We start from the raw sequence: 56,957 nt of genomic DNA, 5'->3' as shown, positions 1-56,957 counted from the left end.
GCCGACGTGGTGGCCGGCAGCGCCGTCGGGGCCTACGACATCACCCTGCACTACGACGCGAGCCTCTGGTCGGCGCGCTCGGTGGACTTCAACTCGTTTCTCAGCGGTTCCGATCCCATGGGCTCGATAGCCACCGCGGATTTCAGCGTGCTGGGCAAGGTGCAGCTGCAGGAGGTGTCGTTCGTGACGCCGCTCGATCCGCAACCGCTCGACGTGCTGCAACCGCAGTCGTTTACCTTCGCGACCATCCGGTTCGCCGCGGTGGGCCAGGGCACCAGCGGGTTCGGCTTCAGCCAGGCCGCGCTATACGACGCCTGGGGCGATCCGATGGCCGTCACCGCCGTGCCGGAGCCCAGTTCGATGGTGCTGGCGGCGCTCGGCCTCGCCGGCCTGGGTCTGCGGCAGGCTCGGCAGCGCCGCGCCCGCACGAGCGGTTGAAGCCGACGGCAGGCTGCATGAACGCCGCTGCACGATGCGCCCGGGCCGCGCTCATCACTGCGTCGGCCAGCGCCTGCTGCACCGCGGCTCTGGCCATGAGCGACGCTCCCGGTGACTGCAGCATGCCGGCCGGTGAGTCCGTGGTGTCGCAGCCGCGGCTGCGCTCGGCGCTGCGCACGCCGGGGCTGCCCACGATCGGCACCGTCGCGCTGCTGCGCAGGGGTGATTCGGCCACCGTGTTGACCTGGACCGATCCGGCCGGCAACACGGTCAAGCTGCTGGCCGTCATCGGCAGCGCAGGCAGCTCACCTGCATCGCCGTCATACCAGGTGCAATGGTGCGCACAGCAAACGCCATTGGGCCGGCTGGCATCCATCGCAGCGTTGGAAGAGGCCTACGCGATGGTCTTCCAGCTGCCGGCGATGGCGGCCTACTCGCTTCATGTCGAAGGCGCGGGTGCGGACCCCGCGAAGGCACCCACGGTGGTGGGCAGCCAGGCCAAGGTGCTGCAGGGCATCGCGGCCTGGCGCGGCGCTCTGGTGTCGCGAGCGCAGGCCGAGGGCCATGCGCCGCCCTTCCGCCCGTGGTGCAGCGTGGTGCTCCAAGCGGCCGACGCAACGGTCGGCAATGAAGGATTTGCGGGCCCTCAGGGCGTGGCGGTGCGTCGGCTGATGCAGCAGGTGACACCCGATCCGCATGCCGTGGCCGTCACCGTGCTGTACGAGGCGGTGCCACCGCCCGAAGGCGTGTCGATGTCGTTCTCGCGCGAACCCCACCATGCGTGCAGCGCGCCGGTCGACCGGCAAGGGCGGGCGGCTTGCCAGCTCTACGACCAGCACGGCCACGACAACGCGGCCCATGCCAACCAGCCGCCGGCACGGACGGTGGCCACCTTCAGCGGCGCCGTGCGCCCCGAGGCGGTAATCCTGCCCACGACCTTGGTCTATTGACGCGGGGCCGCCCGTACCGGGAAGCGCGGCGCCTGCCCAGCCAGCACCGACTTGATGTCGTGCCAGGCGGTGCTGCCCACGTTTAACAGAGCCTGGTCCGTCTGCCCGGCGATGTGCGGCGTCAGCAGCAGGTTGGGCACGTCGGACAGCGGCCGGCCACCAAAGCGCACGTCCGCGCCGCCGGCCTGCTCGGCATCGGCCACGTCGAGCGCCGCGCCGGCGATCCTGCCTTGCGACAAGGCGTCGACCAAAGCCGCTTCATCGATCAGGCCGGAGCGCGCCGTGTTGATCAGCAGTGCATGCGAGGGCATGCGGGCCAGGCGCTCGGCGGAGATCATGTGGCGGGTGATGGGCGTCAATGGCGCATGAAGGCTCACAACGCCGGCATGCGACAGCAGGTCGTCCAGCGACGTCAGCCGCACCCGGTGCTCATCGGCCGCTGCTGCATCGGCGAAGGGATCGTGCACCCAGACCTCCATCGAGAAGCCCCGGGCGATGCGGGCCACCAGCTTGCCGATCTCGCCGAAGCCGACGATGCCCATGATGCGGCCGCCCAGTTCCTGCCCCACCAGATGCTGCTTGGCCTTGGGCCAGGGCTGGCTGCACAGGCCGAGATGGGCTCCGACCACCCGGCGGCCCAGTGCCAGCACGAGCGCGAACACATGCTCGGCGACCGCGTTGGCATTGCCGCCCGGGCAGTATGTAACGGCAATGCCCTTCTCCAAGGCGGTGGCCACGTCGACGGTGTCGAGCCCGGCGCCGTGGCGCGCGATGACCTTCAGCCGGGGTGAAGCCACGATGCGCGCAGCCGGGAAGCGCTCGCTGCGCAGCATCACCGCATCGACACGATACGCCACGGACTCGTACGCCACCGCCGTCGGGCCATAACCCAGCAACAGATCGGCACCGGCCGCGATCTCGCGCAGTACCTGCGGATGGATCGGTTCGGAGACGTAGACGGTCGACATGTCGGCCACCACGTTCACCGACCTGCCGCCAACGTGGGTAGGCCAGCACTGCGCAAGGCGCCGTCCAGCCAGGGCGACACCAACTCGCCACGCGCAATCTCGGCCAGCCGCTGTTGCTCGGCTGCGATCTTCGCGTCCGCCGCGGTCAGCACCTGTGCCACCTGGGCGCGCGGTACCACCACGACGCCATCGACGTCGCCAACGATCAGGTCGCCCGGCTGCACGGCAACGCCGCCGACCGAGATGCAACGCGCCAGCGTGCCCGGCAGCCCCTTGGTCGGCCCGCAGGGGTTGCGGCCGGCCGCGAAGATGGGGAACGGCCCGCTCGCCAGCGTGTCGGTGTCGCGCGAAGCTGCATCCACCACGAACCCGGCCAGGCCGGCGGCATGGGCCTGCGCGACCATCAATTCGCCGAACAGGGCACAGGTGTCGTCGCCCTTGCCGTCCACGACGATCACGTCGCCCGGGCGCGCCACGGCCAGTGCCACATGGAACATCAGGTTGTCGCCCGGCCGCACCTCGACGGTGAAGGCAGGTCCGGCGACCTTCATCGCCGGATGGAGCGGCTGGATGCGTGAGTTCAGCGTCCCGCGGCGGCCACCCACGTCGCACAGGATCGCGCTCTGGTAGCCCCGGGCACGCTCCACCAGCTCGGCGGGCACGCGTTCGAATTCAGCGGCTTGGGCGTAGAACAGTTGGGTCATGGGCGTTCTCACTTGGGCATCTTGTCCGCCAGCGCACGCAGCGCCTTGCGGTTCTGGTTCAACGACTCGTTCCATTGCGCACCCGGCAGGTAGGCCAACACGGGCGCATCGCCTGCGGCACCCGCCACGAACTCCGGATCGCGCACGGCCTCGGCGATGGCTGCCTCGAGCTTCTGCACGATCGCGTCCGGCACACCCTTCGGCGCCGCGAAGCCGCGCTCCGACGACATCACCACCGGAATGCCGCTCTCCTGAGCGGTGGGCACGTTGGGCAACGCTGCCGACCGCTTGGCCGAGAACTGGACCAGTACCTTCAGCGGCGCCGTCTTGCCGCCGTGCAGTTCGGGCACCTCGCCGGCGCTGATCGCCGCCACGTCGAGGTGTCCGCCCATCAGGTCGGTCTTCTGGGCGGAGGTGCCCTTGAACGGGATGAAGTTGGCTTCCGCCTTGGTCGCGTCGGTGAGCAGTTGCAGAGCCAGGTCGCCGTTGGTGCCGGTGCCGTTGTGCCCGACGGAGACCGACCCAGGCTTGGCCCGCAGTGCCGCCACGGTGGCTGGCAGGCTTGACAGCGGGCTGTCGGCACGCGTCACCAGCACCGTCGGGTCGTCGACGATGCGCGCCAGCAACCGCATGTCCTCGGGCGCGTACTGCGCCTTCTTGGTCATCGGCAGGAAGAGGAAGCCTGGCACATTGACGATGCCGATGGTGTAGCCATCGGGCTGTGCTCGGGCCAGGTAGGCGTTGGCGATCTCGCCTGCCGCGCCGGGTTTGTTGACCACGATGAACTGCGACTTGCCGCCCAGGCGTTTCTGCACGAACGGCGCCAGCTTGCGCGCCAACAGGTCGGTGCCACCGCCTGCAGCAAAGCCCACGACGATTTCGATGGGCTTGTCGTCCGGCCACGAGGCTAAGGCTGGCTGCGTCAGCAGCGCGATCAGGGCGGCACCGGCCAGGGTGCGCAAGCGCTTTTTCATACATGTCTCCAGCGTTGTAGGGGTGTGACCAGATGGTCGGCCACGGCGAACTGCCCTACAAGCGATTTATTCGACCGAGGAGTCAGTCGTTTTTCGACTCTCTGACGAAGCCGGCCGGCAGGTCGAAGTCGGCTTTCTCCGTCACGCATCCGAGCAGCGTGCTTACCATGGCGCGATGGTCGTCCTGCCGATGGACGAAGCAGTAGCGCAAGCCGGGGAGGGCCGGCTCGCTGCGGAACGTGGTCAGGGCTCCCTGGTGGATCCAGGGCGTGACGAAGGTCTTCGGCAGGAAGCTGAGCCCCACGTCAGCCACCGTGAGGCCGACGATGGCCATCAGGCTGTTGCTCGCGACGATGCGCTGCATGCGTAGGCCCCGGTCGGCGGCCCAGACGTCGAAGGCCCGAGTCAGCCCGGACCCCTCGGTCATCGTGATGACGGGGTGGCGCGACAGCTCGTCCACCGTCAGCGGCCTGCGCCCCCGGATGCGGCCGGGCGCCGCGGCCCAGGTGAACTGCACCTCGCCCACCACGTGCGCGACGATGTGGGGGTCGTCGGGCGGGCCCGGCACGATGGCGAAGTCGAGCTCACCACGCGCCACCTGCCGCTCCAGGCGCCGGCCTAGGTCGACTTGCGGCTGCAGGAGCAGCTGGGGATGCTGCTCACGCACACGCGCCACCAGGCGGGGCAGCCAGGTCAGGGCGCCCAGCTCGCTGATGCCGAAACGGCAACTGCCCGCCAGCTCCGACGGACCCTGCAGCAGCGCCTTCACGCCCTCCTTCAACTCGAGCATACGTGCAGCGGTGGGCAGCAGGCGGTGACCCGCCTCGGTCACCTGCGCGCGCTTGCTGGAGCGGTCGAAGAGCTCGATGTCCAGCAGCGCTTCCAGCTCCGCGATGCGCTTGGACAAGGACGACTGCGTGACATGGGCGCGCTGCGCGGCAAGCGCGAAGCTGCCTAGGGTCGCGGCCAAGTAGAACGCTTCCAGTTGTTTGAGCGTCATGGATGAGGCTTAGCGCGGAACGTCCGCGTGCGGGCTGCGCCTGGGAGTCATGCAACAGTTCACTGACGATCAGTATGGCCGACGGGCATGCACCAGTCTGGTAGAAGCATGTGCTTTCCACACTGTGCCTGTCCGGGAGAGCGCCTGGAGGTGGACATTGGACGTCAGCGGACGCTGCCCGTTGTATGTAGTTCGGCCGTGGACATCGCGCCGATGCGCATGGCATCGCTTGCCCGAGCGCAAGCTTTCCAGGAACCGCCGTACTGCGCTCTCCTCAGTGGGCCAGCCTGATGTCCGCAAGCAGACGGTCGCGCACCAGTTCGCTGCATGGCGGGCGTGCGCTGCTTGAATTCGGACGCCCGCTGCGGGTCGAGACGGTGCCTTGACCGTCCGCTTTGCGGACGCGGTCATGTTGCGGAGCGGGGGGCAGGACTGCAATCGGCGTGAATGGGTCCGTTCGCCGCAGGCAATCGCCATCCTCCAGTTAGCGACAGTTCGCTTACAGGGTTCCCACGGGCCGGCAGCGCCGCTTGTTCACGGGAGCTCGGGCCCGGGACCATGCTGTTGGCACTGCTTGCCTCGCCGTCGCTGCGTTGACGACTCGGTTCTCGAAGTCCAGGGCGCTGAAAATCTGAACTGGACGCGCGCTGTAGCCTACTTCGGCGGTTTTAGGCAATACGTGATGGCACGATCTGATATCTGACCAGGGCGACAGTCGCGCTAGAGGATCTAGACTCGAACAGCGTGCGGGGCAAGCTGCTCCCGAGTTTCTCGGCCATGGCCGTATTCGTCGCCGAGGCTTGGCGCGCTGGCGAGCAGGGGCGCGGCTTCGCAGTGGTGGCGTCGAGGTTCGCTCGCTTGCTCAACGCTGCGGCCAGGCGGCCGAAGAGATCAAGGCGTCAGTGGATGGGAGCGCGGAGTAGGTCAGCCGCGGCAGCGCACTCGCAACGACGCGGGCCGCCGCATGATCGTAATCGTCGACTCAATCGAGCGGGTAAGCGCCGTGGTCAACCAAATCAGCACGGCCAGCGCAGAGCAGGCCGCCGGAGTGGCGCAGGTCGGCTAGGGAGACGCTGATTTATCCGGGCTGACCGCGATGCGCGGTCGGGACTGAGACGGCAGCATCACGGCATGAGCCAACGCAGCTTTGCTAGCGCCGAGTGCGCCTTGAAGAAGAAGCGCACCCGCCGCGAGCAGTTTCTCGAAGACATGGAGCGCATCGTGCCCTGGGCGCGCCTGGAGGCGGCTATCGCGCCGTCCTACCCGCGCAGCGGCCGCGTCGGCCGCCCGCCCATCGGCGTGCCGAAGATGCTGCGCATGTACTGTCTGCAGCAGTGGTACGGGCTGGCCGACGAGGCGTTGGAAGACGCGCTGTACGACAGCCAGTCCATGCGACTTCGTGGGCATCGACCTGTCGCGTGAGTCGGTGCCCGACGCCACCACCTTGCTGAAGTTCCGGCGCCTGCTGCTGGCCAACGATCTGACCAAGACGCTGTTCGACGAGATTAACGCGCACTTAGCCGAGAAGGGACTGCTCATGCGCGCTGGCACCATCGTGGACGCCACGATCATCGCCGCGCCCAGTGCAACGAAGAATGACAAGGGCGAGCGTGACCCGAGATGCACCAGGCGAAGAAGGGCAACCGGTGGCATTTCGGGATGAAGGCGCACATCGGCGTGGACGCCGAGTCCGGACAGGTGCACACGGTCATCGGCACGGCAGCCAACGTCAACGACGTGACGCAGGCCGGCGCACTGCTGCACGGGCAGGAGACGTCGGCCTTCGGTGACGCAGGCTACCGCGGCGCGGACAAGCGACCCGAAGCCCGGGGGCCGACCTGGTTCATCGCCATGCAGCCGGGCAAGCGCCGGGCGCTGGACCTGACCAAGAAGTGGGCGCGGCTGCTGGACAAGGCCGAGCAGTTGAAGGCCAGCGTACGGGCCAATGTCGAGCACCCGTTCCATGTGGTCAAGAACCTGTTCCGCCACCGCGAGGTCCGCTACAAAAAGCTGGCCAAGAACCAGGGGCAGTTGTTCGCGCTGTTCGGGCTGGCCAATCTGGTGATCGCCAAGCGGTCACTGATGGGCATGCAGGCCCGAGGGGCGTCCTGAGCAGACGGAGTGGCCCGGAAAGGGCCGGAGACAAGGCCGCATGCCGGCCGATCGGCCCCGAATCGGCTCGGGTCAGCCAATGATCGGAGTTCGGCTCCGACTTGGTCGCTCAGGTTGGCCATTGATCAGCGCGTCCCTAGGCGATCGCCGAATCGGACCAGGCCACGCAACAGAACGCTGCTCTGGTAGAGCAAAGTACTGCTGCGACCTCCAACCTGAAGGATCAAGCTCAGCAGCTGGTCGGGGCGGTAGCGGTGTTCCGAGACTAGTGATGGCGCACCGCGATGGCGGCATGACGCCTACGGCCGGCCGCTCACGCGATCCGGCCGTCTGCCTTGGGAGACTGATGACGTCTCACGCTTCCCTCACTGTTGAGCCTGCGGCGCCACTAACGCCTTGGCTTTTACCGCGGCTGCTGCGGTGGCTTGCCGCGACAGCACCAAGGGCGAGGACCGCCAATAACGCGGACGCCGGCTCAGGAACTGCATTGAACTCGATTCGCATCCCCGGCGCGTTCCGCGCTGCACCGATGGGTACGAATGTGTTGTCCAGAGGGATGGCGCCGTCGCTGTAGCCGGTTCGCAGCGCGATGAGTTCCGTCATCACATTTTCGCTGGCTTTCCAGACGGCAGAGATATCGTCTCCAGGCTGCCGGACGTACATCCAGTATGTGCCGGCGCTTGGCAGGAAGATGTTGGTGTCCTTGGAGACAAATTCGCCTTCGGCCATCATCACCGTTCCGTCCAGCCCAGGAACTACGTTGCCGTAAGTGCATGCCGGCATCAGACCTGGGCGAGGGATCGTTGTCGAGCAGACGCCCGTTTCCCAGATGGAGCCTTGCGGCTTGCGCCCAGTTCGTGGCGGCGCAGCAAGACCCGGCAGCGAAGCATCGGCGATGCCCAGGACAAACCCCCGCACGGAGCCATAGGGGTTGAACATAGACCGCGTGTGCGTGATTGCCGCATCGATGTGCGTGATGTATCCCGCAGAGCTGACGGTGAAGCCAGCAGCGACCTCATGCCAATATCCAAAGGACCCAATCCCGTAGCCGAACGGCGTCGCCGAGTCCGTTGGCATCGTGTCCCAGATCGGCGCGGACGTCGCCAGGCTTGCGGCGCAGCTGAGCAAGCTACCCACAACCACGGTGCGGAGGGCGGGCTTCATGCGCGCCTCCCCGACGCCTTGCAATGTCGGGACAGCACCAAGCCACTTAACGCTGCCGCTGCGAGTGCCATGGTGCCTGGTTCGGGGACGGCGTTGAATTCAATCCGCATGCCTGGGGCCCGGAAGGTGCCTTCTGCTTGGAGATAAGTCCGGTCCTGCGGGCGATCAGGGCTGTCGGCAAAGGCGCCGTCACGAAAGGCCAGGAGGGTTGTCATGGCCGCTTCGCTCTCCTTCCAAGTCAACACGGTGTTGTCCATGGGCATCCAGAGGTAAACCCAGTAGGTCCCTGCGCCCGGCAGGTAGACATTCATGTCCGCGCTGAAAAGCTCGCCCAGGCCAAGCCGCGTTACCGGCAGGCCAGTCCCGGCCGAACCGCCGTTGTCACACGCAGAGCCAATGAATTCATTCGGGCGAACGTTTGAGCAGGCCGCCGCTTGCCAGAGGCTCCCGCTCGGCTCGTTGCGCGCCAAGAGGGGGGAGGGCGTTGTCACCAGCGAGTTGTCAGCCAAGCCGACCACAAAGCCGTCCCTGGGTCCCCATGGGTTCAACAGCGACGTTGTCGCCGTGATGCCGGTGTCGATTCGGGTCACGAATCCAGCTGACGGGACAGTGAAACCTGCCGCGACCTCGTGCCACATGAACGAAACCTCGGCGTGATAACCGCCGGCGGTCGTTGGGTTGATCGGCATGGAATCGTAGATAGGCGCTGCCAGCGTCGTACCCAACCAAGCGCCGAGCGCACCAGCAAGTGTGCGCCGCAAAAACTTACGCATCTCCATCCCCCTTATGTTGGAGGTACACGGTACGCGTGTGGGAGGCCGGTTCAACGCAAGGTGAATTTGCACATCCCCCGCATTCATGTGCTTAGCCTGCTGTGGAGAACACGCTGCAGGTCGCCACTCAGCTGCGTCGAGGGGATAGCGCGGAACCGCTTTGGCTGCGCTTGTGAGACGCCTTAGCCCGCTTGCCGCTGGTTGATCGAGGCGTCCCGGTGTAAGCCAGCATGTCGAGCTTAATCAAGTACCGCTCGAACGTGCGCGCGGGGATGGTCCCGCCGAGCACTTGCTCCTAGATCGAACGCAGTTCGGACATGGTGAATTCTTCTGCGGACACGAGATATCGGCGTTCGGGGACGCGGGCTACCACGGCGCGGACAAGCGACCCGAAGCCCGCAAGCCGACCTGGTTCACCGCCATGCAGCCGGGCAAGCGCCGGGCGCTAGATCCGACCAAGATGTGGGCGCGGCTGCTGGAGAAGGCCGAGCGGTGCGGCGCCAGCGTGCGCGCGAAGGTCGAGCACCCGTTCCATGTGGCCAGGAACCTGTTCCGCCACCGAAAGGTCCGCTACAAGGGGCTGGCAAAGGACCAGGGATAGCTGTACTCGCTGTTGAACTGGCCAATCTGGTGATGGCAAAGCCGAGTCCTAGGCGCGCGAAAGACAGTCCCGGGCCGAAAAGGTGCGTTGAGCGTTCGCTTCGCGCACACGGCCGCCGGTTGCCGAGGGGGAGGGTGAAGTTGCAGTCACCTTGCAAGGTGCGTTCGACGCAGGCAAGGTCCGGCCATTCGCGCGCCAGCAGTCCGCTGACAGGATCGCCCCGGACCGCCAGCGCGCCTTGCTCTCTGGGAGGTGTCCGCCAAGCGGACGTTGATGGCACACGTTCGGCCAAATGGGTGAGTCGCTGGGCCGACCTCGGAAGCCCGCTTCAGCCTGGGCGCGGTCGGTCGTGTCGGTCAGGTTCGGCGGCTAAGTGTTGGCAGCCAGCGAAACCTGCCGCTCGTCTATGCAATGCGACGACCGCTGGACTGCTGGGCCGCGGGACGAGCCTTTCCGGCCCTTGTGAGCTGCCGGTTGCAGCTTCCACCAGCCGCCCGCTGGGGCATCTTGCACGGGTGTTTGCGCCTCTGATTCGGCAGCAGCTCTGAACGCCGCCGGCCGACGACTTACGACACGCACAAGATCGCTCAAGCTATTACTTCCGGGAAGCCGGGGGCTTGGACGGTTGCACGACGATCGCAGGCGCTCCCTTGGCCGTGACGCCCAGTTTCTTGGTCAGCGTGTTGCTAGTCGGGTCGAACACCCATTGGCTGAGCCGTCGCTGCTCTTCCTCTTCGACCGGGATCTGGACGGGTTGATTGGCCAGGCGACTCAACATGATGCGGCCGTCGATCGTGGGCGCCTTATTGACCTTGTCTTGCGCTTCCTGCCGCAGTGCATCGGCGCCAGGTGCGCCGATTTCCGAAGCGAACTTTGCGTAGTGCGCAACGCACAGTGCTGCGAGTGATTCGCGGCCTGTCTTCGTGAAGATGTCTTCGGCTTCTCGGTATAACGTGCGAGCCAGATCAAATTGTGCTCGATGAAGCGCGATGAGACCTTCGGTCGCCTTGAAGAAGGGCTCAAGTTCGAGGTTGCCGATCGAACGGGCTCGTTTCATCGTCGCCTCCGCGGCCAGCTCGCTGCCGACAGCAGCTTGTGTGAAGCTCAGATTCGAGATCAAGCCCGGGTCGAACGGGTCAGCGACCAGGCCGCGCTCTACCCACTCAAGCGCTTTGGTGTAATCCCCTTGCAGCGAATACAGGGTCGTCAGGAACTGCAACGGCCGGCTGGAGAAAGGTTCTTCCGCATGCCATCTCAACGCATGCGCTTCGGATGATGCTTCGTCACCAGTCATCCACGACTGCAGCAGTTGGGCTTCGGAGGACTGGGTGACCGCATGCAGTATCGCCGGCTCGTCCAGTTTTAGGCCGATGAGGCGCCCATCGATCATCGCCTGTGCCACGACGTTATCTGTGGGCTGCTCAAGGGCGAGGCGAAGAAGGCTGCGTGCTTCCTTAAAACTGCCCTCCAACATCTCGCGGTTGGCCACGGCACCGGCCAGTTCGGCCAGTTGCCTTAACGGGCGTTTGGAGGTGCGCAGCATCCGGCGGGCTGGGTTAAGCAGCGCGGAATTCCGCTCTGCGACCTGAGCCAACGCAATTTCGCTAGCCATCAACCAGGGATCCTCTTTCGTCGCCGGATGGCGCGTGATCAGCGCATGTGCGCGGTCGGGCTCGCCCTGATGAACGAAAAAGCGAGCAGCAGTGCGTAGGACAATCCGACCGTTGGGCGCGAGGTTGAGCGCGGTGAATAGGTGGCGCTTTGCCGCCTTAAGCTTGCCGGTGGCGAGCTGCAACTGCGCCATGTCCAACAAGGCCAGAACATTGTCGGGTGCGACCAGCAATTCCTTGCGGAGCTTAGACACGCGGGACTGAACATCCAGTTGGCCACGGGGATGCGTGTCATCGGGGTCCAAGAGCTGTTCGCGAACCTCCGAGAATATTGACTTCTGCGTGTCCGAGACCGCGTGACCTTGGCGAACCGCCTCGTCAACTACGGCGGCGACGGCGGGGCGCAATTCCTCGTCCGGCGCGAAGGAGATGACGTCACCGAGGTGGCCTGCAGTTGGATTTGTTCTCCAAGCGTCAATCGTGTCTTCAAACAGATCGCGATCGAACGCCAACTTCCTTGTCGGCTCATCCAGGATCGATTCGATTTCGCTGGTTTCAAGCGTCTGGGCCACTGGTCGCCAGCGAGGAATCAGCCGTCGCTGAGGTAGGGACGATTTCATGGCGATTTGATCTTCTCGTCGATAGCAGCATGGAGACGCAACTGCTTGAACCTTGGCTGGAAACGATCAAGCCCAGGGGCGCCAGTCTGCGCGCGTGCTCGCTTGTCGCCTCGCTTGAGTGGGTCCGGTTCGACCAACTCCTTGATTATGGCGATGACCCCATCGCGCACCCTTTCGTTGATAGTTGGCGCGATAGTTTTAGCCAGAATGCCTGATTGCTTGGAGCGCAGAACTTGGATTAACGAATCGTTGTACCCGCCAGCCCATGTCCCCGGCAACATCGCGGCCGGGATCTCCCTTACAAGAAGCGGCTGCATGGGGACGCCGCAGAAGAGGAAACAGGCTAAGCTGCCCAGCATGTAAGCGTCCGAAGCTTCGCGCGCGTCCGGCCATTGCGGGGGCACGAAGCCGTACCAGCGCTCGGGCGGCTGGTAGTTGCCATCGCCTGGCCAGGGATAAGTATCGTAGGGGCCGGCCATGCCCTTGCGCACGATGCGTCCAAGATCGGCAACTTTGAAGAGGTTCTTAGCCGCATTCGACATGTCGGTCATGGAGATGACGTTTGACGGCTTCACATCCTGGTGCGCGATGCCGCTGCGGTGCAACTGCGCCATCCCGAGCGCGGTGTCCTCGAGCACGTGGAGTATGGCACTGGTTGGCAAAGCCCCTGTGCGCGTAAGCTGCTTGCGGATGTCGCCTTCGCCGATCTCCATGATTAGGCACAGCACCTGATTCAACGGATTGCCTGCTGGATCTTGGTTTATGTACTCCCAAGAGATGAGCTGAATAAGTCGAGAAAGGCGTCTGCAATGTTCCAACGCTCGGCGTTCGAACTCCGACTCAGCTGTCAACTTGAACATCTCTGCGAACGGATCGGACGCTCCGAACGCTCTAGCCAAGTCCATAGCCTTGACGAACGCATGTTCGGTCTTGCCGCCGACAGTCCGCTGCGCCTTATAGCCAGTACCGAAGTTTGACCCAGAGCTGCCAGGCGCTCGTTTCAGCCGCTCGACCAGCACCCAGCCGCTGGGGAGCGCAATTCCTTCAAGTAGCTGTGCGGGCGTGGGCGGTCGTGGCCCGATCGGCAAAGTCGCCATAGTTCTCCCTCATCCAATTTGTCTACAAGGGTTCTGCGATGCCCCAGCATGCACTTCAAGGCAATCTACCGCCATTATGCTCGGTCGTTGGGCTCCGCCTGCACGGTAACGAAGGGCGGCAATGCGATCGATAGCGTGAGATCAGAGCAAGAGCGCGGCGGATTGCAATCGCCGCAGGGCGGACGCGCAGAGCCTGAAGCCGAGTGCCTGTTTTGGGTCGCAACGGTGCGTTGACCGTCCGCTTCGCGGACACGGCCGTTGGTCGTCGGGGAGGAGGGCGGACTTGCAGTCACCTTGGAAGGGTGCCTTCGACGCAGGCGATGTCCGGCCATCGTGCGCCGACAGTCCGCTGCCAGGATTGCCGCGGTCCGGCAGCGCCGCCTTGCTCTCTTGGACGTGTCCGCGAAGCGGACGTTGATGGTGCGCTTTCGGCCAGGAGCAGCCGGTGACCAACGGCGGCTTTCAAGAAGCGAATCCAATGGCCTCTCTAATATCAGTATGTTCACCTACGACTGCAACCGCTGCCGTGAAGTCATGACGAGAAGTTTCAATCGCCCCCGCAATGTCCGACGATTGGGCCGCGACCAGCCAGGACTGGCCAGGACGGGATGTGCGCGACAGTTAGGTCGTGGCTGCGCGCTCATTCAGACCATCTCGCCGCTTCCACTGCGGCTCGTTCAGCCTTGATTCGCTGCTCCAATCCCCGGGTCAACGCTCGTTCGTTGCCACCACGCCCACTTGGCGCGCAGCGTCGCCCCGGCCGTGCTGCGGCGCTGCGGCCCGCGGAAGGTATTTCGATGACGGCAGGCGCGCGCCAGGCCAGGTTCAGATGGCTTCAGTCCTGCCACGTCTCAAGCGCCCGGCCCCGGTCTGTGGCTGCTGGTCCAGCTCAAGGTGGGTCAGGATCTCCTCGATCACAGGCCGCTCGAGGATGGCCGCGATGATCTTCAGCCCGCCGCTGCCGCAGTTCGGGCAGTGCTGCATGTTGATGTCAAAGATCCGCTTGAGCAGCGGCGCCCAGCGGATGCGGTGAGGCTGGGCCCGGGCGGTCTCGACCTCGCACCTGGCGGCCAAGGCAGCTTCAGCCGCGGGCTGCTCCGGCACGGGCGGCAGATTGGGCACCACGGACGATCGGAGCTTGGCGTTCGACGTCAGCACCCCATGAAACCGGATCAAGTGCAGCTTGAGCCTCGGCACCTGGTCTCCGGCTCGGTTCTTCCTTGCAGAACAGTTGCTGGGCGTCGTCGACCAGGTCGTCGAAACGGGTACCGGCGACCTGGTGCTCAATCAGGAGATGCGCGGGGTGTCGCCTCGCCTGCGCGGCATCTGGTCGGCACTGCGCATTCGCTCGCGCATGTCCGAGGTGTCGCTCAAAGGCCTGGACAACATGGTGGACTGGGCCCAGTCGGCGCTTCATCTGGCCGCCCGCGACCTGCGCCTCATGGAGCGGCTCGCCCGTGCGCAGCCGAAGAAGGTCGACGGCGGGGACGACGGCGCCATTGCCGAGATCAAGCGCATGGAGCTTGAGGAAGCGCTGCAGGCCGACGCGCTGCGTTGCGGGATGGTAGCAAACGGGTCGGCGCCGATGAAGCTCCAGGCGGCGGCCTAATTCTCCCTGTTAGATTCACAGGCCGGCGCCACTGCAAGGAGCGCCAACCTTCTCACTGCCGCTCGCGACGGGCTCAATCGGAGACGACGCTCACTCCGGGGCCACCGTGCTTCATAACGTACTCCGGGCGCCCCCAGGTGTCGGCAATCCCCTGATAATCGATGTGCGCTTTGATCGTCGCCACCACCGAGTCTGCGTTCGAGGACATTGTCTTCACAAGCTTGTGGACATACGCGTAGTCTGAAAGGCGCTGGTCGCTGAGCAGTTTCTCGAGCCGCCCGGATGCCTGCGCGATGTTGCCCAGGGCCTCGGTGTGACTGAGCGCCCGGATGGGCCCGAGCGCGAAGACCACAGCACCCAGCGCTTGAATCCATTGCCTGACGGGCGAGTGCTTTTCATCCGCAGGCTCTGCGCCCAAGTGCGCCAGCATCAGCGGCGTGATAGCGTTGAGCTTCGCGAGGAGATCAGACTCGATCCAGTCAGCGACTTCGCCGAACATTGGCCCGAGGTGCTTATCGGCCCTCAGACCGACGGCCTGACGGTCCTCTTTGCTCAGCCGCGGGTCGTTGATGCCCTTCATGTCCGCAATTCCCCTGGCGGCTGCAATCTGGCCGATGTGCGTATTGGCGGTCGCCAGCCACGCGTTCATGGCGCCGGAGACGCGGGGCACTGCGGTCATGAGATGCATCCGGGTTGCGCTTCGCTCTCGGATGAACTCCCGTGTCTGCATGTGCTCAGGATCCTGTAGCCGCAGTGATTCCTCCTGCAACTCGTTGGCGGCCTGCTGTGCGGCGTTGGCCGCTTGCGCAATACGAATCGCAACCCAGGAACCGGCGAAGGCGACGGCTGTGCCGAATACGAGCGCCACATAGTTTGCAAGCGTCTGGCCATCGAGGGCGACATCCTTCAGCGGCGCGCTCAAGTCCTTAATCGAGAGAACAACGAAGACACCGGCGATCGCCGCGCATGCCAGCAACAACATCGACACGAGCCTGATGAATTGGGTCTCGTAGCTGCGCTGTCTCATTTGAATCGCTCCCCATTTCGTGCTGACGAGAGTTTACGGCCCCGCCGGCTAACGCCGGATCGACGGACGCGAGCCTGAAGCGCAGTGCAGCGCTGGATGCAGGCTATCCATCGCGCCTCGCGGAGCGGTTTCCTGGAGCAGACCCGGTCCTGCCTGCTCTTGTCTTATGACGCTCGAGGTCACATTCGAAATGTAGCGATGGGGCGGTGCGCGGTCCGCGCCGAGCACCCGAATTTTGAGTCCAGAGCGCCCTGAGGATTGCCGACCGATTCGTGCCCTCCGCCGAGGGACCACCTTCAAGTGTGTTGCTATGGTCGGCCCGGCGGCTTCAGGGCGACAGAATCGAGGCAATGGATGTCGCTGCTGGGTCGAAAGGGTGCGTTGAACGGCCGCTTCGCGGACGTGGCTGTGGCTCAGGAGTGGAGGGGGCGGGGCAAGCCGTTGTCCGGCGCGCCAAGGCAACGGCTTCTTCTGTCTCTCGCTTGACCGGCTTACGTCGGCGCTCCGCCAACACGTTCGGCCGGCTGGTGCCCGATGTCCTGACGACTGCAGCGTTCTCCGGCGCCCCGAGATCGCGGAAGTCGCGATTCGGCCGCTGTAAAGCCTTCGCCCATTCCCACAACCGCCTAGGAAGGCAGTCGCCCCGTCTGCCCGCAAGCTGGAGGAGGGTCATACGGCTGGATGAGAGCGTTCTAGCCCGACCGACGAGCGATGCTTTCAGGCGATCTGCCCTGACCTGTCAGGTCCATATGGTTTAGCGCCATGCCGGCCTTGCGGACCGGGTGCAACTCGACCGCGTCCATCGTCCGACGGCCTGCTTACCCGCGTTACTTGGCCACGCCCAGCGGGCACCGCCGCGTGTCGATTGCACTCATTGCATGCATCGAATGTTCACCTGGTGAACGCAAGCTCGGGTTTGCCCCGTATTGTAGCGACGATGCCGCCGCCGATCATCTGCCCAACCACCGATTGCATGCAATGAACGCCCGCTCCTCATCTTCAACCTTGCAGGCGCATCACCTGGGCGCCGCTACGCGCTTGGCCGCCGTGACGACGCGACTGCGGGATGCCATCCTCAGCGGTGTGTACCGGCCCGGCCAGCGACTGACCGAGGTGGCGCTTTCCGAGGAGATGAACACCTCCCGCACCCCCGTCACTGCAGCGCTCAAGGCGCTGGTTGAACAGGGACTGGTGCTGTACGCCACCAACCGCGGGTACTGGGTGCGAGAGTTTTCGCTGGAGGAGGTGCTGGAGGCGTACGAGGTACGCGGTTGCCTCGAGGGGCTGGCGTGCCGCCGCGCCGCCGAGCGCGGGCTGCCGGCCCACCTGGCCGAGCTGCTGCGACACTGCCTTGAGATCGGCGAACGGGTGACGGCCGGCGCTCGCTTGGCCGCCACAGACCATGCGGTCTACCAACGGATGAACGTCGAATTCCACAACGCCATCTTGGAAGCCAGCGGCAACCGGCGCCTAAACGGCTTTGTGCAACGCGCTAACGAGATGCCGATCGCGTCGGATCGCATGGTGCTGTGGGGTGACCGCGAGATCGTGCGACGGTCACACGACGCGCATGTTCGTGTGCTCGACGCCATTCAGCGCGGCCAGGGCACCCGTGCCGAGATGCTGATGCGCGAACACATCCACGAAGCGGCGCAGGTGATCGAACAGCACTGGCACGCCATTCTCGCCCGTGCACACGCAGCACCTTCCTTGGCGGCCGTGCGGTCTGGACCCGATTGAGGCCGGCGAGGCCGCGCAGCCTGGCTGGCGGCGTCTTACTTGTTTACTTGCCCGTTCTCAGCGCGGCAGTCGCGCCGATGCGGCCTGCCCGTGTCCCAACCTCACTGACGTCATCGCTTCATGCAGCAGTCCTCCTCATTCAAGGGCCGCGTCGCCCTGGTCACCGGCGGTGCCAGCGGCATCGGCCTGGCTTGTGCGCAGCGCCTGCGCGCCGCGGGCGCCAAGGTGGTGATCGCCGACCTCGATGCGGCCGGGGCCGCGGAAGCGGCCACGCGCATCGACGCCATGGGCGTGGGTTTGGATGTGGTCGACCGCGGCGCGGTGGCGGACTTGCGCAGGCAACTGGAAGCGCACGGCGTGCTGGTGGACTGCCTTGTCAATTGCGCTGGCATTGTGCAGGACCCGTTGGCGCCCGACGCTCTGCCGCATGGCGTTTGGCGGCGGGTGTTGGCAGTGGACCTTGAAGGCACCTACGCCTGCTGCGCCGAGTTCGGCAGCGCGATGGCACGCCGCGGCGGCGGCGCCATCGTCAACATCGCCTCGGTGGCGGGCATGCGCTCGATGCCGCTGCATGCTTATTCGCCGGCCAAGGCAGGTGTCATCAGCCTGGGCGAAAGCCTGGCCGCCGAATGGGGCCGCAGCGGCGTGCGGGTCAACACCGTCTCGCCCGGCTACACCGTCACGGCCGCGCTGCAGGGCCAGATCGACAAGGGCCTGCGCGACCCCGAGAAGCTTAAGGCCAACAGCGCACTGGGCGTGCTGATACGGCCCGAGCACATCGCCGCGGCCATTGTGTTCCTGTTGTCCGACGACGCGCAGATGGTCACCGGCGTCAACCTGCCGGTGGACGCCGGCTGGCTGGTGGCCGGCTCGTGGAGCACTTTCGGCGGCGTGCGGCCTGCAATCACTGACCTCGACACCACACCACCGGAGACAACGGCATGAAGTACCCGTTCTTGCATATTCTGGCCGCGATGGCGCTGGCGGCGGCCCCCACCCTGTCGGCCGCTGCTGACGGCTATCCCGCATCGCCGGTGCGCTGGGTGGTGCCTTACGCCGCGGGCGGCGGCACCGACGTCATTGCCCGCACATTGGCCGCGCCGGTCTCGCAGGCGCTGGGCCAGACCGTCGTGGTGGACAACAAGCCGGGTGCCAACACCATGCTTGGCGCGCAGGAGGTGGCGCGTGCCAAGCCCGACGGCCTGACTGTGGGCTCTGCCGACAATGCCACCCTGGCGCTCAACCAGCACTTGTACACCAGGCTGCCTTACAACCCCGAACGCGACTTTGAGTACGTCGGCGGCTTCGCGCGTTTTCCTTATGCGTTGCTGGTGCATCCGTCGGTGCCAGCCCGGTCGTTGAAGGAGCTGCTGGAGCTGGCCCGCAAAGAGCCGGGCCGCCTCAGCTACGGCACGCCCGGCACCGGTGGCCCCAACCATGTGGCGATGGAGCAGCTGCAGCAGCGCACGGGCGTCAAGTTCACACATGTGCCGTACCGCGGCGCCGCCCCGGGCCTGCAGGATCTGATGGGCGGTCAGATCCAGTTCATGCTGGTGGACACCGCTTCGTCGCAGGCCTTCGTCAAGAGCGGCAAGCTGCGGGCGCTGGCCGTGTCATACCCGCGGCGGCTTGCCGCGTTTCCGGACGTACCCACCTTCGACGAGGCCGGCGTACCCGATTTCGTGGCCTTCTCGTGGCAGGGGCTGATCGCTCCGGCCGGCACGCCCAAGGCCATCGTCACGCGGCTCAACAAGGAGCTGGTGCAGGCGCTGTCGAGCGAGCCGGTGCAGCGCCGGCTGGCGGAGTTGGGCGTGGAGCCCGCGCCCTCCACGCCGGAGGAGTTCGCCGCCCTCGTCAAGCAGCAGGCCGGCGTGTGGGGCAAGGTGATTCAGGAAGCGCAAATCAAGCTGGAGCCCTGAGATGGGTGCGGCACCATCCTTCGCTTTCGAGTCGTCAACGGCCTGCAGTGGCGGGCAGGCCGTGCAGGGCACGCAATCTGTTCGGCGCGCCTTCGAGCTGCTGCAGCTGGTGGCCGCACAGGGCGACGCCGGCGTGCGGCTGTCGCAGCTGGCGGGGCTGTCGGGCCTCGATCGCGGCACCGCCTACCGCATGCTGAGCTGCCTGGTGGAGCAGCAGTTCATCGACCGCGACGAACATCGGCTGTACCGTCTCGGGCCCGCGGCACTGCTGCTGGCTTCCACGCTGACGCAGCCGCTGCCGCTGCTGCAGCGCTTCGGCCCGGCTATGAAGCGGCTGGCCCGCCGTACCGGCGACACCGTCTTCCTGATGATGCGCGAGGGCGACCATGTGCACTGCGCCCACCGGGAAGACGGCCCCAGCCCGATCCGAATCCTGTCGACCGTGATCGGCCAGCGCCGGCTGCTGGGCACCGGCACCGGCGGTATCGCCATACTCGGGCTGCTGGGGCGCGACGAGCTGCTGGCGCTGCACCGCCGCCATGCAACGCGTTATGCGGAGATGGGGCTGGAGGCCGAGCGCCTGTTGAAGGAGGCGGAGCAGGCGCGCCGCCAGGCCCATGCCTTCACGATGAACAACCTGGAGGTGGGCATCGGCGGCGTGGGCATGGCGTTTCGCATCGCGCGGCTGGGCATCGGGGCCATCAGCGTGGCGTCCATCGCGGCCAAACTGACGCCACAGCGCCACCGCGAACTGGTGATGCTGATCGGCGACGAGCTGCGGCAGATCGAGGTGGAGATGGCCACGGCCGAGCAGCCTGCATGAAGCCGCCCGCGCCGCAGGCAGCCGCGCGGGCGTGAGGGCTCGTCCACAGGTTCTCACGGCCGCAGCGGCCGGAAGAAGGCGCGGATCTCCTCGGCCAGCGCCTGCGGCTGCTCCATCGCCGCGAAGTGCCCGCCGCGCGGCATCGGCTGCCAGCGCTGCAGGTTGCTGAAGGTGCGTGCGGCCAGGCTGCGCGGTGGCCGCACGATCTCCGCCGGAAACTCTGCATAACCCGTGGGCACGTCCACCGTGGCGCCGTCGGGCACCGGCCAGCCATCGCGCCGGCGTGCGTAGTAAGGCCAGAACGACGAGCCGATGGCGCCGGTGAACCAGTACAGCGAGATGTCGGCCAGCAGTTCGTCATGGCTGAACACGCTATCGATGTCGCCCCCGCAATCCGACCAGGCGCGGAACTTCTCGCTGATCCACGCCGCCAGCCCCACCGGTGAGTCGGTGAGTGCATAGGCCAGCGTCTGCGGCCGGGTCGATTGCTGCGCGCTGTAGCCGGTTTCCTCGGCCAGCCAGCGCTGCAGCGCGGCGTGGTACTGCCGCTCTTCTTCCGTCGTGCCGGACACGTGCGACGGGTCGCGCGGTATCGGCATCAGGTTCAGGTGGATGCCGTGCAGCAGCGGTGCATGGGCATAACCCAGCCGCGCGGCCACCGAGGCACCCCAGTCGCCGCCCTGCGCGCCGAAGCGCGGGTAGCCCAGCACCTCGGTCATCAGCGTGGCCAGGCAGTCGGCCATGCCGTCGATGCCCAGCCGGCGCTGCCCGGGCCTGAACGAGAGGCCATAACCCGGCAGGCTGGGCGCCACCACGGTGAAGGCATCGGCCGCATCGCCGCCGAAGCGCGAGGGTTGCGTCAGCAGCGGCAGCAGCCGCATGAACTCGAACACCGAGCCCGGCCAGCCGTGCAGCAGCAGCATCGGCCGCGGCCCTTCGCCGGCGGCCTGCAGCCAATGCAACTCGATGTCGTCGATGCGGCCCGTGAATTGCGGCCACGCATTGAGCCGGGCCTCCTGGGCGCGCCAGTCGAAGCCGCCTTGCCAATGCGCCACCAGCGATTGCAGCCAGGCCTTGTCGGTGCCGCTGGACCACGGCGGCTCGCCGGGCGGCTCGTCGGGCCAGCGGGTTTCGGCCAGGCGCTGCTGCAGCGCCTGCAGTTTCGGCTGCGGCACCTGCAGCACGAAGGGGCGGGGATGACCATGCATGCCTGCATTGCAAGCGCTGCGGTGCGGCCGCCGACTCGGTGTTTTCCACTGATCACATCGTGAACCGATTGCGCGATCGCCGTTGGCCGATGGCAGCCGCGCCTGAACACTGAAGGCGTTCGATCAGACATCTTCCAACGACACAGGAGACAGCGATGCAACGAACTGCCTGGGGCCGCGCAGCGGCTGCCGTATTGACTCTGGGGCTGACGGCGGCTGCCGCGCAAGCGCAGACCGCGGTGAAGATCGGCTGCCTGCTGCCGCTGACCGGCGGCTCGGCGTCCGTGGGCAACCAGCTGCGCGTGGGCATTGCCGCCGCGGCCGAGCAGATCAACAAGGCCGGTGGCATCAAGTCGATGGGCGGCGCCACGCTCAACGTGCTGTTCGCCGACTCGCAATCGAAGGCTGACGTGGGCGTGTCGGAAACCGAACGCCTGATCAAGAGCGAAAACGTCTCGGTGATGTGCGGTGCCTTCAACAGCGCGGTGACCTTCCCGTCGACCGAAGTGGCCGAGCGCAACAAGACGCCGTGGATCGTCGCCAGCGCGGTGAAGGACGAGATCACCGAGCGCAACTTCAAGTACACCTTCCGCCCCAACAACAAGGCCTCGTTCGACTCGCGTGAAGTGATCGACGGCCTGGCGCTGCTGAAGAAGGAGACAGGCAAGGGCCCGTCGCGCATCGCGTTGTTCTATGAGGGCTCGGACTGGGGCCGCTCCTTCGCGGCCAGCATCAAGAAGCTGGGCACGCAGCAGAACTACGAGGTGGTGTTCGACGAGGCCGCGCCGCCGCACCAGACCGACTTCACCTCGCAGCTGCTGAAGATCCGCGGCTCGAAGCCGGATGCGCTCATCGTCGCCTTCTACACACCCGACCAGCTGCTGCTGACCAAGCAGCTGGCCGAGCAGCGGCTGGAGCTGCCCTACGGCCTGTGGTCGGGCGGCGGCGGCACCGAGGATCCGTCGTTCTACAAGGCGGTCGATCCGAAGCTGGTGGCCTACTACTTCGTGCAGGAGGACTACCAGATCGACATCCTGGAAGTGAACCCGCAGCCCGCTTACGTGGAGCTGGACAAGAAGACGCAGGCCGCGCTCGGCCACGGCCTGAACGCGTACGTCGCGCAGGGCTTCTCCAACGTCTACGTGATCGCCGATGCGCTGGAGCGTGCGAAGAGCGCCGACCGCGACAAAATCCGCGACGCGCTGGCCGCCACCGACATCACCAGCGGCCCGGCGCTGATCACCGGCTACCAGCGCATCAAGTTCGACGAGCAGGGCCAGAACACCCATGCCCACGGCGTGATCTCCGAGAACATCGCCGGCAAGCGCCGCACGGTGTGGCCGGCGGAAAGCCGCGCCAAGGACACCAAGCCGGTGTGGCCGGTGCCGGCCTGGTCCAAGCGCTGAGCAGCGGCTGACGAACGCGGCTGCGGAGAACTGCCTTGGACAGCTACATCCTCACCTACTCGGCGCTGAACGGCGTGCTGATCGGCGCCATGTACGGCGGCATCGCGCTGGGCCTGAGCCTGATCTTCGGCGTGCTGCGCATCGTCAACTTCGCGCACGGCTCGTTCCTGATGCTGTCGATGTACATCGCCTTCTGGCTGCACCACTGGCTGGGCTTCGATCCGTACGTGTCGGCGCTGGTGGCGGTGCCGGTGATGTTCGGCCTGGGCTATGCGGTGCAGGCCACCATCATCGCGCCGCTGATCCGCCGGGAGCGCGCGCTGGTGGTCGAGCCGATCAGCGCGCTGCTGCTGACCGCGGGTGTCTACATCGTGATCGACAACCTGGCGCTGATGGCCTTCGGAGCCAACGTGCGCTCGGTGCCGTCGAGCATCCAGCAGACCACGATCAGCCTGGGCGACTACCCGCTCAACACCTTCCGCGTGGTGGGCTGCGTCGCCTCAATCGCCATCGCCGGTGCGCTGGCGCTGTGGCTGGCCCGCACCGACATGGGCCGCGCCATCCGCGCCACCGCGCAGAACCGCGACGGCGCGGCGATGTCGGGCATCAACGTGAGCCAGGTTTACAACACCACCTTCGGCCTGGGCTGCGCCATCGTGGGCGCCATGGGCTGCCTGCTGGCGCCCTTCATCCCGCTGACGCCCAGCGTGGGGCTGAGCTTCGGCATCAAGTCCTTCATCGTGGTGGTGCTGGGCGGCATCGGCAGCATCGCCGGCTCGCTGGTGGGGGGGCTGGTGATCGGCGTGTTCGAGTCGGTGGCGGCGCAGTTCGTCACCACGCCCACGGCGTCCATCTTCTCGCTGGCCCTGTTCATCCTGATCCTGCTGCTGCGGCCGCAGGGGCTGATGGGCAAGCGCTGAGGTACCGCGCATGAACACGACGACGATCAAGACGGCCGCGCCGCTGGCGCCCGCGCGCAACGGCGCCGGCATGCGCTACACGCTGGCCTGGGGCGTGGTGCTGGTGATGGCCCTGCTGCTGCCGCTGCTGGTGCGCAACGACTATTGGCTGCACTCGGTGATCATGGTGCTGTACTTCGCCTACCTGGCCAGCGCCTGGAACCTGGTGTGCGGCTATGTGGGCCAGGTGTCCTTCGGGCATTCGGTGTTCAGCGGCGTGGGCGGCTACATCTCAGTCACGTTGCTCACGCATGCCGGCATGTCACCCTGGCTGGGCATGCTGGTGGGGGCGCTGGCCGCGGCCGTGCTGGCGGTGGCCATCGGCTACCCGACCATGCGGCTGAAGGGCCCGTACTTCGCGCTGACCACCATCGCGGTGGCCGAGATCATCCGCATCTGGTTTGAGAACACCGACGCCGTGTTCGGCATCGCCATCAAGGGCTCGCAGGGGCTGACGGTGCCGCTGGTGGGCACCAGCTGGGCGGCGATGCAGTTCGAGAGCAAGGTGCCCTACTACTACATCATGCTGGCGATGCTGCTGCTGGTGATGGGCATCACCGCCTGGATGGAGCGCAGCCGGCTGGGCGTGTGCCTGAAGGCCATCCGCGGCGACCGCGATGCGGCCGAATCGCTGGGCATCAACCCCACGCGCTACTACCTGGCCGCATTCGCGCTCAGCGCCTTCATGACCGCGCTGGGCGGCACCTTCTACGCGCAGTTCATCCGCTTCATCAACCCGGAGCGCAACATGGGCGTGGAGCTGTCCATCGACATGGCGCTGATGAGCATCATCGGTGGCCAGGGCACGGTGCTGGGGCCGGTGATCGGCGCCTTCTTCCTCACGCCGGTGTCGGAGGTGCTGCGCAGCGAGCTGGGCGGCCAGCTGGTGGGCCTGCACCTGGTGATCTACGGCCTGGTGTTGATCCTGGCGGTGCTGTACCTGCCCAAGGGGCTGCTGGTGCCGCTGTCGCGCTGGGCGCGGCGGCTGATCGGGGGGGCTGCACGATGACCAGCGACGTGCTGCTCTCGGTGGAAGGCCTGGCAAAGCGCTACGGCGGCCTGCAGGCGGTGAAGGACCTGAGCTTCAGCCTGCGGCGCGGCGAGATCCTCGGCCTGCTCGGCCCCAACGGCGCGGGCAAGACCACCGCCTTCAACATGATCGCCGGCTTCGTACGGGCCGATGCCGGCCGCATCGTGTTCGAAGGCCGCGACATCGCCGGCCGCAAGCCCTGGGAGGTGTGCGCCGCGGGCATCGCGCGCACCTTCCAGCTGTCCCGGCCCTTCGGCGGCATGACGGTGCGCGAGAACCTGGTGGTCGGCCACCTTGAGAAGACACGCGACCGCGCCGCCAGCCAGCGCCAGGCCGACGAGCTGATCGAGTTTTTGTCGATGCAGGCGCTGGCCGGTACCGATGCCGAGCTGCTGACGGCCTTCGATCGCCGCAAGGTGGAGCTGGGCCGCGCGCTGTCCACCCAGCCTTCATTGCTGCTGATGGACGAGGTGGTGGCCGGGGCCACGCCGCAGGAGGCGCAGACCATGGTCGGCCTGGTCAAGCAGGTGCGCGACCGCGGCGTAACGGTGCTGATCATCGAGCACGTGATGAAGGTGATCATGGGCCTGTCCGACCGCGTGATCGTGATGCACCACGGCGAGCTGATCGCCGACGGCCCGCCCGAAGCCGTGGTGCGACAGCCCGACGTGCTCAAGGCCTACTTCGGAGACGACTATGTCGACGCCGCTGCTTGAGGTGGCCGGCCTGCGCGCCGGTTATGGCGACGTGACGGTGCTGCGCGGCATCGACTTGGTGGTCGAGCGCGGCCAGATGGTGGCGCTGATCGGCGCCAACGGCGCAGGCAAGACGACGCTGCTGCGCACGGTCTCCGGTCTGGTGCGGGCCACCGGCGGCGAAGTGCGGCTCGATGGCGTGGCGCTGCAGGGCTTGGCTGCGCACCGCGTGGTGGAGGCGGGCTTCGTTCAGTCGCCCGAGGGCAAGCAGCTGTTCACCGACATGTCGGTGCAGGAGAACCTGCTGGTGGGCGCGCACAACCCACGCGCCAGGGCGTTGCGCGAGCGCACGCTGGCCGAGGTGCTCGACATCTTCCCCATCCTGGCCGAGCGGCGTGCGCAGCGGGCGGGCACCTTGTCGGGCGGCCAGCAGCAGATGGTGGCGGTGGGCCGGGCGCTGATGGCCAAGCCCAAGCTGCTGGCACTGGACGAGCCGTCGCTGGGCCTAGCGCCCATCATGGCCGACCGCCTGTTCGAGTCGATCGGCCGCATCCGAGCGCTGGGCATCTCGGTGCTGGTCATCGAGCAGAACGTCTTCAAGGTGCTGCAGATGGCCGACCACGGCTACGTGATGGAGAACGGCGTCATCGGGATGTCGGGCTCGGGCAGCGACCTGCTGCGCAACGAGAAGCTGCGCAGCAGCTACCTCGGACTGTGATGCAAACGGCAACCAAAGAGGGAGGCAAGGGCATGGACATGACGACCGGTGCCAGTGCGGCCACGCTGGCCTCGCTGCGCGAACGGGCGCTGCGGCTGCGGCGCCACATGGTCACGCAGGCGCGTGGCAAGGGGCAGGGCTACCTGGGCCAGGGGCTGGGCATCGCCGACTTCCTGGCGGTGCTGTACTTCCACGAGTTCATGCCCCAGGACGTGGACTTCAAGCGCACCGACCGCCAGCGCTTCTACCTGTCCACCGGCCACTACTCCATCGCGCTGTGGGCGGTTCTGGCCGAGCTGGGTGTGATCGGCCTCGACGATCTGGCCAGCTACGGAGCCGACGGCAGCCCGCTGGAGATGAGCACGATGGAAGGCCGGCTGCCCGGCATCGAGATGACCGGCGGCTCGCTGGGCCACGGCCTGGGCATCGCTGTGGGTGCAGCGCTGGGCTACCGGCTCGATGGCCGGCGCGCGGCCATCCACGTGGAGATCTCCGACGGTGAGCTGCAGGAGGGTTCCACCTGGGAAGCGGCCAGCGCCGGTGGTGCCTTCAAGCTGGACAACCTGGTGTGCTGGATCGACTGCAACGGCATCCAGGCCGACGGCCCGCTGGTGGTGCCGGTGGATCCGGTGACCGAGCGCTTCCACGCCTTCGGCTGGGACACGCACGAGATCGACGGCAACGACGTGTCGCAGCTGGTGACGGCCTTTGCCTGGGCGCGCGAGCGGCGCGGCCGGCCCAAGGCGGTGGTGCTGCGCACCAAGCCCGGCAAGGGCGTGCCGCGGCTCGAGACACGTGACCGCGCGCACTTCATCCGCATCGACGAACAGGAATGGGACGCCGTCTCGCGTGAACTGGAGGAACAGCATGGCTGACACCGTGGCAAGCCGGCCCGCGGGCCGCACGCTCGGCATGGGCGAATCGGAGGCCGTGGTGGGCCGCGCTTCGCAGTTCGCGCCGTTTTCGCAAGGCCTGCTGCGCGCGGCCCAAAAGCATCCCGAGCTGGTGGTGCTGACCGCCGACCTCGGCAAATACACCGACGTGCACGACTTCCGGCGCGAGCACCCTGAGCGCTTCTTCAACGTCGGCATGGCCGAGCAGGCCTTGACGATGGTGGCGGCCGGCCTGTCGAAGGTGGGCAAGGTGGCCTACTGCACCACCTACGGCACCTTCGCCAGCCGCAGGGCCTACGACTTCATCGCCATCGCATGTGCCCACAGCCACGAGAACGTGAAGGTGTTCGCCGGCAACCCGGGCCTGGCCTCGGGTTATGGCGGCACGCACCAGGCCATCGAGGACCTGGCGCTGATGCGCTCCATCCCCAACCTGACGGTGCTCGACCCGGCCGACGCCACCGAGATGGCGCAGGTGGCCGAGATGGCCGCCGACCTGCCCGGCACGCTGTACTGCCGGCTGCTGCGGGCGCAGGTGCCAGTGGTGTTCGACCCGGCCACGCACCGGCTGCAGATCGGCCGCGGCCATGTGGTGGGGCAGGGCGGGCGCATCGGCTTCGTGTCCACCGGCATCATGACCGAGCGCTGCCTGGACGCGAAGGCGCATTTCGATGCCCACGGCCAGCCGTCGGCGGTGTTCCACAGCGCCACCATCAAGCCCTTCGACACCGAAGGCCTGCTGCGGTTCGCGGCCACGGTAGACCGCATCGTGGTGGCGGAGAACCATGTGGCGATGGGCGGCCTGGCCAGCCTGGTGGTGGATGCGCTGTACGAAGCCGGCATGCACAAGCCGCTGCTCAAGATCGCCATCCCCGACCAGTTCATCGAATGCGGCTCGCAGGCCTGGTTGTACGACCGCTACGGCCTGAGCACCGCCCGCATCTGCGAGCGGGTGTCGGCATGGATCGGGGCCTGAAGCGATGACGCTGCAACGGCTTCCCGAGGGCATCCGCAGCTTCGGCGCGGCCCACCGCTACTACCAGGGCCCGGGGGCGCTGGCCATCGCAGGCGATGTAGTGCGCAGCCTGGGTACCGAGGCGCTGCTGGTATGCGACGGCGTGGTGCAGGCGATGCTGCAGCCCGCGCTCGGCCAGGCCTGCGAAGCGGCGGGCGTGCGGCTGCGCACCGTGATCGCCGAAGGCGAGGTGACGCATCCGACGGTGGACGGCTGCGTGGCGCAGGCGCGTGCGGCCGGCTTGCCGCCGCACGTCGTCATCGCCGCCGGCGGCGGCAAGGGCGTGGACACCGGCAAGGCGGTGGCCCGGCTGCTGGGCACGCCGCTGGTGGTGATCGCCACCGCCGCGTCCAACGACGGGCCGTGCAGCAAGAACTTCGTTTACTACGACGATGCGCACCGCATGCTGTCGGTGGAGCACCTGCCGCGCAACCCCGATGCGGTGATCGTCGACACCCGGCTGCTCGTCAAGGCGCCGCGGGTGCTGCTGCTGTCGGGCATCGGCGATGCGCTGGCCAAGCTGTACGAAGGCGACCAGTGCCGGCGCAGCGGTGCGCGGAATTCGTTCGGCGGCGTGTCGACCCTGGCGGCGGCCGAGATCGCCAAGGCCTGCGACCGCGTGATCCGCGCCGATGCGCTGGCCGCGCTGGCGGCGGCCGAGCGTGGCGAGCCCGACGCCGCCTTCGAGCGGCTGACCGAGGCGCTGGTGCTGCTGAGCGGCCTGGCCTTCGAGAACTCGGGCCTCTCGCTGGCCCATGCGATGACCCGCGGCCTGCCGCTGGCAGCGGGCGTCGGCCGTGCGCTGCACGGCCTGCAGGTGGCCTATGCGCTGCTGGTGCAGTGGGTGCTGGAAGAGCGCGCCGAAGCCTTTGTGCATGAGCAGCTGGCCTTCTACCGCGCGCTCGGCCTGCCCACGCACCTGCAGGCCCTCGGCGCCGGGGCGGTGGACGAGGCGCTGCTGCAGCGCATCGCCGCTGGCACGATGACCGCGCCGCACGTGCCCAACTTCCAGCGGCCGCTGGCCGCCCCTGACTTCGTTGCCGCCATGCGCACGCTCGAGCGCCTGGCCGCTGCCTGACCTGCTGCATCGGATCGTTTCATGACCAACACCTCTTCTCCCGTGGCCGTGATCACCGGCGGCGGCACCGGCCTGGGCCTGGCCACCGGCCTCGAACTGCGGGCCCGCGGCTACCGCGTGCTGGCGCTGGGCCTGGACACCGAGCCCGAGCTGGAAGGCAGCGGCATCACCTTCGAACGGATGGACATCACCGATGCCGCCGCCGTGCAGGCCGTGGCCATACGTGAGCCCGACGTGTCGGTGCTCGTCAATGCCGCGGGCGTGATCCTGCGCGAGGGGCGTGAGTTCACCATCGAAGGCTTCCGGCAGGTGGTGGACATCAACCTCAACGGCACGCAGCTGGCCTGCTTGGCGTTTCGCGAAGCATTGGCGCGGCAGCGCGGCGCGGTGCTCAACTTCGCGTCGATGTGGAGCTACTTCGGCTCGGCCCACAACCCGGCCTACACCGCCAGCAAGGGCGCGGTGGTGGCCTTGACCCGCTCTTTGGCGGTGGCCTTAGCGCCGCAGCACATCCGCGTCAATGCGGTGGCCCCGGGTTGGATCAAGACCCGCATGGCCGCCCCGGTGATGGCCGACCCGCTGCGCAGTGCCGCGGTGCTGCAGCGGCTGCCGGCCGGCATGATGGGCGAGCCGGCCGACGTGGCCAAGGCCGCGGCCTTCCTGCTGTCGGCCGATGCCCGCTACATCACCGGCGTGACGCTGCCCGTGGACGGCGGCTACAGCATCGCGTGAGCGGCCCGATGCACACCACGGCACCCGCCTTCGACACCCTGGCCAACGAGCTGCACGGCCTGACGGTGCCGGCCCTGTTGCGCCGGCGCGCGCAGCAGCAGCGCTTCCAGCTGGCGCTGTCGGCACCTTCGCACCGCGGCTACCGCGACCGGCTGAGCTACCTGCAGTTGGTGATCCGCATGGAGGCGATGGCCCGCTCGCTGCACGCCCGCGGCCTGCGGCCCGGCGGGCGCGTGGCGCTGCTGCTGGCCAACACCGCGGCGCGCGAAGGCGTGCTGACGGCCCTGGGCTGCTGGGCGCTGGGCGCCGCGGTGGCACCGCTGAACCTGCGTGCGTCGGACGACGAACTGCGCCATGCCTTCGACCTGGTGGCGCCCGACCTCGTGGTGACCACCGCGACTGCGGCCGACCGCCTGGCGCGGCTGTACCCGGCAGCCAGGCCGCTGCTGCTGGACGCGGCGCCCGGCAGCCCGGTGCAGTGGCCCGACCCCGAACACAGCTTCGATCCGCCGCTGCAAGACGTGCCGCCACCTCAGCCGGAAGACCTAAGCTGCCTGCTGTTCACCTCGGGCACCACCGCACGCTCGAAGGCGGTGATGCACAACCACCGCAGCCAGCTCTTCGCCGGCCTGGCGGTGGGCAGCGGCGTGGGCCTGACCCCTGGCGACACCTACCAGGGCGCCTGGCCCATCTTCACCAGCAGCGTGCTCAACATGGCGTGCATGGCCTCGTGGGTGCATGGCGCCGGCGTGGTGCTGGAAGAAGACACGCTGGACAACGCGGGCCGCCTGCGGCTGATCGAGACCGAAGGCACCAGCGTGTATCACGGCGTCACCGCGCCGCTGCACTTCATGATCGACGAGTACGCCCGCGGCGGTTATGACCTGTCGCGTGTGCGGCGGCTGGGTTACGGCGGCGCGGTGATGCCGGCCGAGTTGATCGCCAAGTTCCGCACCCGGCTGCCGTGGGTCGACCAGGTGCACATCTGGGGCATGACCGAGACCGGCCCGGCCGGCACCTTCCTGTCGCCGTGGTTCCTGCCGCGCAAGGCCGGCTGCATCGGCCAGCCGATGCCCGGCTGCGCGGTGCGCGTGATCGGCGACGACGGCCAGCCGCTGCCGGCCGGTGCGGTGGGCGAGATCGTGTTCGCCGGCCCCAGCGCCGCGCTGGGCTACCTGCGCAACCCGCAGGCCACCGCCGAGACCTTCGTCGACGGCTGGGTGCGCACCGGCGACATCGGCCGCATCGACGACGAAGGCCACCTGCACTTCGTCGACCGCAAGAAGGACATCATCAACCGCGGCGGCTTGAAGATCGCCTCGGCCGCCATCGAGGAAGTGCTGTACCGCTGTGCCGGCGTGGCCGACGCGGCGGTGGTGGCGGTGCCGCACCCCGGCCTGGGTGAGGACATCGCCGCCTGCGTGGTGCCGCGCGACGGCGTCACGCTGGACCTGGCGGCGCTGCAGGCCGCCTGCCTGCAGCAGCTGGCCGACTACCAGGTGCCGCGCCGCTGGCATGTGCTGGCCGCGCTGCCGCGCAACCCGATGGGCAAGGTGCTCAAGCGCGAGCTGCGCGACGACGTGCTGGGCCTGCCGCCCGCCGTGCTCACACCCCGTTGAAGGACACCATGACGACTTCCGTCCATGCCGTGCGCATCCATGCCTACGGCGGCCCCGAGCAGATGCGCTACGAGCCCGTGGACGTGCCTCCGCCCGCCGCCGGCGAGGTACAGATCCGCCAGCAGGCTGTGGGCGTCAACTACCTGGACACCTACCACCGCCGCGGTGTGTTCCCGCTGCCGGCGCTGCCGGGTGCGCTGGGCGTGGAAGGTGCCGGCGAGCTGGTGGCGGTGGGCGAGGGCGTGCACGGCTGGGCGCCCGGCGACCGCGTGAGTTATGCCGCGCGGCCCATCGGCAGTTATGCCACGCTGCGCAACCTGCCGGCGGCTTCGCTGCTGCGGCTGCCGGCGCAGGTGAGCTTCGAGCAGGCCGCCGCCGTCACGCTGCAGGGCTTGACTGCGCACATGCTGCTGACCAAGGTGGCGCCGGTGGCGGCCGGGCAGACGGTGCTGGTGCATGCCGCCGCGGGCGGCCTGGGCTCGCTGCTGTGCCAGTGGGCGCACCGGCTCGGCGCGCGGGTGATCGGCACCGTTGGCTCGCCGGCCAAGGCCGCGCTGGCACGCCAGCGCGGCTGCGACGAGGTCATCCTCTACAACGACGAGCCCTTCACCGACGGCGTGCGGCGGCTGACCGGCGGTGCCGGCGTGGACGTGGTGTTCGAGGGCCTGGGCGGCGCGGTGTTCCAGCAGTCGCTGACGGTGATGAAGCCGTTCGGCCACATCGTCAACCTGGGCCAGGTGGCCGAAGGGCTGCCGCAGGTGGCGCTGGCCGATCTGGGCCCGGCGCGTTCGCTCACCGTGTCGGTGCCGGGTGTGTTCGCGTACATCGCCACCCATCCGCACCTGGCCGCAGCGGCCGACGAGCTGTTCGGCCTGGTGGCCAGCGGCGCTTTGGCCGTGCATGTCGGCGGCCGTTACCCGCTGAGCGAGGCACGCGCCGCACACGAGGCGCTGCGGGCGCGCAGCACCACCGGCTCGCTGGTGCTCATCCCTTGACCCTTTCATCCGCATCCGACGCCACCATGGGCTTGTTCGACACCCCCGAGCTGCGCCGCTTCCGCGCTGAAGTACGAGACTTCCTGGCCGAGCACCTGGACGCCGAAATGGTGCAGGCCACCCGCGCCGGCCTGCACCTGGAGCGCGCCACGGTGGCCCGCTGGCAGGCCACGCTGGACCGCCGCGGCTGGGGCGCGCCGCACTGGCCGGCGGCGGCCGGCGGCCCGGGCTGGGACGAAGCGCGGCGCTACATCTTCGAAGAAGAGACGGCCTTTGCCGATGCGCCGCTGGGCGACGTGCTGGGCCTGTTCCTGGCCGGCCCGATGTTGATCGCCGAAGGCAGCCCGGCGCAGAAGGCGCGTTACCTGCCGCCCATCCTCAGCGGCGATGAGTTCTGGTGCCAGGGCTTCTCCGAGCCCAATGCCGGCTCCGACCTGGCATCGCTGAAGACCACCGCGCGGCCACAGGGCGGCCACTGGATCGTCAACGGCCAGAAGACTTGGCTGTCGGGCGGGCACATGGCCGACCAGATGTTCCTGCTGGCGCGCACCGAGCCCGATGCCAAGCCGCAGGCCGGGTTGTCGATGTTCGTGGTGGACATGCAAACGCCCGGCCTGACGGTGCAGCCCATCCTCACCATCGACGAAGGCCACAGCGTCAATGCGCTGTTCATCGACGACGTGAAGATCCCGGCCGGCCAGCTGGTGGGCGAGCGTGGCAAGGGCTGGGGTTATGCGAAGGACCTGCTCGCGCGTGAGCGCGTCAACAACGCGCAGGCCGCCCGCAGCAAGCGCGACATCGTCGAGCTCGACCGCCTGGCCCGCACGCTGCACGATGCGCAGGGCCGCCCGCTGATCGACGACCCGGTGGTGCACCGCCGGCTGGCCTCGCTGGCGGCCGACTTCGTCGCGCTCGAATCGGCGGTGCTGGGCGTGGTGGCCGAGCAGATGGCCGGGCATGAGCCGGGCCCGGCGGCCTCGACGCTGAAGATCCGCGGATCGGAGCTGCAGCAGCGCGTGACCGAAACCGCGCTCACGCTGCTGGGGCCGGCCGGCATGGCGCTGCAACCTGTCTATGCAAGCGGCCCGGTGGACGAGGCGGCCACCGGCTGGATCGAGCGGCACCTGTTCCGGCGCGTGGTGACCATCTACGCCGGCTCCAACGAGATCCAGAAGACCATCATCGCCAAGTCCTTGCTGGGAATGTGACATGGACACCGAATCGCTCGCCCTGCTGCTGGACAACGCCCACCGCTGGTTTGCCGCGCACCAGCCGCTGGAAGACCGCCTGGCGCGCTTTCGCGAAGGCCATGTCGAGGCCGCAGGCGCCTGGGCGCAGATGGCCGACATGGGCTGGCTGGCGCTGCCGCTGCCCGAAGCGCAGGAGGGCTTCGGCGCCAGTGCGGCGCAGTGTTTTGCGCTGCTGCGTGCTGCCGGGCGCGATGCGCGGCCCGAGCCGCTGCACCTGCACCTGATGCTGGCGCCCTGGTGGACGCGCCACCGTCCGCAGGATGCGGCGGAGCTGGCCGGGGGCCGCACGCGGCTGGCGCTGGCCGAGCTGCCTGCGGCGCCGGGCGGTGCACGCTGGGCCGACGGCCGGCTGCACGGTAGCGCCGCGGTGGTGATGGGCGGCCTGCACGCGACCCATGTGCTGCTGCCGCTGGCCGATGCGGCGCAGGGCTGTGCCGGCAGCCTGCTGTGTGTGGCCTTGAACAGCCCGGGCGTGCAGGCGCAGCCGGTGCGCCTGCTCGACGGGCGCCACACGCTGCGGCTGCAGTTCGAGGGCGTGCATGCCGAGGCACTGAGCGCCGAGTCACTGCATGCCGAGCCACTGCGCGCCCCGGCAGCGCAGCAGGCGCTCGACCTGGCCGCGGCCGGCCTCGTGGCCGATGCGGTCGGTGTGCTGGAGGCCGCCTTCGACCTCACGCTGGCGTACTTGAAGCAGCGCACCCAGTTCGGCCGGCCGCTGTCGGGCCAGCAGGCGCTGCAGCACCGCATGGCCGAGGTGTTCTGCGACCTGCAGCAGCTGATCGCCCTGGCCGGCCGACTGGCGGCCGAGCTGGCGCAGCAGCCCGATGCACCCGCGCCCACGCTGCCCGTGGCCAAGAGCTTCGTCGGCCGGCGTGCGCTGCGCGCGATGGGCCAGCTGATCCAGGTCTCGGGCGGCATCGGCATGACCGAGGAATACCGGCTGGGCCACCTCTACAAGCGACTGCAGCTCGACGCCACGCTGTTCGGCGATGCCGAGCACCAGCTGCGCCGCATCGACGTGCGGCGCAGCCTGTGCGCCGCCTGACATCCCATCGAAGGAAACCACCACCATGCAATCGACCCGACGCAAGCTGACCCTGGGCGCGCTGTCCCTGGCCGCCATGCCCTGGCGCGCGCAGGCGCAGGCCGCCTATCCGAACGCGCCGGTGCGCTGGATCGTGCCGTTTCCGGCCGGCGGCGGCACCGACGTGGTGGCACGCCTGCTCGGCCAGGCCATGGGCAAGGCGCTGGGGCAGGCGGTGGTGGTGGAGAACAAGCCCGGCGCCGGCACCATGATCGGCGGCGACACCATCGCCCGCGCCGCGGCCGACGGCTACACCATCGGCACCGTCGACGTGTCCACCGTGGCGCTGGCGCCCAGCCTGTATGCCAAGGTGCCCTACAAGCCGGAGAAGGACTTCAGCTGGATCGGCGGCACAACCGTGTTCCCGTTCGTGCTGGTGGTGCACCCCGACGTGGCGGCCCGCAACCTGGGCGAGCTGCTGGCGCTGGCACGTGCCCGGTCGGGCGAGCTGAAGTACGCCACGCCCGGTGCGGGCGGGCCCAACCACCTGGGCATGGAGCTGCTGCAGCGCACCGCCGGCATCAAGCTGCTGCACGTGCCCTACCGCGGCGATGCGCCGGCCCTGCAGGACCTGATGGGCGGCCAGGTGGAGCTGTACCTCGTCAACACCGCGGCCAGCCTGCCGTACATCCGCGCGGGCAAGCTGCGGCCCATTGCGGTGTCGATGGCGCGCCGCAGCGCGGTGCTGCCCGACGTGCCCACCTTCGCCGAGGCCGGCGTGCCCAACTTCGAGGCCTATGCCTGGCAGGGCCTGGCCGCACCGGCCGGCCTGCCGCCGGCCATCGTTCAGCGGCTGAATACCGAGCTGAACCGCGCGCTGGCCACCGACGAGGTGAAGCAGAAGCTGGCCGACATGGGGGTGGAGCCGTCGCCCACCACGCCGGAGGCCTTCGCGCGGCATGTGGCGCAGCAGGCTGCGCAGTGGGGCGGGGTGATCCGCGCCGCCGGCATCCAGCTCGAAGGCTGAGCCGATGGCGGCCTATCCTGAACTGCAGGGGCGTGTGGCCCTGATCACCGGCGGTGCCAGCGGCCTGGGCCTGGCGGCCGCGCAGACGCTGGCGCGGCAGGGCATGCGGGTGGCGGTGGCCGACCTGGATGCCGGCGCCGCCGAGCGTGCCGCGGCGCTGCTGGGCGAAGGCGGCGGCTACCTGGCGCTGCAGGGCGACGTGGCCAGCGAGGCCGATGTGCAGCGCATGGCCGATGCGGTGCTGGCCCGCCACGGCCGCATCGACGTGCTGATCAACAGCGCCGGCATCGCCGACAGCTTCAAGCCCACGGTCGAGCAGCAGGTGGCCGACTTCCGGCGCCTGGTGGACGTGCACCTGACCGGCACCTACATGGTCACCAAGGCCGTGGCGCCGGCCATGCTGCGCCAGTGCAGCGGCTCGGTGATCAACCTCAGCTCGGTGGCCGGCGTGCTGGGCCTGGCGCGCCGCAATGCCTACAGCGCGGCCAAGGCCGGCATCGGCATGATGACCCGCACCATGGGCTGCGAATGGGCCGCGCAGGGCGTGCGCGTGAATGCCATCGCGCCGGGCTACATGCTCACGCCGTTCGCGCAGCGGCTGATCGACGAAGGCAAGCTCGACGCCGGCCGCATCCGCCGCCGCACGCCCGCCGGCCGGCTGGGCACCGCCCAGCACATCGCCGATGCGATGGCCTTCCTGGCCTCCGACGCATCGGCCTTCATCACCGGCGTGACGCTGCCGGTGGACGGCGGCTACATGGCCTGGGGCGCCGCCAGCGACGCCTACGAAGGCCCGCTGGACTGACTGACCACCATGATCTACGAAGAACGCAACTACACCTTCCAGCCGGCCAACTTCCAGCGCTTCCTGAAGCTGTTCGAGGCCGAAGGCCTGGCGCTGATGAACCAGCACCTGGGCGGCCTGGTGGGCTACTTCACCACCGAGACCGGCGAGCTGAACACCGCCGTGCACTGGTGGGCCTATGCCGACCTGGCGGACCGCGAGCGCCGCCGCGCCGCGATGTGGGCCGACCCGCGCTGGATCACCTACGCCGACAAGGTGCTGCCCTGGATCGTGCGCATGGAAACCCGATTGCTGCGCCCGACCGCTTTTTCTCCACTGAGGTAACCGACATGACTGCAGACACTCCCCTGATCGTCACGTACGAAGACGGCATCGCGCGCCTGACCATCAACCGCCCGCATGCGATGAACAGCGTGGGCGGCGCGCTGCACACCGCGCTGTCGCGGGTGTTCATCGACCTGGCCGAGCGGCGCGACCTGCGGGCCATCGTGCTCACCGGCGCCGGCCGCGCGTTCTGCGCCGGCGGCGACATCGAGTGGATGCGCGACGCGATCCGCGACCCCGAGCAGTTCGAGGTCGTCACCTGGGAAGCCAAGCGCATCGTGTACTCGATGCTCGACTGCGAAATCCCGATCATCGGCCGCATCAACGGCGACGCCGTGGGCCTGGGCGCCACGCTGGCGCTGCTGTGCGACATCACGGTGATGGACGACAAGGCGCGCATCGGCGATCCGCATGTGCGCGTGGGCCTGAACGCAGCCGACGGCGGCGGCTTCCTGTGGCCGGCGGTGATCGGCTTCGGCAAGGCGCGCGAGCTGCTGCTCACCGGCGACCTGCTGTGCGCGGAAGAAGCGAAGCAGCTCGGCGCCGTCGGCCACGTGGTGCCCACCGCCGAGCTGGACACCAAGGTGGAGTCCATCGTCGCCAAGCTGCGCACCGGCGCGGCCAAGGCCATCCGCTGGACCAAGGCCGGCTACAGCATCCCGCTGCGCCAGCTGGCCCACGGCCACATGGACGCCGGCACCGCGTACGAGTGCCTGACCAACCTCACGCGCGACCATGCCGAAGGCGTGGAAGCCTTCGCCGAGAAGCGCAAGCCGCAGTTTATTGGCCGCTGAACTACCTTCGTCTTGTGCTGCGTCCAGACGTTAAGGTCCTGGGCGCCACGTGATGAGGCTGCGGAATAAGCTATTGCCTGCTCACCTTGAGCCGCTGTGGTTCAAAACGCTGCGTCTACCGACTGCTTTGCGGTCACGGCTGTCGGTCGCCGAGGGAGAGGGCAAGGCTTCAGGCACCTTGAATGCCTACTTTTAATGCAGGCAACGTTAAGCCATCGTGCGCCGACAGTCGGTTGCCAGGATTGCCACGACCGTCAGCGCCGCCTCGCCCTCGGGAAGGTGTCCGCAAAGCGGACATTGATGGCGCGCTTTCGGCCAGGAACTGACTTCCCTAAACGGCAGCTTTCCGGTAAGCCGGTGCACCGCTGAACATGGCACGTCGCAGGCAAGTTGTCTGCGCCGAAAGGGGCCGAAGTCGCGTGCTACCGAAGTTCCCGTCATGGGTCTCCCTGCCGCCGCTCATTTGAGTCCATGCAAGTCGAGTAGGGCGCACCGGTGAACTTGCAGCGCGTGGGCATCAAATCACGGTGCCGTACAAAGGAGCAGCCATCCCTGTTACAGTTTTACCAAGGGGGCACAACATGGCGTACACCGTCGAGGGATCGTTCGACGCGTTCTACGAGAACATAAACCTCGGGGGCGATCATCGAGAGATCGCGAACAAGCGTCGCGACGACATCATCAACACTCTGGGCAAGACCTTTTCGATCGTCGAGGCATTCGGCTCGGGTTCGATTCCGAAGTACACCGCCCTCAAAAATCACGCCGATCTGGACGTGATAGTCGCACTGCATCACGGCAAGCACATCGACGGGAAGACGCCGACGCAGGTCTTGCAATCGGTACGAGATGCGCTGGCCGAGTGGAGAACGGGTGCACGAAAGAATGGGCAGGCGGTGACTCTTTACTACAAGACTTGGCCAAACGTCGATATCGTTCCCGTAAGCCGCGTCGTGAACGACGATGGCAGCGTCTCGTACTACAACGTGCCCGACTCCAACACGGACACTTGGATCGCCTCTCGACCGAAGACCCACGCCGCGGACATAGAAAAGAGATCTTCTGACTGCGGGTACAACTTCAGGCGGATCATCAAGATGATCAAGCACTGGAATAGGATTCACAGCGAATACCTGCAGAGCTACCACATCGAGGTGCTCGCTCTCAAGGTCTTCGACTCCAACTTAGACGATACACCCTGGAGCGTCTTTCAGTTCTTTGACAAGGCTCGGCCATTGCTTGCCGGCAACTTGTGGCACGAACTTGGATTTGTCGACAGTTACTTGTCGTGGTCGGATCGCGAAGAGGTACTCAATAGGTTCGACACGGCTATCGACAGGAGTCGATCGGCGTGGCACAAGACCTACGACAAGAACGACGACCACAAGGGCGCCATTGAAATCTGGAAGCAGATGTTTGGCGACATGTTTCCTGCGTACGGCTAACCGCATGTCTCGCTCCGACCCAATTCGCACGAACTACTTTGACGCCGTACAGAAGGCGGAAAAGGTGAGTGACTTGCTGTTCTACCTGAGCGCGCTGCTATCGTTCTGCACGCTCCTGGTGGAGCAGAAGACTCACCCCGATGCGTACGACGTTGTGCTGCTTCTGTTCGGCATTTCAGTCGTCGCAATGTTCGTGCTCGGCATGGTGCTCCGCCTGTACCTGATGCCGAGGGCAGAGGACAAGCGCCGCCAAGACTTCTTCAGCAGCGCCTGCAATGTCAACTTAATCCATCAGCAGACCGACGGGTACTACAACAACAACTTCAAGGACCCGATCAAGCGGATGGCCGCGCAGGTGCTAGAGAACAGTTTTTTCAGCCAAGAGATCGCGCTTCGCATGGCTCGCTGCGAGCGTGCCAAGGTAGCCGTCTACACGCTGATATGGCTTGTGCTTCTTCACAACCGTCGAACGGACCTTGGCTGGATCGTCGCTGCTTCGCAAGCGATATTCAGCGAGCAGATTCTGTCCAGGTTGTTCCGTCTAGAGTGGCTCCGAATTCGGTTCGAGAGGACGTTCGACGACGTATTTCGACTGTTTCAGACCAAGCCCTCGGTCGCGCAGTTCAACGCACACGCTCTGGACGCTCTAACGATGTACGAGGCGGCCAAGGCGAACGCAGGCATTACACTGTCGTCGAAGATCTTTGACGACCTGAATCCAACCCTGTCGAAGGATTGGGACAAGGTCAAGTTGACCTTGAAGATATGACCACGGAGATGTGGGCCAAGATAGGTGTTCGTTACGTCTCGCCGATGTTGGCGGTCTTAGTTGCCGGCCCGCGAGCTCAGCGTGCTTCTCCCGCGACAGCATCAAGTTGCGCTGCGCCGGGCTGCGCCCGCCCTTGACCCGCCCGCGGACGCACCTCGTCGACGCGACACGTGTGCCAGCGCGCGGCGGTGAGCCGCGGCAGCAGCCATTCGGTCGCCGACACGCCCGCGACGCTCATCGCGTGACTGGTCGCGAGAGTAGCCGACGTCGGTGGCTACGATTTGCGTGTGGCCGCTTCCGGCCCAAGCAGCCGCTCGACCTACAACTACCGCTTGGGACCGACCAACTGGTCGTTCGTCGGTCAGTTGCGGCACAGGAATGAAACGCTGGTTCGGCGACGGTTCAGGACGTCCTGCCGCCGCCCTGCATCCGACCCTTGAGGAAATCGCGGCCGCCGCTCGACAGCTCGCTGCGTTCTAGCAGCTTTCCGGTGAACTGGAAGTCTTCGTCGATCCGAACGATCAGTAACTGCTCGAAGTCCCCGGCACGCTTGACGAGCACGTGGTCACCGCTCTTCTCCGGAGAGATTGTCTTTACCTCGACCCGCCTGCCGGCAATCTTGCCGTCGGAGCCGGCCTGCTGAGTGGCATGGCGGCGAAGGCCATACTTGATCTCGGCATAGATCTCCCCGAGCTCGCCCCAAATCTGCAAATACCGACCGGTGTTGTCGAAGTGGCGCGCCGCGCATTCGACCAAGTCCTCGAAGATCTCGGCCTGCTGCAGGACGGAGTACGGAAACCCCTCCCTGCTCCGGAACATCTCCTTGGGACGCAGAAAGTTTGCCGCGTCAGGTGACTGACCCTCGAGCTTGGACTCGACCCATTGCCTGCTGAGGTACACCTCTTCCTCAGGTGAATAGCCGACCGCCGCCGCATGGGCGATGTCCTCGGCGCTAGATCCCGCGTCGTGCATGTCATGCAGGAAGTCCCAGTCGCTCATCGGTTCCTTGCTCCAGGAAGGCGTCCGCAGGTCAACTTGATGCCCGATCCGGGGCGCCAACCGAAGCTGGAGTTTCCATCAAAGCGGCTTCGCGATGCGAGCGTTCGGCATAGCCAACTCCTCCGCGGAACGCCTCGCTGGTCGCGTGCTGCCCACCCTTGGCATCGGCCCGCGGCGTGCGCTTGGAAACACCAGGGCGTTGGGCTATCGTGCCTGCGATTCATCAAACCGCAGGCGACAGCTTGTCGCCAAGCCGAACTTTGGGGAAAGAACATGGCGATCCACACAGCGATGGCAGGCGTTGAAGTGGCAGGCTTCGCCACCAGCAAGATCGTCCAGGGCATCAAGCTGATCTATCAGGTGGCCGGTGACCTCAACGATTGGCTCGACCGTCACATCGAGGCGCTGAAGGCATCGGACCGACCGGTGATCGCGTGCACCGGGCGCGTCCTGGAGGCAGCCAAGTTCGGTTTCGGGCTAGGCTATATCGCCTCGACCGTGCTGATCGCCGCTGGCCAGATGCTGCTCGGCAACACGTTCGCCGCCGTCGCAGCCGTTGGCTCCGCGGCAGTTCTTTCTAATCCCATCGCGATGACCTGTGGCGCGGTGGGCGCGATCTACTTCGGATGGACCGCCCTGACGGACAAGGAGCGCGAGCAGATCCTCGAACGGCTGGCCTCTGGCCTGACGCTCGGGCTGGAGTTGATCCGCTCCATCGTCGAATTCTCGGTCCGCAAGTTCGGCGAGCTGCTCGATTCCAAGCAGGCCGAGGCGTCGAAGAAGTTCATCAAGGATTTCGCCGAGGCGTTCGGCCGCTCGCTGTATGACATCACCCGCCAGGTCGGGGACTTCGCGTCTGACAGCGCGGAACTGATCGCTCAACGGACCGGACAGGCCGCCGCGGCGATCAAGGACGCTGCGGGCAAGGTGGGGGATGTGGTGGCCAGCAGCGCAAGCGCCGCGGGCGAGGCGATCAAGGCCGGGGCTTCACGGGTCGGCGAGTTGGCGAGCGACGCGGGCAAGGCGGTGCTCAAGAGAGCAGCCGCCGCGCCGGTCATGACCACCGTGGCGACCGAATCGCCCGATTCGCTCAAGGGCATCCGCCCAGACGATGACAAGAGGCGCTGATTCGGGCGGGCGTACGTGGAAGTGACCCGATCGATGAGTGAAGGGTACCCGTTGGGGCCTGTGCCGGCGGGGAACTTAAAGCCGGATTGCCATAAGGCCACCAGTAGGCTGCCGTTGAGCGGCCTTCGGCTTCAGGCTGATCTGAGACATTCGCGTTTCAGTCCGCGGACGGCAGCAAGCGCCAGCACCGGTCATTGAGCCCTGCGTCCAGGCAGTCGCAAGAGCTTCCCTCGCTCACTGAACATGCTGACAACCCCCGGGGCAGCGCCGCCGTAAACTGCTCTTCAGCGAGCCCGCGCGCACCTCAGGGATTCGACTAATCGGCGTGCCGGTCTGGAAGGAGATCCATGGCGCTGTCCATCATCGTCAGGGCCGATATGGCCGTGAAGGGCTGCCTATGAGCTGGCCTGCTCGGGTGTTACTCACCGGGCGCGAAGGCGCTAGCCAGGCACTCGCTGACCTGGTCATGGCCTGGGCGCGGGATATCGCTTCTGGTCAGCCCCGCTACATCCTTGAGTTGACGCCAAGTCAGCGCGGCGCGCACTGCGGTTGCGAGTGCTCCAGTTGTGGTCTTCCCTTGATCGCCGTGAATGCAGGGAAGACCGAATTCGTGCGGAGGCCGCACTTCCGCCATCCCGAGGGAACCCAACGCGACGATTGCATGGTGCTCACCGCGCGAGTCGCCGTCCTGAGGCAACTGCAGGACGCCGGCTGGATTGACCTGCCAAAACGTCGAGTGACGGCCCAGGTCATGGGCCTCAGCGGCCAGTACCACGATGCCTGGGTCGAGGCCCCGCCGCAGCGGATGCGCATCAGCGAAGTGGACTACCGGGACCGGGCAGCCGCCGTGGTGACGCTCGATGACGGTCGACAGTTCCTTGTGGATCTCACGGGCAGCCCTGGCCAAGCCGGGCAGTCCGACGGCGTTGGGCCGCCAACGATCTTTCTCGGTACCGATGCCCCTGAGCTCGCCAGCATGGGCCCTGCCGAGTTGCGGGAACGCGCGCGGCTGGTGCCGACCGAGGTTTGCTGGCATAGCCACTGGAACGACGCACAGCTTCGCGCTCAGGCCGAACTTGCCGCGCGTGAGGCGGCCCATTTCTACTTCGACGACGTGCCAAGCTGGCTGGAATTGCCGCCGGACCTCGACCCGGCGCTGCGCCGTGAGACGGTGCTCCATTACGAGGTCAAGCGGATCCTGGAGCAGGAGGGTCGTCTCACGGTCCCGGAACTCCGGGTCGAAGCCTCCTGCCCGGGCGTAGACGGTGGGACGGTGATCGAGTCCTGGCTGCTGGACGAGGAAGACTTGCGTCTCAACTGCGTCCGGCTCGAACAACGATACGGCCGGCTGATCCCCGACGTGACCTGCGAGGCGTTCGACGACGAGCACGCCCGCTACCTCCCGTTGCTGATCGAGGTAACGGTCACCAACGTCATTGATGAAGAGCGCCTGGAACGGATCCGTGAGAACCACGAGGCGACGCTGGAAATCGATCTCAGCCGCGCGGGCGGTCGGGTGAATCGCAAGGAGTTCCGCCAGCTTGTGGTCGACGAAGTCGCACTTAAGCGCTGGCTTTTCCACCCTGACGAGCTGCCGATGCAGAACCAGCTCTACAAGGGCTTGCTGGGGCGCGTGCGCAGGGAGCGTGAGGACATCGCGGAACGCGCCAGACTGACCGCCGAGCGCGAGGCGCAGGTCCGGGCGATGCCACTCACGACGATCGCGGCGGACTACCTCCATGCCGTTAGGGCGTTGCAGGTAGCTACGGGCAATCCGATCGAAGCGCCAACTGCGCGGGAGGCCCTTGCGGACGCTGTCGAGAAGCTCGCGTTGCGTGGATTCCCCGAGGCCGGCGATGAAAACCTCCTCGAGCACGATGGCATCCTGGCGCGCCTCCTGTCCATCCGCTGGAACCGACCGGTTGGCTACGGGCGCGAGCACCTCACAGACGTCCTTGACGAAATTCGGAGTACCCGGGGCGCTCGGCAGAGTGAGTTTTCCCTGTACCTCATTGCCGTCAACGCCTATCCGCCCGGTTTCGATGCGGATCAGCAGCGTTGGTTCGACGGCTGGGCCGGCGAGGTGCGCGCAAGCCTTCGGCGACGTGAAAGGACCTACCTCCGCGATCCGTCGTACGACCGGCTGCTCGCGCTCCTGTTCCCCGAGATGGCGCCCGGCCTAGCGAAGAAAGGCGGCAAGCTGGAATCCGTCTATGAACTGATCCTCGATCCGAAGCGTGGCATCTTTGTCCGGCCCGAAACGCCCGAGAGGAGGCCGGCCAAGTTCATCGCCAACCAGCCTCGCGCACGACAGAACGGCCAGCGGCTGCTGGACACCCGGCCCGGCGATGTGAGGCTCAAGGGACGCGACCTGGAAGCGTGGAAGCGAGCCAACCCCGAATGGGCCCGAGCTTGGTTCCCAGAGGAGTTCGATGACGACAGCCCAGCGACCTGACGGTCATTAGGCATGACGCGAATCACTCGCTCCGCTAGGCGGCCTTCTTCTGCATGTCGGCGATTAGTTCCGGGCGCGGCACACCTTCGAACGAATCGCGCTTCAGCCGCAGTGCCTCGATCATGGCCTGGTTCGTCAGCATGAAGTTGTCGAGCAAGGTGTACCAGTTGAGGACGAAGCGCTTCATGCGCGCGTCGTCGCTGACGAGACCCGGAAGACCCTTCGCGACCTGCCCTTCCATGCGGCTGCGAATCTCGGTGTCAGCCTCCGAAATCTTGCGCCCGATCAGAATCAGTTCAAAGTGCATCGCCTCGCTGCCGAACTCCGCGTGCTTCTTGATGAGCTGGGCATAACCGTCCAACTGCTGGAGATGCTTGTAGTTCAGAGCGATGCTCGGGCGCTTGATCTCAACCACGATGCAACGATAGATCCTGCGGCCCATCGAGTCGTGATGGGGCACCTTGCGAGCCAGGAACAGGTCTGTCTGCTTGTTCGCGCCCTCGATGGCGGAGGGCTGGTCGTCGTCCAAGTCTTCCAGAGAGATGTCGTGGATGCCCTTCACTGCGTCGCGAAGCGACTTGGCGATCTTGGTGAATGTGTCTTCCTCTGCGCCAAGTGTTTCGTAGGAGCTGCCGAACAGCCAAGTGTTGGCTTCGATGATCCGTTGCAGATCAGGCGTCTCCAAGGTATCCAGGTAGTGATCGTTCATCAGCGTCCGCAACTTGTCGGCCACCTCATGACGACGGCGTAGGACTTCGATCGCCGACACGATACTCTGCAGTGAGACGCTCCTGAGCTGCTTGGCGAGCAGCTTGGTCGAGACGTCATCAAGCTCCAGCACGCTGTTGAGTACCTCGAAGATCGCGTCGTTCTCGTTGGAGACCGCCAGCTTGTCCAAAAGCCGCACGATGATCTTCTTCTGATTCCTCTTGAGCGACTTCAACGCGGTCGGATCGGCGGTGTAGATCGCGCGCAGGATGCTCTTGGTGTTTTCAAACCTCCACTTTTTGTAGTCCTGGGACAGGCCCACGTACGAAGGAAAGACACCGTCGGCGACATAGCCCTCGATCTCCCGTTCGAACTGCTCCCGAAGGAAGTCCTCGTACACCGACTTGGTGATCTTGTTGAGCTCGCGCGCCAACTTCCGCCAGGTATCCGACTCGTAGCCAGTCGCGTCAGGGCTGGCCAGATCAGCGCCGCTGAGCTCGAAATCGTCCACCCATTTCGAGCCCACGTAGATGCTTGTGTGGAAGTTCCCCTTGTGATTGAACGTGCTGAGCCGCTTGTCCACCGTCTTGCCGGAGGAATTCAACACGTAGACGTAGGACTTCTCGGAGCCCGGCTTCAGGTCCCAGCGAAGCACCGACACGTCGAAGTCATGCCCATCGACCTTGACCTCACGCTGGATGAGATCGTGCGACGGCACCGCCACTTCCGTTCCATTCAGGCGGAGTCTCTTTGCGGGATTCAGTGCGAGGAACCAGCCGAACTCGGTGGACAGCAGCCTGTGAAGTTCGCCAGCTGTCGGCAGATCTGCATGCAGGTTGACCAGTTCCGCGGTCGTTCCGGTCTTCAGGGCAGCCATCCCTGCGGGCAGTGCTGCCGGCTCGACGGACCTGCCCTCGTAGTTCGTGAGCGCCGCGCCGTTCACTTCGATGCGTGCGGGCCCCGACCCTGCAGCAATAGTCCACCAGACGGCACGCTCAGCGAGCCGATGGAAGGACAGTCGGCCGCGCCCGTGCGAACCGTGTGTCGTCACGTCCTCCTTTTTGCTCGAGTCGTTGAAGCGCCCAAAGGTCTCGGCGTGCTTCTCGAGTTCGATGCCTTCCCCATCATCAAAGACCTCGACACGAGTGGCACCACCCATCTGCCCCTCGTCAACCAGAATGTTGACGTTGGGGGCCTTGGCGTCAAACCCGTTCCAGGCGAGTTCGGCGATCGCACGCCAAGGATCGGTGGTCCGAAAATGCTTCTTGATCCCCTCTCCGTTGATCTCCGTCTTCCCTGAAATCTGTCGAATCACCATGCTATGTCTCTGGTTAGATGGCCGGGCCTGCGCTTGGCGAGCAAGATGGCCTGCTGTCGGAGTTGCATCCACATGCGCGATCACTCGCGTGCGTCATCCGCTCACGCTTGCAGCTCACTTTAGGAACTGGAACCCGTCGAAGGCGATGTTGGATCGGATCTTGAAGCATGACGTGATGGGCATGGAGTTTAGGGACTTCGGGCGTACTGCCGCGTTCCCAGATGCGGCGAGCCGTGCATGCGACTCGGGAACAGGAAGTCCTCGGATCTCAGTTCGGCTTGCTTGATCCAGCGCAACAGATGCTCGCTTCCTGGCTGATAGCCGACATCGACGCGTGGCCGCTCGGGGACCGCAATCGCTGCACAGCTGACCTCCGAGGCGGACGGCAGGATGTCCGCTTGGGGTCGAAATGGTGCGGTGAGCGTCCGCTTCGCGGACGCGGCCGTCGGTTGCCGAGGGGGAGGGCGGGCGCGCAGTCACCTTGAAAGGGTGCGTTCGACGGAGGCGATAGCGGGCCGTCCTGCCGCGACAGTCCGGTGCCGGGATTGCCACGGACCGACAGCGCCGCTTCTTTTTGGGGGGTTGTCCGCGAAGCGGACGCTAATGGCGCGCTTCCGGCCATTAAGCGACATTCAGGGCAATTTCTGCTCGACCTTGCGAAAATACGCATTGAGGCGCGGACGGAAAGCGTTCACGAACCGGTTGGTGACACCAGTCAGCCAGGCGAGGTGCTGCGAGCGGACTTGCGGGTTGCGCCAATCTCCGAGAGGGCGGACGACCCAGATGGTCGGGGTGCCCTCGTTGCGGGACACCCAATCCAGCTGTACGCCGATCTCCTTCTCTATGTCTTCGCGGTCGCAGTAGAGCTGCTCATAAGCGTCGGCGGCTAGTTCGTACTTGTTCGCGAAAGCCAAGTACACCCCGATCTGATCAGTGCCTCTAGCTATGTAGGCGCTTACCCAGCACTCCCGGCCCGACGGTGGCATCGGAAAGAACGCATTCGTCCCGCGAGGTGGCTTCCGCGGTTTTAGCTGAGTGGCGTCATCTAGGACCAAACGCTCGAGGTAGTCTGTCCAAAACGCGCCGAGCCACTGACCGTATTCCCTTTGCTCAGAAGATCCTGGCGCCTCATCGTTTCCTGCGTCCTGGGGAGCAGGTAGGGCAGCGAGCTCGGTTCCGTCAGCTGCTACTGCGACAGCTACGACGCGTCGAATCAGCTCGGTCTTTGCCAGCACCCGCGGACATAGCAAGACCCCATCGCCGAGTTGATAGGCGGCGACCTCAACCAGCCCGAAGGAGAAACGCAGCGAACCGTAGCGTTCCAAGAACGCTACCAGGGCTTCTGTCCCCGAGCGAATGCCGTCGCCTACGATCAACAGTACGATCTCGCCTCTCCGCAAGCTGTGGTTGATGCCGTCAGTGAACTCACGCTCGTCGAGTGTGGCAAAACGCTGTCGGGCCGATACAAGCAGGTACCCCGGGCCGCGTCCAGTGGCCTTCGCAACTTCTCGATCCAGGTCCTCGTACGTCCAGGCGGTAAGCTCTTTCGCGTAGTCGAGGATCTGCGCGACTACCGTCCGTCGCGCTTCAGGGTTGCGCCAAAGCTTTGTCTCGACCAGCACTACCTGTCCGGTGGTGGTGACGTAGAGGATGTCCGCAGGGCCGGCCAGTGTGTTTAATTCCATGCACACTGGCGCGACCTCGCCCAGGTGCGGAGCAATTTCTTTTAATGGCAGTGCATGGGGTTGCTCAAACAGCTGGCGCTGCAGCCAGGCCTCGCTGAACTGCGCGTCGCCTGTGGCCAGCGGGATGCGCGACAAGAGCTGCGCTGAAGAGCCCGAGATTACGATGGGGTTCGAGAAGGACATATATCAAGGCGCCAGAATAAGGCCGGCGTGGTCGCCGTGCTTGTTCGTCCGTCGGCCATTCATTGAGTAAAATTCAGCCGATATACGACGCAACGAGTACATGAGTGTTGAATGAGCGGGCAATCAAAGTTGCCAATACCGAGTTCTTTTCCGAAGAAGCCGCACATCTCCGCGAGCTGAACTCGGCGACACGCTAAGGCCCGCTGCAAGGCGCCGGCAACGGCACCGTCGCGCGACCGCTGCTTCACGGCAGCAAATCAAGAACAACGATGCCCAATTTGTCCTAGCCCTTCACTCAAAAAAGGGGGGGGCAGAAGCTGCCCGACTGGCAGCTCGTCGACACAGAGGGCCTGTTGACTCGGGCCAATCCGCCGGCTGCAAGGAACGGCGATGGCTGGTCGGTTTACCGCGCGCTGACCTCGCTATGTGCCTTGCAATGTCCGTCTCAAGCACAATAAGCTGTCAATGTATGACCAGACGCGGTGTATAACTGTTTTTCCTCTAATGATCAAGCGCGTGAGTGCGCAAAAGTCTCCATTCGAACGTTCAAGAGGTCGTTGGCAAAACCCCGGACCATTAGTGCCTCAAGGTCGTTGATCATTCCGTCGTCAACGTGGTATGCGCTGAAATAGAGTGCTAAATCGAATAGTTCTAGCAGGAGATCTTTAGGCTGTCTGAGCTTCTCATAGCTAGGCTTGAACTCTTGATTTCGCTCAGGGTGCTGAACTAGCGAAATTCGTTGCACGTCACGCTTGCGGTTGAATGCAAGATTCATCTCTTTCCAGAGGCTCTGCTCTCGCGCCTTCCCGATGTAAAGTGCTCGTCCGCGCGAGTCGTAGAAGATATAGATGCCATAGCTTGCCTCTAGGTCTTTCTTTAATCCCTGCGCATAGAGGTTGGAGTCCGCACCGCCGGAAAAAACTTGCCAGCTGGCCTCGCGCTTGGTCAGGCACTTGGTGATCGGGTAGAACTCAACGATTGGCTTGATCGTTTCAAGCTGCGCCCTGCTCACCGCAGCAGAACGCGACTTCGCCAGTGCAGCTGCCACCTGTGCTGGGCTAAGGTCCTCATCCTGGTTCTTCCAGTTGTTCAAGGTCCCTACGGAAATGCCTAACACTCGGGCTAGTTCGGACTGCGATGTCGTCTGCAGCTTCTTTGCCAATGCTTCAACCAACTCCGTCGCTTTCAAATTGACTCCCTGTCTGCCGGCCATCTGTCACGCTGCATGATGCTCGGCCAAAGCTTCAAGAGCAAAAGGGTAGCTCTCTAACTTAGCCGAACCAAACGGCCGCAGCGGAAATGATACGCAAATCTTACCAGCGCATGGTCGTGCCCAAACGCGTGCGTTGCATTGTTTTCAGCGACTACCCTGTTTGATAACGCGTAAGCGATGGTCTCTAGGACGCCAAATCGGGGCGGCACCAGGGACGGCCGGTCCCGCTCGCCCGTCTCTAGGCCGCCGAGGTCATGCCCAGCAACCCGCCAGAATTGCACCTGACCACGCCAGTAGTGCAGCAACATCCTTCTGAGACCGCACAAATTGCGGCGTTGACTCCAGCTTGAGAACCAGTGCGAAAAGAATGCCAAGTACGGCTGCGCCGAGGGCGCATCCCTTAATACATTCCGCTCCGCATCCTGGCAATGTCGCGGTGCTCATGGAATCGCCTGGTAATGAAGCTCGTCCATGTCCTTGATCTGATCAGTCAGTGCAGCTACCGCTGCACTCACAGTCCGCGTATCCGCGGCGGAGATTCGTTTCGTGATGGCGAGCTAAGAGATTAAAGGAATTCGCTATTGCGACGGAGCGGTGAAAATTCACTACCCCCAAGTCGCGGGGCGGTCGTCCTCGACGCACGCGGTACGGATCTCAATGGAACCCAGCCTTGACGATTGGAACGGAAGGTCGGCTTTGGTTCGAAACGGTGCGTTGACCGTCCGCTTCGCGGATACAGCTGCGGCTCGCCGAGGGAAGGGCAGATCTGCAGTCAGCTTTAAAGGGTGCGTTCGACGGGCGCAATAGACCGCCGCCGTGCAGCGACAGTCGTCTGCCAAGATTTCCACGGATCGGCAGCGCCGCCTTACCGTCGGGCAGGCGTCCGCAAAGCGGACGTTGATGGCGCGCTCCCGGCCAAATGGGTGCGTCGCTCAATCGACCTCGAAGACCCACTTCAGACGACTGCAGCCGGTCAGATTTTTCGGTCTAGGCAAAGCCCCCGCCGGAATCTTGGCTCCGCTGCAGCCGTGGATGGGAACTTTGGTGCAGTAGTTGCCTGACTTCAGGCCAAGCACCCCACGAGTCCCATCTTCACCGGGGCTGACGATGACGGATTCCTGAGCCGTAGCGCCGCAGGACCCGAATGTGAGCCTTATCAAAGCGATCGGAATCGCAGGCAATGGCGGTGTCGGCGTGCTGGTGCCCGTCCCGCAGCGATGAGGGCGGGTTGAAGGACTTCAACGATCTGCATGTGACGGATGGCCCTGCGGTCGTTCGGCAGCAATTGCAGGGAGACTCGAGCCGCACATGGCTGAGCCACCGCCTGGCGGTGTCCGTGGCCGCTGAGTGGCTGGGCGTTGATGCCCAGGTAGTGCGGCCTGGTGAACCCACGCGCGACACCGGCGAAGTGCTCGGGCGACCGATCTGCACGCCATGCAAGCCACCGGCCCCAGTTAGGCGGTGGCGCACCCGGTCGCAGCGCTGGACAAACCGCCGGAGCCGGGCGCGGATGGCGGCCATCCAGTACCGGGATGGCCGTGGCCAGGCGCAGGGGCAGAGAACTCGGCATCGGCAAATCGCTGACTGCCTTACGCGTTGTCAGGCGCTGCCGCGCGACACGATCGAGTAGCCGATGTCCACGATCCGATTGTCGACCGTGCGTCCCTCGGCGCGGTCGATGATGAACTGGGCCGCTGTCCTGCCGATGCGGTCGTAGTCGATCCGCACGGTGGTCAGCGGCGGGTGCAGCGAGGCGGCGAAATTGACGTCGCCGTGGCCCACGATCGAGATGTCCTCCGGTACGGGGATCGAGCGCACCAGGCATTCGGTGAGCGCGCCCATCGCCAGCGCATCCGAGCCGCAGAACACGCCGTCGAGGTCGGGGTGCTTGTCGAGCAGCGCGGCAAATCCGGCGCGGCCTTTTTCATGGGTGGTGGGCGAGTGCACCAGCTCGATCTGCGGCGTGCGCACGCCGCCGCGCGCCGCAGCACGGCAGAAGCCTTCGTTGCGCTGCCGTGCGCGGTCATCGTCGCCGCTGACGATGCCCAGCTTCTTGCGGCCGCGCGACAGCAGGAAGTCGGCGACGTCGAAGCCGAGCCGTTCGTGCGAGAAGCCGACGATCATGTCGATCGGGGTCGATGTCAGGTCCCAGGTCTCCACGACCGGGATGCCGCTGGCCAGCAGGCGCGTGCGGCCTTCGTGCGAGTGCATCACCCCGGTGAGCACGATGCCGTCCGGCCGGCGACCCAGCAGGGCGTCGAGCAGCTTGTCTTCACCCGCCTGGGTGAAGCCCGCCTGGCCCAGCAGCACGTGGTAGTCGTGCGCCCCCAGAGCCAACGTGAGCGACTCGATGGTCTCGGTGAACACCCCACCGGTCAGGCTGGGCACCACCGCCGCCACCAGCTTGCTGCGCCGCGACCGCAGGCCGCCGGCGATCAGGTTGGGAACGTAGCCCGTGCGCGCGATGGCCTCGCGCACGCGGTCGAGCGTGGGCGCCGACACCCGGTCGGGATTCGTGACGGCACGCGAGACCGTAATGATGGACACCCCGGCCACACGGGCGACATCGTGGACGGTGACAGCCAGCGACTTGCTTCGGGGCTGCTTGGTGGCGGGCAAGGTAGGGGCATGGCAGCTGAAACGGTCGCGCATCCTAACGTCCTGCGCGGGGCAGGCCCGTCATGCCGACGGTGCTGCCGGATCGCGGGTTATCCATGAGCGGCAGCCTCTTGCGGCTCAAGACGGACAACGTTAACAATGGCTCACCGACCGCTTAAGCCTGCTGCAGAAGCCCGCCGATCACGGCGATGGACAACGTTGTCATTGAGGGCCGGGCGGTCGGTGGCCCACCCATTTCGAGAGGAGACCCATGAAGAAGACCCGACTGATGTTGGCGCTGGCGCTGCTGGCCGCAGGCCTTGGCGGCGCACAGGCGCAGGTGTCGTCGCTGCCGCCGGCCAAGCTGTTCCCGAACGAGAACACGGCGCTGGTGACCCTGCACCTCAACAAGGCTCGCGAGATCGCGGGCGACGATCTGTTCCTGCTGTACCAGCAGCGCTGCATCATCGACCAGGCGTTCCCGATCGTGGACGACGACATGCAGAACGCCGGGCTGGTGCTGCCCACCCAGGCCTTCGAGGACCTGTACTTCGTGGGCCAGAACGGCGTTTCGGCCTGGCTCGTCAAGACCAACGCCGGCCTGGTGGTCTTCGATGCGCTGAACAACGCCGATGAGGCCGAGAACATCCTCGTCGACGGCATGCGCAAGCTGGGCCTGAACCCGGCCGACCTGCGATTCGTCGTGGTGACCCACGAGCACCGTGACCACTACGGCGGTGCCAAGTACCTGCAGGACACCTACGGTGCGCAGGTGGTGGCCTCCGAGGTCGCTTGGACCGCTATGGAGCGAGCCACCGGCACCCCGGTGCGCAACGTCACGGTGGCCGACGGCCAGTCGTGGACGGTGGGTGGCAAGACCTTCCGATTCTTCGTCACACCGGGCCACACCGACGGCTCGCTGTCGACGCTGATCCCGGTGACCGACAAGGGCGGTGGCAAGCACACGGCGGCGTTGTACGGCGGCTTCGGCATTCCGGGCAGCGTGACCAACAAGGTCAAGCAGATCCAGTCGCTGCAGCGCTTCGGCAACTACACCCAGGCCGCCGGCGTGGACGTGATCATCGGCAATCACCAGGTGCAGGACGCTTCGCTGGCCAAGATGGACCTCGCCCGCCACCGCCGCTGCGACGCCAACACCTGTGTCGACCCCAATCCCTTCGTCATCGAACGCCCGGTGGCCGGCGCGAAGTCGACCTCGCCCGAGAAGTTCCGCGTGTATTCGCGCTTCCTGCAGGTGCAGGAGCAGTGCATCCGCGTCAACGCCGCTCGCAACGGGCAGGTGCTGCCGCTGTGACCACCACGTCCCCCATCGCCCAAGGAGCATTCATGTCGTTCCAACGCACCACGCTGGCCGTGGCCCTGGCCCTGCTGGCCGGCAGCTCGCAGGCCGCCATCGTTTCCCTTAGCGGCGACACCACCGGTGGCCCCAGCTTCAACCGCTTGCTGGAGGACGTCTCCGGCCTGTCGAGCGAGGGTACCTCGGTCCGCTATGCCGCCTACCAGTTCACGGTGGACGCCGCGGGGCTGTACACCTTCCTGACGACGGCCAACTTCGACAACATGGCCTTCCTGTATGCCGGCAGCTTCGACGCCACGCTGCCGCTGGCCGGCGCGCTGAAGGGCAACGACGACCTGGTGTCGGCCACCACGGCCGGCTTCTCGCATGCGCTGCAGGCGGGCGGTACCTACGTGTACCTGACCACCGGCTTCGCCAACGGCGACGCTGGCGTCTTCAGCACCACGATCGGCGGGCCGGGCCTGATCGCCGCGGTGCCCGAGCCCTCGACCTACGCACTGCTGGCCCTGGGCCTGGCGGCGGTCGGTGCCGTGGCCCGTCGCCAGGGTCAACGGGGTCGGTGAACGATGCCGGGCCACGCGTGGCGCTCCTCCCGTTCGAGGGTGGCCCGGCGCCGGGCCGACCGCCGTCGTCGCACCATCGGTCCTCTGGTGCTCGCATGGCTGCTTTCGGTGTCCGGCTTCGTCTGCGCCCACGGCTACTTCCCACCTAAACATGGCGGGTTAATGAGCGAGGGCGGCGAGATCTCGATGGAGCTGGTGACGCAGGCGGCGCGAACGGTGCTGTATGTCGAGGACCACGGAACACCGGTGCCGACCGCCGGTGCCACCGGCGCGGTCGCGCTGGGGACGATCGGTTCAACGCAGCAGGTGCTTGCCTTGGTCGGCGACGGGGACAACCGTCTGGTCGGACCACCCCTGCGCCTCTCGGCGGGCGATCGCGTGGTGGCACGCGCGGAGCTGCCGGACGGCAACGTGGTGTTCGTGCGCTTTCGGGTGCCGCAGCCGGGCGAGGCTGTTTCCACCGCTGCCGGCCAAGCGCTGCCAGGTTTGACCGGTCCCTCGGTTGCCCCATTCGCACGCCCTTTCGCGCCGCCGTTCGCGCTACCGATGGCCCGACCACTGCCTGATCGTGCGCAGCCGTCTTCACCGGTTCCTCAGCAGCCGCAATCCACTGAATGTGTTCCATGAGCAAGCTATTGACCTCTTTCGCGGCCCTCGGCGTGGCCGCGACCCTCGCGGCCCCGGCGTCCTGGGCGCAAGGCTGGCCCGACAAGCCGATCACCCTGGTGGTGCCGTTTCCACCCGGCGGCTCGACCGACTCCGTCGCCCGCGCCATCGGCCCCAAGCTGACCGAACGATTCGGCCAGACCGTCGTCGTCGACAACAAGGCGGGTGCCACCGGCACCATTGGCGCCGGCGCCGTCAAGCGCGCGCCGGCCGACGGCTACACCTTTTTGGTCACGTCGCTCGGGCCGCTGGTGCTTGCGCCGCACCTCTTTAAAAGCGTGCCCTACGACGCGCAGAAGGACTTTGACTACGTGACGGTAGCCGTGCAGGCGCCCAACGTGCTGGTGGTGCCTGTGGCTTCGCCGCACATGACGGTGGCCGACGTCATTGCCCAGGCACGCACACAGCCCGGCAAGATGACCTTCGCATCGTCGGGCAACGGCTCAAGCGATCACCTGACGGCCGCGCTGTTCTGGCAGCAGACTGGCACGAGCGGTTCGCACATTCCCTACAAGGGCGGCGCACCCGCGATCTCGGATCTGCTGGGCGGCCAGGTGGACGCTTCCTTCCAGAACGTCAACGCGGTGCTGCCGCACATCCGCGCGGGCAAGCTGCGGGCGTTGGCGGTCACCGGCGACAAGCGCTCACCCGTGCTGCCCGAGGTGCCGACCATGGCGGAAGCCGGCGTGAAGAACGTCGATGTGTATTCGTGGCAGGCGGTGGTCGCGCCCCAGGGGCTGCCGGCCGAGGTCTATAAGCGGTTTCACGAAGCCGTGGTCGCGGCGCTGAACGATCCCGGAGTCAAGCAGCAGTTCACCGCCATCGGCCTCGAGGTCGTGGCGAATACGCCGGCGCAGTTCCGGGCGTTCCAGGCGGCGGAGTTCGCGCGATGGAAGAGAGTGATCGAGGCCGGCAAGATCACCGCGGATTGAGGTTCAGCGATGACCGGCGGCGCTTCAGGTGAGTTGGCTATGCTCGGCGCTGACAAGCGCCGGCCCCAAGCGATATACCAGGCGCTGACGGGCCGCATCGCCGATGGCCGGCTGCGCGCGGGATGCCGTTTGACGGAACGGCATCTGGCCGAGGAGTTCAACGCCAGTCGCACGGTGGTGCGTGAGGCGCTGGTCAAACTGCAGGCGCGCGGTCTGGCCTACACGCGGCAAGGGGCGGGGACCGTGGTGCTCGAGCCTGTTGAGTACCCTGAGAGATGCTGCCCGGAACCGAGCGACACGAGTATCACCGGGTCCTGGCTGGAGGTCAGGCTGGGCTTGGAAACGGAGGCAGCGGCACTGGCGGCCCGCCGGCGCACAGCGGCCGATCTGCAACGGTTGGACGCTGCGGCGCGGCGCCGGCCTGGCTCTTGGGGCGGCAACCATCACTTCCACCTGGCGGTGGCGCAGGCCGCCCATAACCGGCTGTACCTGAACCTGCTCAGGTCGACGCTGGCGGCGCACGAAGCGGAGTGGCCGGAGGAGTCGGGCGGGCGAAAACCGCCATCCACGGGTCACGGGGACCTTTACATTGCCATCGTGCAGGCCATCCGTGCCGGCGACTCCGTCGCTGCGTCTGCCTGCATGCGGTTGCTGCTTAACGCTCAGCGCAGCACGCTGTGTGAGGAGGACCAGCCGCCTTCTGCGCAGTAAACGGCGGTCACTGATGGGGTCGCGATGATGTCGGCGACGACGACGGCGCCTGCGATGTATGCAGCACCTCAAAACACCGTCGCTTGGATCAGCCTTGGCCGGTCGAACCGAACGTCGGCTTGGGGCGCAGACCGTAAGCGTAGAGGTTGACTGCGACCAGCCGCATCCGCTGCGCACCGGACCTCCGATGCTGCGCCTTCAAATTCCGCTTTGGGTCGAAAGGGAGCGTCCGCGAACGTCCGGTCTTGCAGGCGGCGTCTGAGGTGCGCCGGCTCTTCGCCGGGGCCCCGTCAGCCTGAGCACCGCGCATCGGCCTATGGGTCTTGGTCTGCCTGGCTCGCATATTCGCCGTGCCAACACGTCAAACCGGCTGCGCCGGTGTCCTGACAACCGCGGCCCTTGCCCGTGCCCGGGGATCGCGGGCTCTGTCGCCTTTCCGCTGCGCGGGAACGCCGCCCGCTTGTCGTCCTGACCGGCTGTGCCAGCCAGCACGCCACCCCGGTCACCCGCCACGCCCGAAGCCGGGCCGCGGAGGTGGTGTGATCGCCCCGGCTCGTCCGTCGCG

49 protein-coding genes and 5 pseudogenes (1 of these 54 running past the window's edge) are annotated in these 56,957 nt (G+C 66.2%); 37 read left to right on the top strand and 17 right to left on the bottom strand.

All coding sequences use genetic code 11. From position 1 onward, the window contains the following. Positions 1-438, top strand: partial view of a PEP-CTERM sorting domain-containing protein gene (locus tag VO99_RS22745; RefSeq protein WP_198157033.1) — the 3' portion only. It extends 153 nt beyond the left edge of the window; 438 of the gene's 591 nt are visible here — the last part of the coding sequence; its start codon lies off the left edge, out of view; the stop codon is at positions 436-438. 95 nt (positions 439-533) lie between these two features. Beyond that, positions 534-1,388, top strand: a complete 855-nt coding sequence (locus VO99_RS22740; RefSeq protein WP_157039720.1) for a hypothetical protein — start codon at positions 534-536, stop codon at positions 1,386-1,388. On the opposite strand, the gene VO99_RS22735 is transcribed toward VO99_RS22740, so the two are convergent. The 4 genes from VO99_RS22735 to VO99_RS22720 form a co-directional block, all read right to left on the bottom strand. Then, positions 1,382-2,356 (bottom strand): hydroxyacid dehydrogenase, encoded by a 975-nt coding sequence (locus tag VO99_RS22735; RefSeq protein ID WP_046115255.1) that lies wholly within the window; start codon positions 2,354-2,356, stop codon positions 1,382-1,384. The genes VO99_RS22740 and VO99_RS22735 overlap by 7 nt on opposite strands. A gap of 14 nt (positions 2,357-2,370) precedes the next feature. Further along, complete coding sequence (locus tag VO99_RS22730; RefSeq protein ID WP_046115226.1) at positions 2,371-3,060, bottom strand: RraA family protein; 690 nt, start codon at positions 3,058-3,060, stop codon at positions 2,371-2,373. A gap of 8 nt (positions 3,061-3,068) precedes the next feature. Next, positions 3,069-4,022, bottom strand: a complete 954-nt coding sequence (locus VO99_RS22725; protein WP_046115225.1) for a tripartite tricarboxylate transporter substrate binding protein — start codon at positions 4,020-4,022, stop codon at positions 3,069-3,071. 94 nt (positions 4,023-4,116) lie between these two features. Then, a complete protein-coding gene (locus VO99_RS22720; protein WP_046115224.1) occupies positions 4,117-5,034 on the bottom strand; it encodes a LysR family transcriptional regulator in 918 nt (305 codons plus the stop codon). 795 nt (positions 5,035-5,829) lie between these two features. Between VO99_RS22720 and VO99_RS31480 the strand changes: the two are divergent. From VO99_RS31480 to VO99_RS31475, 3 pseudogenes are all read left to right on the top strand, one after another. Then, a pseudogene (locus VO99_RS31480) lies at positions 5,830-6,097 on the top strand (methyl-accepting chemotaxis protein); the annotation flags it as partial. Positions 6,098-6,165: 68 nt separating this feature from the next. Then, positions 6,166-7,146: pseudogene (locus tag VO99_RS22715) on the top strand (IS5 family transposase). Between the two features lie 140 nt (positions 7,147-7,286). Continuing rightward, positions 7,287-7,415, top strand: a pseudogene (locus VO99_RS31475) (methyl-accepting chemotaxis protein); the annotation flags it as partial. A gap of 85 nt (positions 7,416-7,500) precedes the next feature. Here the strand turns inward: VO99_RS31475 and VO99_RS30485 are convergent. Together VO99_RS30485 and VO99_RS30480 are read right to left on the bottom strand one after the other, a co-directional pair. Beyond that, complete coding sequence (locus tag VO99_RS30485) at positions 7,501-8,310, bottom strand: PEP-CTERM sorting domain-containing protein (protein ID WP_157039719.1); 810 nt, start codon at positions 8,308-8,310, stop codon at positions 7,501-7,503. Next, entirely contained in the window at positions 8,307-9,089 is a 783-nt protein-coding gene (locus VO99_RS30480) for a PEP-CTERM sorting domain-containing protein (RefSeq protein ID WP_198157032.1), read from the bottom strand. The genes VO99_RS30485 and VO99_RS30480 overlap by 4 nt, the downstream gene beginning before the upstream one ends. A 328-nt stretch (positions 9,090-9,417) precedes the next feature. Between VO99_RS30480 and VO99_RS30475 the strand changes: the two are divergent. After that, positions 9,418-9,675, top strand: a pseudogene (locus VO99_RS30475) (transposase); the annotation flags it as partial. A 604-nt stretch (positions 9,676-10,279) separates the two neighbouring features. Here the strand turns inward: VO99_RS30475 and VO99_RS22710 are convergent. The 3 genes from VO99_RS22710 to VO99_RS22700 form a co-directional block, all read right to left on the bottom strand. Continuing rightward, entirely contained in the window at positions 10,280-11,914 is a 1,635-nt protein-coding gene (locus tag VO99_RS22710) for a tetratricopeptide repeat protein (protein WP_157039716.1), read from the bottom strand. After that, positions 11,911-13,011 carry a protein kinase domain-containing protein gene (locus VO99_RS22705; protein ID WP_083440842.1) on the bottom strand — a complete coding sequence of 367 codons (1,101 nt, stop codon included), beginning with the start codon at positions 13,009-13,011 and terminating at the stop codon, positions 11,911-11,913. The genes VO99_RS22710 and VO99_RS22705 overlap by 4 nt, the downstream gene beginning before the upstream one ends. Positions 13,012-13,836: 825 nt before the next feature. Further along, positions 13,837-14,208, bottom strand: a complete 372-nt coding sequence (locus VO99_RS22700) for a hypothetical protein (protein WP_046115221.1) — start codon at positions 14,206-14,208, stop codon at positions 13,837-13,839. Between VO99_RS22700 and VO99_RS22695 the strand changes: the two genes are divergently transcribed. Continuing rightward, the gene (locus VO99_RS22695; RefSeq protein WP_157039714.1) at positions 14,195-14,620 is read left to right on the top strand and encodes a Clp protease/crotonase-like domain-containing protein; all 426 of its coding nucleotides are present in this window, start codon (positions 14,195-14,197) and stop codon (positions 14,618-14,620) included. The genes VO99_RS22700 and VO99_RS22695 overlap by 14 nt on opposite strands. A 73-nt stretch (positions 14,621-14,693) precedes the next feature. Here the strand turns inward: VO99_RS22695 and VO99_RS22690 are convergent, their stop codons facing one another. Further along, positions 14,694-15,647: a hypothetical protein gene (locus tag VO99_RS22690; protein WP_046115219.1), complete on the bottom strand. Its 954-nt coding sequence runs from the start codon at positions 15,645-15,647 to the stop codon at positions 14,694-14,696. Positions 15,648-16,625: 978 nt separating this feature from the next. Between VO99_RS22690 and VO99_RS22685 the strand changes: the two genes are divergently transcribed. The 4 genes from VO99_RS22685 to VO99_RS22670 all read left to right on the top strand — a co-directional run bounded on the left by VO99_RS22685 (position 16,626) and on the right by VO99_RS22670 (position 20,129). Next, positions 16,626-17,387: a GntR family transcriptional regulator gene (locus VO99_RS22685; protein ID WP_198157031.1), complete on the top strand. Its 762-nt coding sequence runs from the start codon at positions 16,626-16,628 to the stop codon at positions 17,385-17,387. Positions 17,388-17,507: 120 nt separating this feature from the next. Continuing rightward, positions 17,508-18,332, top strand: a complete 825-nt coding sequence (locus VO99_RS22680) for an SDR family NAD(P)-dependent oxidoreductase (protein WP_046115218.1) — start codon at positions 17,508-17,510, stop codon at positions 18,330-18,332. Next, complete coding sequence (locus VO99_RS22675) at positions 18,329-19,306, top strand: Bug family tripartite tricarboxylate transporter substrate binding protein (protein WP_046115217.1); 978 nt, start codon at positions 18,329-18,331, stop codon at positions 19,304-19,306. Before VO99_RS22680 ends, VO99_RS22675 begins: the two co-directional genes overlap by 4 nt. Position 19,307: 1 nt before the next feature. Beyond that, positions 19,308-20,129 (top strand): IclR family transcriptional regulator, encoded by an 822-nt coding sequence (locus VO99_RS22670; protein ID WP_052736563.1) that lies wholly within the window; start codon positions 19,308-19,310, stop codon positions 20,127-20,129. A 53-nt stretch (positions 20,130-20,182) separates the two neighbouring features. Here the strand turns inward: VO99_RS22670 and VO99_RS22665 are convergent, their stop codons facing one another. Then, the gene (locus VO99_RS22665) at positions 20,183-21,337 is read right to left on the bottom strand and encodes an epoxide hydrolase family protein (RefSeq protein WP_046115216.1); all 1,155 of its coding nucleotides are present in this window, start codon (positions 21,335-21,337) and stop codon (positions 20,183-20,185) included. Between the two features lie 155 nt (positions 21,338-21,492). On the opposite strand from VO99_RS22665, the gene VO99_RS22660 reads away from it, so the two are divergent. The 19 genes from VO99_RS22660 to VO99_RS22570 all read left to right on the top strand — a co-directional run bounded on the left by VO99_RS22660 (position 21,493) and on the right by VO99_RS22570 (position 39,915). Further along, positions 21,493-22,743, top strand: a complete 1,251-nt coding sequence (locus VO99_RS22660) for an ABC transporter substrate-binding protein (RefSeq protein ID WP_052736562.1) — start codon at positions 21,493-21,495, stop codon at positions 22,741-22,743. A 35-nt stretch (positions 22,744-22,778) separates the two neighbouring features. Further along, positions 22,779-23,663: a branched-chain amino acid ABC transporter permease gene (locus VO99_RS22655; protein ID WP_052736561.1), complete on the top strand. Its 885-nt coding sequence runs from the start codon at positions 22,779-22,781 to the stop codon at positions 23,661-23,663. Between the two features lie 10 nt (positions 23,664-23,673). Further along, positions 23,674-24,711, top strand: coding sequence for a branched-chain amino acid ABC transporter permease (locus VO99_RS22650; RefSeq protein WP_232315477.1), 1,038 nt, complete (start codon positions 23,674-23,676; stop codon positions 24,709-24,711). Further along, positions 24,708-25,448 carry an ABC transporter ATP-binding protein gene (locus tag VO99_RS22645; protein WP_046115214.1) on the top strand — a complete coding sequence of 247 codons (741 nt, stop codon included), beginning with the start codon at positions 24,708-24,710 and terminating at the stop codon, positions 25,446-25,448. The genes VO99_RS22650 and VO99_RS22645 overlap by 4 nt, the downstream gene beginning before the upstream one ends. Next, on the top strand, positions 25,429-26,145 hold the full coding sequence (locus VO99_RS22640; RefSeq protein ID WP_198157030.1) for an ABC transporter ATP-binding protein: 717 nt from the start codon (positions 25,429-25,431) through the stop codon (positions 26,143-26,145). Before VO99_RS22645 ends, VO99_RS22640 begins: the two co-directional genes overlap by 20 nt. Positions 26,146-26,177: 32 nt before the next feature. Continuing rightward, positions 26,178-27,020 (top strand): transketolase, encoded by an 843-nt coding sequence (locus tag VO99_RS22635; RefSeq protein ID WP_046115213.1) that lies wholly within the window; start codon positions 26,178-26,180, stop codon positions 27,018-27,020. Continuing rightward, positions 27,013-28,014 (top strand): transketolase family protein, encoded by a 1,002-nt coding sequence (locus VO99_RS22630; protein WP_046115212.1) that lies wholly within the window; start codon positions 27,013-27,015, stop codon positions 28,012-28,014. Before VO99_RS22635 ends, VO99_RS22630 begins: the two co-directional genes overlap by 8 nt. A gap of 4 nt (positions 28,015-28,018) precedes the next feature. Then, positions 28,019-29,131 (top strand): glycerol dehydrogenase, encoded by a 1,113-nt coding sequence (locus VO99_RS22625; RefSeq protein ID WP_046115211.1) that lies wholly within the window; start codon positions 28,019-28,021, stop codon positions 29,129-29,131. Positions 29,132-29,152: 21 nt separating this feature from the next. Next, positions 29,153-29,863 (top strand): SDR family NAD(P)-dependent oxidoreductase, encoded by a 711-nt coding sequence (locus tag VO99_RS22620; protein WP_046115210.1) that lies wholly within the window; start codon positions 29,153-29,155, stop codon positions 29,861-29,863. Positions 29,864-29,871: 8 nt separating this feature from the next. Continuing rightward, complete coding sequence (locus VO99_RS22615; RefSeq protein WP_046115209.1) at positions 29,872-31,482, top strand: class I adenylate-forming enzyme family protein; 1,611 nt, start codon at positions 29,872-29,874, stop codon at positions 31,480-31,482. An 8-nt stretch (positions 31,483-31,490) separates the two neighbouring features. Continuing rightward, complete coding sequence (locus tag VO99_RS22610) at positions 31,491-32,477, top strand: quinone oxidoreductase family protein (protein WP_046115208.1); 987 nt, start codon at positions 31,491-31,493, stop codon at positions 32,475-32,477. After that, positions 32,474-33,685: an acyl-CoA dehydrogenase family protein gene (locus VO99_RS22605; RefSeq protein ID WP_157039713.1), complete on the top strand. Its 1,212-nt coding sequence runs from the start codon at positions 32,474-32,476 to the stop codon at positions 33,683-33,685. Before VO99_RS22610 ends, VO99_RS22605 begins: the two co-directional genes overlap by 4 nt. Position 33,686: 1 nt before the next feature. Beyond that, on the top strand, positions 33,687-34,772 hold the full coding sequence (locus VO99_RS29175) for an acyl-CoA dehydrogenase family protein (protein WP_052736560.1): 1,086 nt from the start codon (positions 33,687-33,689) through the stop codon (positions 34,770-34,772). Positions 34,773-34,797: 25 nt separating this feature from the next. After that, entirely contained in the window at positions 34,798-35,778 is a 981-nt protein-coding gene (locus VO99_RS22595) for a Bug family tripartite tricarboxylate transporter substrate binding protein (RefSeq protein WP_046115206.1), read from the top strand. Positions 35,779-35,782: 4 nt separating this feature from the next. Beyond that, complete coding sequence (locus VO99_RS22590; RefSeq protein WP_046115205.1) at positions 35,783-36,583, top strand: SDR family NAD(P)-dependent oxidoreductase; 801 nt, start codon at positions 35,783-35,785, stop codon at positions 36,581-36,583. A gap of 9 nt (positions 36,584-36,592) precedes the next feature. Beyond that, a complete protein-coding gene (locus tag VO99_RS22585) occupies positions 36,593-36,907 on the top strand; it encodes an NIPSNAP family protein (RefSeq protein ID WP_046115204.1) in 315 nt (104 codons plus the stop codon). A gap of 5 nt (positions 36,908-36,912) precedes the next feature. Beyond that, positions 36,913-37,701 (top strand): enoyl-CoA hydratase/isomerase family protein, encoded by a 789-nt coding sequence (locus tag VO99_RS22580; protein ID WP_046115203.1) that lies wholly within the window; start codon positions 36,913-36,915, stop codon positions 37,699-37,701. A gap of 581 nt (positions 37,702-38,282) precedes the next feature. Next, positions 38,283-39,146, top strand: coding sequence for a nucleotidyltransferase domain-containing protein (locus VO99_RS22575; RefSeq protein WP_046115202.1), 864 nt, complete (start codon positions 38,283-38,285; stop codon positions 39,144-39,146). Positions 39,147-39,150: 4 nt separating this feature from the next. Further along, complete coding sequence (locus VO99_RS22570; RefSeq protein ID WP_046115201.1) at positions 39,151-39,915, top strand: hypothetical protein; 765 nt, start codon at positions 39,151-39,153, stop codon at positions 39,913-39,915. Positions 39,916-40,317: 402 nt separating this feature from the next. On the opposite strand, the gene VO99_RS22565 is transcribed toward VO99_RS22570, so the two are convergent. Then, complete coding sequence (locus VO99_RS22565) at positions 40,318-40,914, bottom strand: DUF6998 domain-containing protein (RefSeq protein ID WP_046115200.1); 597 nt, start codon at positions 40,912-40,914, stop codon at positions 40,318-40,320. Between the two features lie 273 nt (positions 40,915-41,187). On the opposite strand from VO99_RS22565, the gene VO99_RS22560 reads away from it, so the two are divergent. Both VO99_RS22560 and VO99_RS22555 read left to right on the top strand, forming a co-directional pair. Beyond that, entirely contained in the window at positions 41,188-42,042 is an 855-nt protein-coding gene (locus VO99_RS22560) for a hypothetical protein (RefSeq protein ID WP_046115199.1), read from the top strand. 397 nt (positions 42,043-42,439) lie between these two features. Then, the gene (locus VO99_RS22555) at positions 42,440-44,497 is read left to right on the top strand and encodes a hypothetical protein (RefSeq protein ID WP_157039712.1); all 2,058 of its coding nucleotides are present in this window, start codon (positions 42,440-42,442) and stop codon (positions 44,495-44,497) included. A 34-nt stretch (positions 44,498-44,531) separates the two neighbouring features. Here VO99_RS22555 and VO99_RS22550 read toward each other — a convergent pair whose 3' ends face one another. The 5 genes and pseudogenes from VO99_RS22550 to VO99_RS22540 all read right to left on the bottom strand — a co-directional run bounded on the left by VO99_RS22550 (position 44,532) and on the right by VO99_RS22540 (position 52,256). After that, positions 44,532-46,523, bottom strand: a complete 1,992-nt coding sequence (locus VO99_RS22550; RefSeq protein ID WP_046115197.1) for an ATP-binding protein — start codon at positions 46,521-46,523, stop codon at positions 44,532-44,534. 197 nt (positions 46,524-46,720) lie between these two features. Next, positions 46,721-46,828 (bottom strand): annotated as a pseudogene (locus VO99_RS31470) (integrase); the annotation flags it as partial. Between the two features lie 327 nt (positions 46,829-47,155). Next, entirely contained in the window at positions 47,156-48,391 is a 1,236-nt protein-coding gene (locus VO99_RS22545; RefSeq protein WP_052736559.1) for a DUF4268 domain-containing protein, read from the bottom strand. Between the two features lie 508 nt (positions 48,392-48,899). Then, complete coding sequence (locus tag VO99_RS29725; protein WP_198157028.1) at positions 48,900-49,604, bottom strand: hypothetical protein; 705 nt, start codon at positions 49,602-49,604, stop codon at positions 48,900-48,902. A gap of 1,599 nt (positions 49,605-51,203) precedes the next feature. Next, positions 51,204-52,256: a LacI family DNA-binding transcriptional regulator gene (locus VO99_RS22540; protein WP_046115196.1), complete on the bottom strand. Its 1,053-nt coding sequence runs from the start codon at positions 52,254-52,256 to the stop codon at positions 51,204-51,206. A 217-nt stretch (positions 52,257-52,473) separates the two neighbouring features. On the opposite strand from VO99_RS22540, the gene VO99_RS22535 reads away from it, so the two are divergent. The 5 genes from VO99_RS22535 to VO99_RS29170 all read left to right on the top strand — a co-directional run bounded on the left by VO99_RS22535 (position 52,474) and on the right by VO99_RS29170 (position 56,392). Further along, a complete protein-coding gene (locus VO99_RS22535) occupies positions 52,474-53,517 on the top strand; it encodes an MBL fold metallo-hydrolase (RefSeq protein WP_083440840.1) in 1,044 nt (347 codons plus the stop codon). A 32-nt stretch (positions 53,518-53,549) separates the two neighbouring features. Next, positions 53,550-54,083 (top strand): PEP-CTERM sorting domain-containing protein, encoded by a 534-nt coding sequence (locus VO99_RS22530; RefSeq protein ID WP_052736557.1) that lies wholly within the window; start codon positions 53,550-53,552, stop codon positions 54,081-54,083. An 87-nt stretch (positions 54,084-54,170) separates the two neighbouring features. Next, the gene (locus VO99_RS30470; RefSeq protein WP_157039711.1) at positions 54,171-54,710 is read left to right on the top strand and encodes a hypothetical protein; all 540 of its coding nucleotides are present in this window, start codon (positions 54,171-54,173) and stop codon (positions 54,708-54,710) included. Continuing rightward, positions 54,707-55,681, top strand: a complete 975-nt coding sequence (locus VO99_RS22525; protein WP_046115195.1) for a Bug family tripartite tricarboxylate transporter substrate binding protein — start codon at positions 54,707-54,709, stop codon at positions 55,679-55,681. Before VO99_RS30470 ends, VO99_RS22525 begins: the two co-directional genes overlap by 4 nt. Positions 55,682-55,690: 9 nt before the next feature. After that, positions 55,691-56,392, top strand: coding sequence for a FadR/GntR family transcriptional regulator (locus VO99_RS29170; RefSeq protein WP_052736556.1), 702 nt, complete (start codon positions 55,691-55,693; stop codon positions 56,390-56,392). Positions 56,393-56,957 lie beyond the last annotated feature (565 nt).

The sequence above is a fragment of the Aquincola tertiaricarbonis genome, from assembly GCF_000969605.1.
GTDB lineage: Bacteria > Pseudomonadota > Gammaproteobacteria > Burkholderiales > Burkholderiaceae_C > Aquincola > Aquincola tertiaricarbonis.
The sequence above is the reverse complement of the archived record's forward strand: the minus strand, read 5'-3'. Positions and strand labels throughout refer to the sequence as shown.

Excerpts from the sequence above, each read along its gene's own strand:
- VO99_RS22740 (WP_157039720.1), top strand. The coding sequence starts at position 534 with ATGAGCGACGCTCCCGGTGACTGCAGCATGCCGGCCGGTGAGTCCGTG.
- VO99_RS22735 (WP_046115255.1), bottom strand. The coding sequence starts at position 2,356 with ATGTCGACCGTCTACGTCTCCGAACCGATCCATCCGCAGGTACTGCGC.
- VO99_RS22730 (WP_046115226.1), bottom strand. The coding sequence starts at position 3,060 with ATGACCCAACTGTTCTACGCCCAAGCCGCTGAATTCGAACGCGTGCCC.
- VO99_RS22720 (WP_046115224.1), bottom strand. The coding sequence starts at position 5,034 with ATGACGCTCAAACAACTGGAAGCGTTCTACTTGGCCGCGACCCTAGGC.
- VO99_RS30485 (WP_157039719.1), bottom strand. The coding sequence starts at position 8,310 with ATGAAGCCCGCCCTCCGCACCGTGGTTGTGGGTAGCTTGCTCAGCTGC.
- VO99_RS30480 (WP_198157032.1), bottom strand. The coding sequence starts at position 9,089 with ATGGAGATGCGTAAGTTTTTGCGGCGCACACTTGCTGGTGCGCTCGGC.
- VO99_RS22710 (WP_157039716.1), bottom strand. The coding sequence starts at position 11,914 with ATGAAATCGTCCCTACCTCAGCGACGGCTGATTCCTCGCTGGCGACCA.
- VO99_RS22705 (WP_083440842.1), bottom strand. The coding sequence starts at position 13,011 with ATGGCGACTTTGCCGATCGGGCCACGACCGCCCACGCCCGCACAGCTA.
- VO99_RS22690 (WP_046115219.1), bottom strand. The coding sequence starts at position 15,647 with ATGAGACAGCGCAGCTACGAGACCCAATTCATCAGGCTCGTGTCGATG.
- VO99_RS22685 (WP_198157031.1), top strand. The coding sequence starts at position 16,626 with ATGAACGCCCGCTCCTCATCTTCAACCTTGCAGGCGCATCACCTGGGC.
- VO99_RS22680 (WP_046115218.1), top strand. The coding sequence starts at position 17,508 with ATGCAGCAGTCCTCCTCATTCAAGGGCCGCGTCGCCCTGGTCACCGGC.
- VO99_RS22675 (WP_046115217.1), top strand. The coding sequence starts at position 18,329 with ATGAAGTACCCGTTCTTGCATATTCTGGCCGCGATGGCGCTGGCGGCG.
- VO99_RS22670 (WP_052736563.1), top strand. The coding sequence starts at position 19,308 with ATGGGTGCGGCACCATCCTTCGCTTTCGAGTCGTCAACGGCCTGCAGT.
- VO99_RS22665 (WP_046115216.1), bottom strand. The coding sequence starts at position 21,337 with ATGCATGGTCATCCCCGCCCCTTCGTGCTGCAGGTGCCGCAGCCGAAA.
- VO99_RS22660 (WP_052736562.1), top strand. The coding sequence starts at position 21,493 with ATGCAACGAACTGCCTGGGGCCGCGCAGCGGCTGCCGTATTGACTCTG.
- VO99_RS22650 (WP_232315477.1), top strand. The coding sequence starts at position 23,674 with ATGAACACGACGACGATCAAGACGGCCGCGCCGCTGGCGCCCGCGCGC.
- VO99_RS22645 (WP_046115214.1), top strand. The coding sequence starts at position 24,708 with ATGACCAGCGACGTGCTGCTCTCGGTGGAAGGCCTGGCAAAGCGCTAC.
- VO99_RS22640 (WP_198157030.1), top strand. The coding sequence starts at position 25,429 with ATGTCGACGCCGCTGCTTGAGGTGGCCGGCCTGCGCGCCGGTTATGGC.
- VO99_RS22635 (WP_046115213.1), top strand. The coding sequence starts at position 26,178 with ATGGACATGACGACCGGTGCCAGTGCGGCCACGCTGGCCTCGCTGCGC.
- VO99_RS22630 (WP_046115212.1), top strand. The coding sequence starts at position 27,013 with ATGGCTGACACCGTGGCAAGCCGGCCCGCGGGCCGCACGCTCGGCATG.
- VO99_RS22625 (WP_046115211.1), top strand. The coding sequence starts at position 28,019 with ATGACGCTGCAACGGCTTCCCGAGGGCATCCGCAGCTTCGGCGCGGCC.
- VO99_RS22620 (WP_046115210.1), top strand. The coding sequence starts at position 29,153 with ATGACCAACACCTCTTCTCCCGTGGCCGTGATCACCGGCGGCGGCACC.
- VO99_RS22615 (WP_046115209.1), top strand. The coding sequence starts at position 29,872 with ATGCACACCACGGCACCCGCCTTCGACACCCTGGCCAACGAGCTGCAC.
- VO99_RS22610 (WP_046115208.1), top strand. The coding sequence starts at position 31,491 with ATGACGACTTCCGTCCATGCCGTGCGCATCCATGCCTACGGCGGCCCC.
- VO99_RS29175 (WP_052736560.1), top strand. The coding sequence starts at position 33,687 with ATGGACACCGAATCGCTCGCCCTGCTGCTGGACAACGCCCACCGCTGG.
- VO99_RS22595 (WP_046115206.1), top strand. The coding sequence starts at position 34,798 with ATGCAATCGACCCGACGCAAGCTGACCCTGGGCGCGCTGTCCCTGGCC.
- VO99_RS22590 (WP_046115205.1), top strand. The coding sequence starts at position 35,783 with ATGGCGGCCTATCCTGAACTGCAGGGGCGTGTGGCCCTGATCACCGGC.
- VO99_RS22585 (WP_046115204.1), top strand. The coding sequence starts at position 36,593 with ATGATCTACGAAGAACGCAACTACACCTTCCAGCCGGCCAACTTCCAG.
- VO99_RS22580 (WP_046115203.1), top strand. The coding sequence starts at position 36,913 with ATGACTGCAGACACTCCCCTGATCGTCACGTACGAAGACGGCATCGCG.
- VO99_RS22575 (WP_046115202.1), top strand. The coding sequence starts at position 38,283 with ATGGCGTACACCGTCGAGGGATCGTTCGACGCGTTCTACGAGAACATA.
- VO99_RS22570 (WP_046115201.1), top strand. The coding sequence starts at position 39,151 with ATGTCTCGCTCCGACCCAATTCGCACGAACTACTTTGACGCCGTACAG.
- VO99_RS22565 (WP_046115200.1), bottom strand. The coding sequence starts at position 40,914 with ATGAGCGACTGGGACTTCCTGCATGACATGCACGACGCGGGATCTAGC.
- VO99_RS22560 (WP_046115199.1), top strand. The coding sequence starts at position 41,188 with ATGGCGATCCACACAGCGATGGCAGGCGTTGAAGTGGCAGGCTTCGCC.
- VO99_RS22555 (WP_157039712.1), top strand. The coding sequence starts at position 42,440 with ATGAGCTGGCCTGCTCGGGTGTTACTCACCGGGCGCGAAGGCGCTAGC.
- VO99_RS22550 (WP_046115197.1), bottom strand. The coding sequence starts at position 46,523 with ATGGTGATTCGACAGATTTCAGGGAAGACGGAGATCAACGGAGAGGGG.
- VO99_RS22545 (WP_052736559.1), bottom strand. The coding sequence starts at position 48,391 with ATGTCCTTCTCGAACCCCATCGTAATCTCGGGCTCTTCAGCGCAGCTC.
- VO99_RS29725 (WP_198157028.1), bottom strand. The coding sequence starts at position 49,604 with ATGGCCGGCAGACAGGGAGTCAATTTGAAAGCGACGGAGTTGGTTGAA.
- VO99_RS22540 (WP_046115196.1), bottom strand. The coding sequence starts at position 52,256 with ATGCGCGACCGTTTCAGCTGCCATGCCCCTACCTTGCCCGCCACCAAG.
- VO99_RS22535 (WP_083440840.1), top strand. The coding sequence starts at position 52,474 with ATGAAGAAGACCCGACTGATGTTGGCGCTGGCGCTGCTGGCCGCAGGC.
- VO99_RS22530 (WP_052736557.1), top strand. The coding sequence starts at position 53,550 with ATGTCGTTCCAACGCACCACGCTGGCCGTGGCCCTGGCCCTGCTGGCC.
- VO99_RS22525 (WP_046115195.1), top strand. The coding sequence starts at position 54,707 with ATGAGCAAGCTATTGACCTCTTTCGCGGCCCTCGGCGTGGCCGCGACC.
- VO99_RS29170 (WP_052736556.1), top strand. The coding sequence starts at position 55,691 with ATGACCGGCGGCGCTTCAGGTGAGTTGGCTATGCTCGGCGCTGACAAG.